36 protein-coding genes and 6 pseudogenes (1 of these 42 running past the window's edge) are annotated in these 57,671 nt (G+C 59.4%); 20 read left to right on the top strand and 22 right to left on the bottom strand.

Annotation, left to right across the window (positions count from 1 at the left end; genetic code table 11):
• Positions 1-697, top strand: the 3' portion of a protein-coding gene (locus tag M727_RS41725; RefSeq protein ID WP_156941614.1) for a hypothetical protein. Its footprint begins 1,055 nt before the window's first position; only the last 697 of its 1,752 coding nucleotides appear in the window; its start codon lies beyond the left edge, outside the window; it ends in the stop codon at positions 695-697.
• Here the strand turns inward: M727_RS41725 and M727_RS39245 are convergent.
• Complete coding sequence (locus M727_RS39245; RefSeq protein WP_051505712.1) at positions 654-5,414, bottom strand: caspase family protein; 4,761 nt, start codon at positions 5,412-5,414, stop codon at positions 654-656. The two genes, M727_RS41725 and M727_RS39245, sit on opposite strands and share 44 nt — an antisense overlap.
• A 181-nt stretch (positions 5,415-5,595) precedes the next feature.
• Here M727_RS39245 and M727_RS37290 point away from each other — a divergent pair, with 181 nt between their 5' ends.
• Positions 5,596-9,081, top strand: a complete 3,486-nt coding sequence (locus tag M727_RS37290; RefSeq protein ID WP_036263217.1) for a caspase family protein — start codon at positions 5,596-5,598, stop codon at positions 9,079-9,081.
• On the top strand, positions 9,078-13,799 hold the full coding sequence (locus tag M727_RS39240; protein ID WP_051505711.1) for a caspase family protein: 4,722 nt from the start codon (positions 9,078-9,080) through the stop codon (positions 13,797-13,799). The genes M727_RS37290 and M727_RS39240 overlap by 4 nt, the downstream gene beginning before the upstream one ends.
• A gap of 891 nt (positions 13,800-14,690) precedes the next feature.
• On the opposite strand, the gene M727_RS37280 is transcribed toward M727_RS39240, so the two are convergent.
• From M727_RS37280 to M727_RS0124710, 3 genes are all read right to left on the bottom strand, one after another.
• Complete coding sequence (locus M727_RS37280; protein ID WP_051505710.1) at positions 14,691-16,541, bottom strand: adenylate/guanylate cyclase domain-containing protein; 1,851 nt, start codon at positions 16,539-16,541, stop codon at positions 14,691-14,693.
• Positions 16,542-16,981: 440 nt separating this feature from the next.
• Positions 16,982-17,542, bottom strand: a complete 561-nt coding sequence (locus tag M727_RS0124715) for a pyridoxamine 5'-phosphate oxidase family protein (RefSeq protein ID WP_027154901.1) — start codon at positions 17,540-17,542, stop codon at positions 16,982-16,984.
• A gap of 46 nt (positions 17,543-17,588) precedes the next feature.
• Positions 17,589-18,878 (bottom strand): FAD-binding oxidoreductase, encoded by a 1,290-nt coding sequence (locus M727_RS0124710; protein WP_245268993.1) that lies wholly within the window; start codon positions 18,876-18,878, stop codon positions 17,589-17,591.
• 161 nt (positions 18,879-19,039) lie between these two features.
• On the opposite strand from M727_RS0124710, the gene M727_RS0124705 reads away from it, so the two are divergent.
• The 3 genes and pseudogenes from M727_RS0124705 to M727_RS0124695 all read left to right on the top strand — a co-directional run.
• Positions 19,040-19,831, top strand: a complete 792-nt coding sequence (locus tag M727_RS0124705; protein ID WP_348627182.1) for a helix-turn-helix domain-containing protein — start codon at positions 19,040-19,042, stop codon at positions 19,829-19,831.
• Between the two features lie 411 nt (positions 19,832-20,242).
• Complete coding sequence (locus M727_RS37275) at positions 20,243-21,055, top strand: class I SAM-dependent methyltransferase (RefSeq protein ID WP_051505709.1); 813 nt, start codon at positions 20,243-20,245, stop codon at positions 21,053-21,055.
• Between the two features lie 298 nt (positions 21,056-21,353).
• Positions 21,354-22,436, top strand: a pseudogene (locus M727_RS0124695) (transposase); the annotation flags it as partial.
• Between the two features lie 190 nt (positions 22,437-22,626).
• Here the strand turns inward: M727_RS0124695 and M727_RS39235 are convergent.
• The 4 genes and pseudogenes from M727_RS39235 to M727_RS37250 all read right to left on the bottom strand — a co-directional run bounded on the left by M727_RS39235 (position 22,627) and on the right by M727_RS37250 (position 26,192).
• Positions 22,627-23,397, bottom strand: coding sequence for a murein L,D-transpeptidase catalytic domain family protein (locus M727_RS39235; RefSeq protein WP_156941613.1), 771 nt, complete (start codon positions 23,395-23,397; stop codon positions 22,627-22,629).
• Between the two features lie 48 nt (positions 23,398-23,445).
• Positions 23,446-24,894: a chitosanase gene (locus tag M727_RS42490; RefSeq protein WP_198032689.1), complete on the bottom strand. Its 1,449-nt coding sequence runs from the start codon at positions 24,892-24,894 to the stop codon at positions 23,446-23,448.
• 51 nt (positions 24,895-24,945) lie between these two features.
• The gene (locus M727_RS0124675; protein ID WP_027154897.1) at positions 24,946-25,146 is read right to left on the bottom strand and encodes a hypothetical protein; all 201 of its coding nucleotides are present in this window, start codon (positions 25,144-25,146) and stop codon (positions 24,946-24,948) included.
• 348 nt (positions 25,147-25,494) lie between these two features.
• Positions 25,495-26,192, bottom strand: a pseudogene (locus M727_RS37250) (IS6 family transposase).
• A gap of 78 nt (positions 26,193-26,270) precedes the next feature.
• Between M727_RS37250 and M727_RS37245 the strand changes: the two are divergent.
• Positions 26,271-26,837, top strand: coding sequence for a hypothetical protein (locus M727_RS37245; protein WP_051505707.1), 567 nt, complete (start codon positions 26,271-26,273; stop codon positions 26,835-26,837).
• Between the two features lie 152 nt (positions 26,838-26,989).
• Here M727_RS37245 and M727_RS0124660 read toward each other — a convergent pair whose 3' ends face one another.
• The 5 genes from M727_RS0124660 to M727_RS0124640 form a co-directional block, all read right to left on the bottom strand.
• Positions 26,990-28,153 (bottom strand): S8 family serine peptidase, encoded by a 1,164-nt coding sequence (locus M727_RS0124660; RefSeq protein WP_027154896.1) that lies wholly within the window; start codon positions 28,151-28,153, stop codon positions 26,990-26,992.
• Positions 28,154-28,167: 14 nt separating this feature from the next.
• Entirely contained in the window at positions 28,168-30,513 is a 2,346-nt protein-coding gene (locus M727_RS0124655; RefSeq protein WP_027154895.1) for a CHAT domain-containing protein, read from the bottom strand.
• 11 nt (positions 30,514-30,524) lie between these two features.
• Positions 30,525-31,742, bottom strand: a complete 1,218-nt coding sequence (locus M727_RS42485) for a hypothetical protein (protein WP_198032688.1) — start codon at positions 31,740-31,742, stop codon at positions 30,525-30,527.
• Positions 31,743-31,964: 222 nt separating this feature from the next.
• Positions 31,965-33,995 (bottom strand): N-acetylmuramoyl-L-alanine amidase, encoded by a 2,031-nt coding sequence (locus tag M727_RS39230; RefSeq protein ID WP_245268995.1) that lies wholly within the window; start codon positions 33,993-33,995, stop codon positions 31,965-31,967.
• 249 nt (positions 33,996-34,244) lie between these two features.
• Complete coding sequence (locus M727_RS0124640; protein WP_027154893.1) at positions 34,245-35,030, bottom strand: hypothetical protein; 786 nt, start codon at positions 35,028-35,030, stop codon at positions 34,245-34,247.
• A 216-nt stretch (positions 35,031-35,246) separates the two neighbouring features.
• Here M727_RS0124640 and M727_RS37235 point away from each other — a divergent pair.
• The 6 genes and pseudogenes from M727_RS37235 to M727_RS0124605 all read left to right on the top strand — a co-directional run.
• Positions 35,247-37,332, top strand: a pseudogene (locus M727_RS37235) (Tn3 family transposase); the annotation flags it as partial.
• A 56-nt stretch (positions 37,333-37,388) separates the two neighbouring features.
• Positions 37,389-37,641 (top strand): annotated as a pseudogene (locus M727_RS0124625) (SLOG family protein); the annotation flags it as partial.
• 171 nt (positions 37,642-37,812) lie between these two features.
• Positions 37,813-38,298 (top strand): hypothetical protein, encoded by a 486-nt coding sequence (locus M727_RS0124620; protein WP_027154889.1) that lies wholly within the window; start codon positions 37,813-37,815, stop codon positions 38,296-38,298.
• Positions 38,299-38,304: 6 nt separating this feature from the next.
• Complete coding sequence (locus tag M727_RS0124615; RefSeq protein WP_027154888.1) at positions 38,305-39,537, top strand: hypothetical protein; 1,233 nt, start codon at positions 38,305-38,307, stop codon at positions 39,535-39,537.
• Positions 39,534-40,013, top strand: a complete 480-nt coding sequence (locus M727_RS0124610) for a hypothetical protein (protein WP_027154887.1) — start codon at positions 39,534-39,536, stop codon at positions 40,011-40,013. Before M727_RS0124615 ends, M727_RS0124610 begins: the two co-directional genes overlap by 4 nt.
• A gap of 3 nt (positions 40,014-40,016) precedes the next feature.
• Positions 40,017-40,469 (top strand): hypothetical protein, encoded by a 453-nt coding sequence (locus M727_RS0124605; protein WP_027154886.1) that lies wholly within the window; start codon positions 40,017-40,019, stop codon positions 40,467-40,469.
• A 24-nt stretch (positions 40,470-40,493) separates the two neighbouring features.
• Here the strand turns inward: M727_RS0124605 and M727_RS0124600 are convergent, their stop codons facing one another.
• The gene (locus M727_RS0124600; RefSeq protein ID WP_027154885.1) at positions 40,494-41,528 is read right to left on the bottom strand and encodes a hypothetical protein; all 1,035 of its coding nucleotides are present in this window, start codon (positions 41,526-41,528) and stop codon (positions 40,494-40,496) included.
• Positions 41,529-41,860: 332 nt separating this feature from the next.
• On the opposite strand from M727_RS0124600, the gene M727_RS41720 reads away from it, so the two are divergent.
• Positions 41,861-42,031: a hypothetical protein gene (locus M727_RS41720; protein ID WP_156941611.1), complete on the top strand. Its 171-nt coding sequence runs from the start codon at positions 41,861-41,863 to the stop codon at positions 42,029-42,031.
• A 37-nt stretch (positions 42,032-42,068) separates the two neighbouring features.
• Complete coding sequence (locus M727_RS0124585; protein ID WP_027154884.1) at positions 42,069-42,419, top strand: hypothetical protein; 351 nt, start codon at positions 42,069-42,071, stop codon at positions 42,417-42,419.
• Positions 42,420-42,603: 184 nt separating this feature from the next.
• Here M727_RS0124585 and M727_RS37230 read toward each other — a convergent pair whose 3' ends face one another.
• The 3 genes from M727_RS37230 to M727_RS0124570 all read right to left on the bottom strand — a co-directional run bounded on the left by M727_RS37230 (position 42,604) and on the right by M727_RS0124570 (position 45,782).
• The gene (locus tag M727_RS37230; RefSeq protein WP_084646869.1) at positions 42,604-44,022 is read right to left on the bottom strand and encodes a S8 family serine peptidase; all 1,419 of its coding nucleotides are present in this window, start codon (positions 44,020-44,022) and stop codon (positions 42,604-42,606) included.
• Positions 44,023-44,046: 24 nt separating this feature from the next.
• Complete coding sequence (locus tag M727_RS37225; RefSeq protein ID WP_027154883.1) at positions 44,047-44,307, bottom strand: hypothetical protein; 261 nt, start codon at positions 44,305-44,307, stop codon at positions 44,047-44,049.
• 272 nt (positions 44,308-44,579) lie between these two features.
• Positions 44,580-45,782, bottom strand: a complete 1,203-nt coding sequence (locus M727_RS0124570; protein WP_027154882.1) for an RHE_PE00001 family protein — start codon at positions 45,780-45,782, stop codon at positions 44,580-44,582.
• A 220-nt stretch (positions 45,783-46,002) separates the two neighbouring features.
• Here M727_RS0124570 and M727_RS0124565 point away from each other — a divergent pair, with 220 nt between their 5' ends.
• Positions 46,003-47,091 (top strand): hypothetical protein, encoded by a 1,089-nt coding sequence (locus M727_RS0124565; protein WP_027154881.1) that lies wholly within the window; start codon positions 46,003-46,005, stop codon positions 47,089-47,091.
• 8 nt (positions 47,092-47,099) lie between these two features.
• A complete protein-coding gene (locus tag M727_RS0124560; protein ID WP_051505705.1) occupies positions 47,100-48,269 on the top strand; it encodes a site-specific integrase in 1,170 nt (389 codons plus the stop codon).
• Between the two features lie 549 nt (positions 48,270-48,818).
• On the opposite strand, the gene repC is transcribed toward M727_RS0124560, so the two are convergent.
• The 4 genes and pseudogenes from repC to M727_RS37210 form a co-directional block, all read right to left on the bottom strand.
• Positions 48,819-50,018 (bottom strand): plasmid replication protein RepC, encoded by a 1,200-nt coding sequence (repC, locus tag M727_RS0124550; protein ID WP_027154879.1) that lies wholly within the window; start codon positions 50,016-50,018, stop codon positions 48,819-48,821.
• A gap of 154 nt (positions 50,019-50,172) precedes the next feature.
• On the bottom strand, positions 50,173-51,159 hold the full coding sequence (repB, locus tag M727_RS0124545; RefSeq protein ID WP_027154878.1) for a plasmid partitioning protein RepB: 987 nt from the start codon (positions 51,157-51,159) through the stop codon (positions 50,173-50,175).
• Positions 51,160-51,193: 34 nt separating this feature from the next.
• Positions 51,194-52,438 (bottom strand): plasmid partitioning protein RepA, encoded by a 1,245-nt coding sequence (gene repA / locus M727_RS37220; RefSeq protein WP_051505704.1) that lies wholly within the window; start codon positions 52,436-52,438, stop codon positions 51,194-51,196.
• A 1,388-nt stretch (positions 52,439-53,826) separates the two neighbouring features.
• Positions 53,827-54,911 (bottom strand): annotated as a pseudogene (locus tag M727_RS37210) (site-specific integrase).
• 130 nt (positions 54,912-55,041) lie between these two features.
• Between M727_RS37210 and M727_RS0124515 the strand changes: the two are divergent.
• Together M727_RS0124515 and M727_RS0124510 are read left to right on the top strand one after the other, a co-directional pair.
• Positions 55,042-55,404, top strand: a complete 363-nt coding sequence (locus M727_RS0124515; protein WP_027154876.1) for a type II toxin-antitoxin system RelE/ParE family toxin — start codon at positions 55,042-55,044, stop codon at positions 55,402-55,404.
• Positions 55,391-55,714 carry a DNA-binding transcriptional regulator gene (locus M727_RS0124510; RefSeq protein WP_027154875.1) on the top strand — a complete coding sequence of 108 codons (324 nt, stop codon included), beginning with the start codon at positions 55,391-55,393 and terminating at the stop codon, positions 55,712-55,714. Before M727_RS0124515 ends, M727_RS0124510 begins: the two co-directional genes overlap by 14 nt.
• Positions 55,715-56,224: 510 nt before the next feature.
• Here M727_RS0124510 and M727_RS37205 read toward each other — a convergent pair.
• Positions 56,225-56,916, bottom strand: a pseudogene (locus M727_RS37205) (IS110 family transposase); the annotation flags it as partial.
• A gap of 224 nt (positions 56,917-57,140) precedes the next feature.
• Between M727_RS37205 and M727_RS0124485 the strand changes: the two are divergent.
• Positions 57,141-57,458, top strand: coding sequence for a hypothetical protein (locus tag M727_RS0124485; RefSeq protein WP_027154871.1), 318 nt, complete (start codon positions 57,141-57,143; stop codon positions 57,456-57,458).
• Positions 57,459-57,671 lie beyond the last annotated feature (213 nt).

Raw genomic sequence — 57,671 nt, 5'->3', positions numbered from 1 at the left:
CGGTATCAATTATCTGCGGTATAATTCGAATAGAGTTAGACACATACATTCTTCCTCGCATAACCTCGCGGGGGTCGAGCCGTTCAGTATTGGAGGCGGAAGGTACATCCTAAGCGCAGACGATCAAGGTTTTTTCATATTTGATTCTCATACATTAGATCTCAACTTTGTGCCTGGACGACACCTTTCTTCAATCAATGATATTTATTATTCTTCAGACGGCACCATACTTGTTGCGGCGCACTGGGGAGTATTCAAGGTCCTTCCGGATTTTACGGGGGCCCTCACGACTGTATCAAACTATTCTAGACCGCCAGAGAACGGCGACGGTCGTTTGACAACCTGGACCTTGTCCCATCCTTGCGCACAAATTTCGGACTTATTGCATCTTTCAGTTGAAACAGGTGAAAGCAGCACCCGTGCAGGCCTGACCATAGCACCGACGTTCGCGCACCAGGCGTACTTAGACGGTGCGATGTTCAGTGCACGATTCCCTCACCTCAATAGTGGAACACATCGTTTTCAGCTGAGATCCGATGCCGGTGGCAGTAGAACGCTCGTCGGCCTTCCTGTTACATTGACGCAAGAGCCTCGACCGCCGCGCTACGGCCTCGCAACAATTCCATTCCTAGTTCTCGGCACAGCTCTCGTTGCTACCTTGCTGGCACTTGGCGCGCTGCTTCGACGAGTTCAGTAAGGTTAGTTACAATCGGAACGAGAAATGCGCATGGATCGCCTGAATGACCGACGTTCCCTCGGACGAGCAACATTGTTCGCAAAGAGTCAAATTCACCCGATACCAAGCCAAGAGAGATTGGCTGTATTATTTTAGGCGTGGCGTTTGGATCCAGCCAAAACGCGAGAGTTCCGAAACCAAACAAGCCCACGACATTGCCGTCGCTGTTAAAGCCCGCCATCTCTAGATCGTCGTAATCTCGAAGTTTGGGCAACCGCAGATCAATTGGTGAACTTGGACCTCCTATATCAATTAGCGCCGGGGCCTTTCCCTTTTGCCAAGCCAAGATTCTTCGTCCCCCGGGCGCGACATCGATTTGGGCTTCCGATCTGTCAAGCCGGTCCGGCAAACGAGCGCGCGTTGATATTTCGCGCCCGGTTTGGATTGACCAGGCTCTTACTGTCCCATCCATCATCACTGAAACCACGGTCACACCAGCGGGATCCAAGGCCACGATGTCGGTGTCCAACTCGATCGACCCTTCCAAGCGAAAAAGCGCCAGTCTTTGATCGTCTCGTTTCAGCAGAAAGAGATCTCTTTGGCCAACCTTTCGGATAATCGCCACCTCTCCAGTGGCGACAGGAATGAGCCTATCGATAGGGTCGCTATTCTCAAGCATAAATCGAGAACCGTTCGCGGTGTCAATGGCGCTCAGATTGCCCAATTCGTCCAAAAGAAGTAATATGCGGTCCTGATCCATAAAACGTACATCTACGACCTTCCTATCTGGAAATGGAGCTGAAATGCTCCTTAACAGCCGAGCATCAATTACGCTCCAAAGCATCACCTGTCGGTCTTCCACCGTCGCCACGACTTTGGAACTCATCGAGAAGGAAATAGGATGAGTCCCACCGAAGGTGCTGGTACTGGGCACACCGTTGCCGGCGCGCAGAGTTCCGATCCTGCGTCCTTCCGATGAGAAGAGTTCATAAGCGCTGTTCTCGGCGCAGTCGCTAACGGCAACCGCTTCTCCGCGTGGAGATACAGAGCTGCAAAGACCCCACTGCTGGTAATTTGCCAATGGGATTAGAGAACCAGGCATGGAAATCCGATAGAAATTAACTGCTAACTGCCCTTGATTGAAAACGGTCGAAGGGTCGAGCACTCCACTCAATGCGAGATACTCCGCGTTTTCTGAGACGACAAGTTCGGGAATGGCTCGGACGGGCACTTCCATTCGCAAGAACCGTATCCCACTGTTTAGGCCAAAGATTTGCAGCCGTCCCACATTGTCGAGTACTGCTAAACAACCCTTTTGTGGACAAACATCCATGGCCACTATCGTTGACTCAGAGCTCGTCGTCTCCAAATCGCTTTGCAGCGTCAAACCGAAGCTGGACAGAGGGCGCCCCGAGGAAGCATCGAAAACATAAGCACGGGACTCTGCTTCTGAGACAACCGCGACTTCACTACCATCGGGCGTGAATTGAACGCCGAAGTTTCCGGTGACGTCCAATCGCGCCAGCTCTTTCTGCTCGTTTACATCGATCAGAACTAATTTACCGTCCCTGATACCTGCTGCCCGATCTCCTCGTGGCGACAGGGCGGCCTTCGGCATCGCTCTCGACGCCCCCTCGCCGTCAAACAGAAACGGGTCTGCTAGCCCAGTCAGCGCAAGCAGTACATATTCGTTGCCAGCCCTCAGCAGCGCGGCAGTCCGTTGCCTGTCAACGTAAATATCAGGATCTAGATAGGGTCCGTCATACTTGTATCGCCTAGAAATCGTGCCACTATCCAAATTAGCGGCATAGACATCACCAAACTCCGTTACCCAATTTGGCTGTCTATTCTGATCGAAGAACAATGCATTCACTTGCTCAGTGGATTCAACGGGCAGCGTCAAGGACGGAGCCGATTGATCTTTGCTATAGATCTGCAAAGAATTATTCGACAGAACTCCCAACTGCGATCCATCTTTTGAAATGGCAAAAAAACCAGATACATCTGGTGGCAGTCTAAAGGTGCTGCCAGTACGACCGGATGTTACAAGAACGTGTTCTACGGACCGACAGGCAATTTCGCCGCCGACATTGTTCATTGAACACGACTGCTCATCTGCGCTTTGATCGAATCTTGTACCATCGAAATTTATCAATTCCGAGAAGCTTCCACCTGCGCGAAAAGAAAGGAGATGCCGCGCTGGATCAGGGGTTAGGATCCGTCGATCTTGGTACGTTGAGTCATCTGAGGATATTAGAACGGAGTGCGAGCCATGAGTAAGTTCAAGTAGTAATCCTTGCGCCTCTTGGACGATGGCCGCATCAAACTCTGTTGCTAAGGACAATGCTGCCTCGATAGTGACGATAGCATCTCCTGAACTTGCCTCTCGTATCTGAGAGGCGGCGAGCAATAACATTGCCTCAGCTTTACGGATTTCCGAGGAGTACGCCAGCCAGGTTGCACCAATACTAAGGGATAGAAGTGCCCCGGCGATGGTACCGCGAATAGCAGTGTTCCTGCGAGCTCGGCGGACACTTGCTGTTGCGAACCTGCTCTCAGCGCGATTAAGCCCTGGTGAGGGTTCACGCATAAGGCTCTTAGTCAACTGCAAGCGAGCAGGATCGGACCATAGTAGACCTCGTTTGCCCCTGTCCGACGATTCCCAATCTTCCGCATCCGAGGTTAGCCGGCGAAGTGCCGTGATAAGCGGCGCGTCTTGGCGGACCCATGCAAGCAAACGATCCCAACCAAGAATGAGAGCGTCATGCGCAAGTTCGAGATACGACGCTCCGTTCGCGTCATCTGTCACAATAAGGCGTTCTTGGTCTAGACGGCCAAGAATGTGATCAATTCGCGACTGGTCCTTGGCATCGACCTCAAATTCTCTCCGAGGGACGCGACGCCTAGCAAACTCACCCGCTTCAAGGGAAACAAATCGTTCAAGAACACGACGAGCGGCCGACCTATATACTGCGTCTCCCTCATCAACTATCTGATTTGCGCGAACACGAAGAGACGCGGTGACGCCGCCGCCTAGCCTGTCGTAGTCGTCGTGCGTAAGCACTCGATCAGTCGTGTGTCGATCAAGGTAGTTGCGGTACATTTGGCTAAGCGCAAACGAGAGCAGCGGTAGGGCGCCAGGCATGTTCACCACCTCGTTGACGAGCGTGTCGACGAGTTCAGCTGACTCGAAACGCATGACCTTGACAGCCGCCGGGCCTTCGATGACGCGGCGCAGTTCGTCCTGGGTCATCTGCGGAACCAGAAAGCGGGCTGCGGCCCAGCGAGGGGCGAGGGGCGATTGCACGAACTGGGACTCGAACTCCGAGCGTACGTTGAACACAACGCGCAGGTTGCGCTTGGTGCGATTCAATGCCTGCGCGATCAGTTCAGTGAACTGCGTCTGCGCGCTCGGATCAGTGCCAATTGTAATCAACTCTTCGGCCTGATCCACGATCAGCAAAAACTCCTTGGATTCGTCCTGCTCATCGAGCCAATTGGCTAGGGCATCAGATTGAGAAGCCAAGCTCGGTTCGTCCGGTGTCTCGACGTCAATTGGCATCGCGCGCCGCAGAGCTGCCGCCAGACTCGCAAATGGTGTCGGACCTGGTTTGGCGGGGCGAACGATCACGGAACAGAGCCGCTCGCCTAGTGCATCCTTATCCTTCAACCGGGGAAGGAGCCCGGCTAGGACCAGACTTGATTTGCCGATTCCCGAAGGTCCAGTAAGGACAATGAAACGCTCCGCCGAGATAGCTGGCGTGTCCCCACCAGCGTTCCTGCCAAGAATTCGCTCTGCTAGCCGATCTGCGGCCCCGCCACGCCCGTAAAAGACCTCTTTATGTTGTTCTTCGTATACTTCGAGGCCTCGCCAAGGATTGGCTTCGGCATCCAAGAGTGGAGCGGCCGGCAGGGCAAGCTCCCTTCCCGGCACTAGGAACACGAACTGGCCCTTGTCGTGCTTCTTCAGCGGCCAAAAGATCGGCGTCTGCCGAAACTCGCCCTCAGCACGCGGAAGCAGTGCTTCAACCAAAAATTGATAGAGTTCGGTCGCGGTTATGACACCGTCACCCGCTTGCCCAGCGGTCGCTAGATCGGCAGATCCCCTTAAACCATTAAGCAGTGCTGCCGCGAACGGCGAGTGTTCTTGACTATCGTTTCTTTTTCCCAGCGGCTTCTCGGCCGCAACATCCAGCGCCTTCTGATCATATGCAGCAGACGCGATGGCCTGCCATGCTGGATCACTGATAAACCACATATACCGCTCTTGGTGCAAATGTTCTGGAGCAAGAGCTAGGTGTCGAGTGCTCGCCCATTGGAAGGCACCGGCAAAACAGCAGTCGAGAATGACTAGCATGTGCCGGCAGGGCAGAGCCGAAAGGGCCGCATGTAGTTCAAGCATCGCCAGAAACTTGCTATCGGAGCCGCGGTCCGCATCCTGCGGCAGAACATAGCCCGTCGGTCCCGTGTCACCCTCGATCGCCACACCGTGACCAGCAAAATAAAATAGGACCCGGTCATTACTGCCAACCCGCTTCGACAAATCCGACAAAAACATTCGGATGCCGGCGAGTGTAGCGTCAGCGTCGAGGATCAGCTCAGTGTCGAAACCGTGATCGTCGCTCAGGCATCGAGCCAGCGCCTTTGCATCTGCCACCGGTGTACGAAGCGGTGGAACACCGTTGCTATAGCCGTCGATCGCAACGAGGAAAGCACGACTACGCTCGAAACCTTCCATCCCCCCGCCTCACGTCTGTGCTTTGAACGTGGCTTTCAATATTTTGTCAAATTCTGTAACCCGATCGCGGAAAACACAAGGGTGCATTGGGAAATAGTTTTGCGAGGTCGATTTTATTCTTGACGATCGATATCCCCAGGTGGTGCAATAACAAATAAACAGAAGGGCGATTGGGGGGATTATGGCTGGGAAGCTTTATGGCCTGCTCGTCGGCATAGATGCATACCATTCACCGGTTCCCTCGCTCAATGGATGCGTCAATGACATTGACGAAATCGCCGGCGTTCTAAACGAAATCAGAAAGGGCTCGGACTGCGACGTACACCTTAAACTGCTGAAGAACGCGGAAGCGACAAGGTCAAACATCGTTGAGGGTTTCAGATCGCATCTTAGCAAGGCCGGCGTCGGCGATACAGTTTTGTTCTATTATAGCGGGCACGGCTCCCAGGAGGATTCTCCGCCCGAGTTTTGGCATATCGAGCCCGATCACCTCGACGAGACACTCGTCTGCTATGACAGCCGCGAAGAGGGCCACTGGGATCTCGCAGACAAGGAGCTGGCGGGGCTAATTGCGGAGATTTCCCGACGCGATCCGCATGTGCTCTGCGTCCTTGATTGTTGCCATTCCGGGAGCGGCACAAGGGCCGCATTGGAGTCGGGTGCTGCAGTCAGACGAGCCCCCACAGACCCACGACACCGGCCCATCGAGACTTTTCTAGAGGAAACGCTTGACGCGAAGCGCGGCCCAGACGACCAGACCTCTGGGTCAGGGTGGGCGATTGTTCCGTCGGGCAAGCATGTGCTTCTGGCCGCGTGCCGGGCAGACGAAACTGCAAAAGAGGTTGTAGAGGCGGGGAAACACCAGGGCGCATTCACTGCCGCGTTGCTCGCAGCACTCCGCCAGACGAATGGACAGATTACGTACCGCGATCTGCTCAAGCGGGCAGAAGCTCAAGTTCGGCTGCGGGTCGATCAGCAGGTGCCGCAGGTTGAGTGCAGCGATCCGGACGAGCTTCAAAGCCTATTTCTGGGCAGGTCCGCTCGCGAGCAGCAGGGATACTTCACTCTGCGGTATGATCGTGAGATGCGTTGGGTCATCGATGGGGGTGCAATCCATGGAATAACTCCGCCGGCGAACGACGAACCAACTCTCCTCGCGGTATTCGACTTGGATTGCGGACGGAAGGAAAAGCCGCGCACGGATTCGGCCTTGGCATTTGCCGAAGTTCGGGAGGTACGCCCAGAGCTGAGCCAGGTCGAATTGAAGCTTCGTGGCGCAGTCCTTAGTCAGCAAGCGACTTATCGCGCCATCGTCGTCGCGACGCCGCTCCCGGCAATGGGCGTACATTTGAAGGGGAGCGCCATTGCACTCCAGCTAGTGCGCCAGGCTCTGGCTAAAGCTAACGAGGGCGGTACGCCCTCGTTGTTGGCACGTGAAGTGACAGCAGACGATCGCGCCTCAATTCGCGTGGACGCCGACGAGAATAGTATTCGGATCAGCCCTGCATTGGGCGAGAGCCCGCTCGTAGCAGAGATCGAGGGCATCAATGAGGATGGTGCGCGAATTGCCGTCGAGCGCCTTGAGCATATTGCTCGTTGGGACGCGATCGCGAGGCTTAACAATGTCGGCAGTCGCCTGAGCGACGGACCTGTAGAAATTGTCGTTCTTGTACCGGACCAAGTCGATACTGGCAAACCTGTTTGGAAAGAGGCTGATCCTCAAGGCGGAATTCACCTCGAGTACCGGCGGATCAAAGACAAATGGCAGCAGCCACAAATACGGATTGAGCTAAGAAACCGAAGCGACGTCGATCTCTTTTGTGCGCTCCTGTGGTTAGGAGAGGATTACTCTGTTAGTTCGGCCCTCTTTCCCGGGGGTGTTGAGCACATCCCGGCCGGCAAGTCCGCTGCAGCAAACGCTGGGAAATCCATCTATGCCTCAGTACCGCTAGCCCAGTGGAGTAGTGGGAGGACGGAAGCGCGAGACATCGTCAAGCTTATCGTGAGCTCTGAGCAGTTTGATCCGAGGCTTTTCGATCAACCACCGCTTGATCGATATGTGAGGGTCGGCGCTACAAAGGGCTTCGAACAGCACCCCCGCAACGTCCTTGAACGGCTTGCCAAGCGCGTATACTCGCGCGCGTTGTCCACCAGACCGGAAGGCGCCGAACTTATTGTCGATTGGGCGACAAGCGAACTCGCGTTGACGGTGGTGCGCCCACTCGATGCGACGACCGTGCCCCAGACCGGGCAACGGCAAACTCTGGGGGCCGGTGTCACGCTAGTCGGACATTCGGCACTTAGGGCGAAGATGCGCCTGGTCTCGAGAGGTGAGGCCGGGCGCCAGCTCGGTGGCCTGAGCCTTCCCGCCATCTTTCGTGATGACCCCGACAACTCGCAACCGTTCTATTTCCAAACCCCTCGCGGTGCGGAGGGCGGACTTGGAGCGCTCGAGCTTTTTGATGTCGAGAATCCGGAGGCTGTCACAGCTAGCTCTCCGCTTCTGCTTCAAGTCGACACGACACTCGGCCACAACGAACACGTGCTTCCGTTCGCTTGCGACGGCGAGTTCTTCTTGCCGCTCGGCTCAGCTCGGCGTGCTGGCGACGGGGTACAGATAGAATTACGGCAGCTCCCATCTGCTGTGCAAACTGCAAGAGACGTGCAACGCGGAATTGTCAGCTCAATTCGCATTCTCTTTCAAAAGATTCTTAGTGAGAAGCTAGGTACGGGCTTCGACTATCCACACTTGGCGGCAGTCAGTTTTAGCGATGAGGAAACGCCGCGATATCGGACAGACGTCGAAGGTGTTCGCTCGAGAGTCGCTGCGGCGAAACGGATCCTTCTCTACGTCCACGGCATCTTAGGCGACACACTGGGTATGGCAACTGCGTCTCAGGTTCCGATTTCGCTTCCGAACGAGCACCCGCATCGGATTGTCGACAAGTATGACCTGATCCTGGCCTTCGACTACGAAAATATCAACACAGGCATCAAGGAGACGGCGGCGGCTCTGAAGGATCGGCTCGCTGCTGTCGGACTTGGACCAGATCACGGCAAAACGTTGCATATCGTAGCTCACTCAATGGGCGGTCTGATTTCGAGATGGTTCATCGAATGCTTGGACGGCAGAAGGGTGGTGCAGCACCTCTTCACACTCGGAACGCCGCATGCCGGCTCGCCTTGGCCAAACCTCCAAGACTGGGCGACAGCAGCCCTCGCTTTCGGTATTAACCGCCTGACCGATATCGCCTGGCCGCTCAACCTGATCGGCAATCTTGTTGAGGCCGCCGAGACGGCTGACGTCATGCTCGATGAGATGGCGCCGGGATCGTCAATTGTAGCCGAACTCGCGCAAACTCCAGATCCTCTGGTGCCATACACGCTACTCGTCGGCAACACTTCAATGATCAAAAAGGCCGTTGCAGACGGACGCCTTGAGCGACTGCTTTCGAAATTGTCCCCTCAGCGCGTTTTGCACGGCGCGACCTCTCTCGCATTTTTGCGAGCGCCCAACGACATTGCGGTCAGTGTGGTCAGCGCGAAAGCTGTTCCCGGCAATCGAGCCACAGCGCATGACATTAGCGAAATTGCCTGCGATCACATCACCTTCTTTAGCTCGAATGCTGGTCGGGAGGCGCTGATCGAGGCACTGACGCGGGCATGAATGGCTCGGTTCCGATCGAGGGCTTCACTCACAACTTGGCTTTTCTCGTAGCCATTGACGGCTATCGCAATGGGGTTCCACCGCTTCGCACTCCTGTGGCTGATGCAGAGGCGCTGGCAAAATGCCTAACAGAAGATCATGGCTTCGATACACAGCTGATCCTCAACTCAGCCGCTACTCTCGTTGGGCTTCGAAAGTTTTTGGAAGAGTTGCCGAAGCGCGTCGGTCGCGACGATCGTGTGCTATTTTACTTTGCTGGCCATGGCACCGCGATAGACAACGATAAAGGGGCTACAGGCTACATTCTTCCTCAAGATGCTGATCGTGACTCTGAGTCCAAGTACCTTCCGATGCTTGAAATCAGCAACGCGCTTTCCGCCTTGGAATGCCGACACATGTTGGTGATCCTCGATTGCTGCTTCGCGGGCGCCTTCCGATGGGCGAGCACGCGACACCTCGCTCTCGCTCCCGAGCATTTGCATCAGGAACGATACAGGTGGTTCATAAGCGATCCTGCTTGGCAAGCTATCGCGTCGGCCGCGCATGACCAGAAAGCGCTCGACGTTGCCGCCGAACGACCGCTGGGCAAGAGAGACGACCGCCTGAAGCATTCTCCATTCGCGGCCGCCCTCATAGACGGGCTGCAGGGAGCCGCCGATCGCGCCCCCGTGGGAAGGGAAGGCGATGGCGTTATCACCGCCACAGAACTCTATCAGCATCTCGTGGATGCCCTTCTGCCGCGCGACGATGCCGAGTTCCGGCAGACACCAATTTTCTGGCCGCTGAAGAAGGACGACAAAGGCCAGTTCGTGTTCTTGGTGCCAGGAAGGGAGCTCGACCTCCCGCTTGCGCCGCCTCTCGACCCCGACGCGAATCCCTGGCGCGGGTTGGACGCTTACGAGGAAAAGGACAAAGACCTGTTTTATGGGCGGCGCACTTCTGTCGACCGCTTGGCAGAGCGGCTGCTGGGCAGGGAGGAGTCACACGATCGGGCGGCGATTCCTGCAGAGCGATTCATTGTCGTGACGGGCCCATCAGGCATAGGGAAGTCGAGTCTCATAAAGGCCGGTCTTTTGCCTCGCCTCAAAGATGCGCTGGGGGGGCAGCTTGTCCAGATGGTCGTACGCCCAGGCAAGCCGGGACCGACGCCATTTGCGAGCCTGTCAGCAGCGTTGCGTCAAGCGATGCCCGCTGAAGTGGTGATCCCGGACGCGGCGACCTTTGCCTCCAAATCTGATGCCCTAGCCAATTGGTTTGAGGTGCAGGACAGCTCCTATGAGTTTGTGCTGGTGGTCGACCAAGCGGAAGAGTTGATAACTGTCGGCAACGATCCGGAGGTGGCACGGCAGTTCAACGAGCTCATCGCACAAGCTTTGAAACGTGCCCACGACAACTTGCGCGTTGTATTCACAGTCCGCTCTGAGTTCGAGCCGCAGTTCTCGCAATCACCTCTGAGCGAATTCTGGCCGACGGCGCGATACCTGGTCCCGCAGATGACCCAAGATGAGTTGCGCCGCGTCATCGAGGGGCCTGCTGCCGTAAAGGTGATGCGATTTGAATCCGCCGAACTTGTAGACACACTCGTCAATGAAGTTGTCAACATGCCCGGCGCTTTGCCACTGCTCTCGTTCGCGCTCAGCCAGATGTATATGCACTACCTAGATCGTCGTGGGTCAGACAGAGCACTTACAAAAGAGGATTACGCTGCGCTCGGGGGCCTAACGGGGAAAGCGCGCAAGGAAGACGATCTATTGAAGGGCGGAGTTACTGGCGCACTTCACATCTGCGCCAATCGAGTCGTCGATGATGGGGATGAGCAATACAAGGCATCATCCCGCCGCGTTCTCGAGCGCTTTGTCTCGCTCGAAGCAGGTGAGTTTGCGAGGCGTCGCGTACCGCGATGGGAGTTCGAGCCGAAAGATCCGGATGAAAACTACCGTGTCCGCGAAGTGATCAAACGCCTTGATAAAGAGCGACTGGTCATTACGGACGAGGCAGACGCCACAACTTACTTCGAACTTGCTCATGACGCGCTGATCTTGAGCTGGGACAAGCTCCTCACCTGGGTGAGGCAGGACGCACCCTTGATCGCGGACTTGCGACGCCTAACACTCGCTGCACAAGATTGGCACTCCTCGGGTAGGAGGAAGTCCTATCCCGTCTGGGCCAATCCGGCGCAGATAACAACAATCAAGGCTCTTCAAATCACACCATACCCAGGACTTAATCAGCTTGAGCTCGAATTCGCGCAAGTAAGCATCAAGCGCGCCTGGCGCAATCGTGCACTTAGGCTGGCCGCTGTTTTCTCCCTCATCGGGGTCACGTTCCTGGCGGGCCTATCGGCGTATGTAGCTCGAGAGCGCCAGCGTTTAGCCATTTCACGGCAAGCCGCGGCTCAGTCACAGCTTCTGGCGCAACGCACAGATCGCTTGTCCGAGGCAATGCTGGTTGCCGCGCCTGCCTTGGCCCTTTCGGAAGAGCTTAGCAGTAGATCACTGGAAGCTGGGCAAGTGCTGCGGGCCGGTTTAGCCTTACTTCCGACCGCTCTATACGACCTCGAACCTGATGGAGGCGTCCACGAGGTCCGTTTCACACCAGATAGTAAGCACATTATTACGTGGAGAGAATATATCTCGATCTACGATACTGAGAATTTCCGCCTCATTTCTTCGTTCAACCCTAGCGCCTCTATTAACTCGTTCGGGTTTGTGTCTCCAGTATTTAGCCAAGACGCGACGCATTTTGGCGCTGCGATCGGTAACGACGTAGCAGTATGGGATATTTTCACTGCAGAAATCCGTCATTTTTCTACACCTGCCTACGTATCTCGTGTGGCATTGAGTCCCGACGCACACTATGTCGCCGCCCTAACCAACCGCAGCGGTGTAAGAGTTAATGATCAAGGCGCTTCCGAATACAAGAATGCTTTGCGAGTGTGGAATGTACAAACAGGTGAGCTGCTAATTGAAAATACGTATGAAGGAAGAGAACCATGGGATATCGCGTTCAGTGATTCGGCCAAATACCTAGCGGTCTTGACCGATGATGGTGCCGTTACACTATGGCGTCCAGATGCGCGTGAGTTGGTCGCACGACTTGAGCAGGGTGGGCGACCGATTCGAGTTCTTAGTTTCAGTTCTGATGGACGCTACTTGCTAACGGCAGGAGACGACGCGCTGGCCCGCGTCTGGAACGTAGATATGCGGCGCAAGCTCATTGAGGTTGGCGTACCGGATAGTGATGCCATCTTGTCGGCTTCTATCAGCGCTGATGGACGCTATGTTGCGACAGCACATCGTGAGGGAACGTACCGTGTATGGTCGGTAGAATCAGGTCAGCAAATCGCCCGACTAGATAACCAAGGCAGCTCTGGCAACGTCAGCTTCAGCCCGGACAGCAAGTTTCTGGTAACGACAGGCCCAGGGAGCATTTCTAGAGTTTGGAACTGGGAGTTGGGCATCGAGGTCGCTCGGACCAATGATGGATACTCATGGGGGACGTTTAGTTCCGACGGTCGCTACTTGGCCTCAGCCAACGGCGCGGGTGCTCGCGTTTGGAGATGGCCGAACAATAATCCACTGTTTCAACTAAAGGTCGCGGCGCCCGGGCGCATCGTCGAACCAAATAAACCAAAGAGCCTCGCGATCGACAAGAGCGGAAGGTACCTTGCCCGAAGCGGCCCCGAGGGTGGGGTCTGGGATCTCAGGGAAGGAACGAAGATAGCCACCTTCAAGGCAGCAGGCGTAACCTTCAGCCCTGATGGCCATTTTATGGCTACTGCGAGTTTTGATGCCGCATATGTTTTTAGCGTTGGCGACAATCGGCAATTGTGCGCCGTGCCGCGGTGGAGCACTGGGAATGGGGAAGGAATATACGAAGTCAGACTGAGCGGAGATGGCAGGTATTTAGCGGTTCTAAGCAGCGATTATCATGAAACCGTCCAGATTTGGAATGTGACAGACTGTAGTTTGATTGCTCGCTTGGTACAACCTGGGGATGGCGTACTCACTTTCGATTCTGATTTTAGCGAGGACGGAACGAGGCTCGTTACGGTGGCGAACGGAGACGTATTTGCTCGAGTGTGGTCCGTCACGAGTGGCAAGGCGTTGTTCAGTCTGAAGCACAGCGGCAGGGTGGAGGCGGCCGCGTTTAGCCCTAACGGTCTACAGGTCGCGACTGCCGCCGACGGATGGGTGAGGATCTGGAATGCCACGACGGGCCTATTAACCGCCCAAATGGAAATCTCGGGCGCCAATATGGTTATATTCAATCCGGACAGTTCTGAGATTGTGTCAGCCGGCGATAGTCGCATTCGCGTCTGGACATTGGACGGAACTTTGAAGGCAGAACTCGGTCACGAAGCCGGCTTAGTTGAAAGCGCCTCGTTCAGTCCTGACGGCCGCTATTTGGCTTCATCAGCCTCCGATGGGCAGGTACGCATCTGGGATGTGAGCAATTGGCAGGAAGTGGACCGGATCCCGCAGGCCGGCCGCGAATCTAAGGTGGTTTTCGGCGCGGGGGGACGACTAGTTATTTCGGCTAGCCGCGTCGACCCGGATCGACCAGATATCCCGGCGGCTCGGCTACTTCAGGCTTCCCTCTGGAAGTCTGCAGACATGATACGGGCATTGTGTTCCCAATTTCCGGACCGGCTGACACCAGAAAAATGGAAATTCTATTTTCCTACGGAGACTTATCGAGACGTTTGCCTCCCGTAGTGCCTCAAACCCTGCATCGTGGTGGCGTTCGACTTGCACGATTGCTGGAAGCAACGATTGGCAACGAAATAGGCAAACAACCTACAGCAACCATTCCCGTTATTAGTACGATGGCGCGATAAAGAGACACTCGCCTGGCCGTACTCGAGGCGATTAGGTAGGGAAATCGGAGAAGGTTGAATCCCGGTTCCTCTCCCTCTACCACTCAATTCTCCCAGAACGTTCTCTGCGTAGACTTGGCGGCTCAGAAACCCCGCAGAACTGCTGGGTTTCGGCCGAAGCTGGGGGACTGTTGCTGGTAGTGAAGGTGCCTTTTTTGTTCTCTGTCAGCCCATCATTCTCCAAAGCTGGGGAGTGCGCCTTTTTACTCCCTAGCTTTCCCCCATTGAAATCACAGGGTTTTCCGGCTCGAAAGCTGGGGGTCGTTTGGTGCAAGGCCGCTTATGCGGAGAACACAGAAAGCAAACCGATCGGTGACCAATTAGTCAGCCGCTTCGGCCTAGGAGCGGGGCTCCGGTGCCGAACTTCATCCGGTGCCGAACTTCAAATGTCTGGAATGGGGCCGACAGCGGACTGGCAGCTTTGGCCCTCGGATCTTCAATAGCTGACCTTCAAGTCGGTGCGAGTAACGTCGTGACGTGACCCTTTCGAGACCTTCCGGAGCCGAATTTTCTTCTGGGAAGCCGACATTGGCCGGAACCAGCATTCGTGACCCGTTCCAGAAGTTCGGGTGCGAGCGCACAATGACGCAAGGCGGCCCCTCTGCCGACCTTGCGCACCCAATATTCCTTGCGAAGGATGATCCCTTTGAGGGCAACCAGCGCTCATAACACAATTGCTTCAACGTAGCGACCCAGTCGGTCTTCTGCGGGGTCGCGCTCGGACAGCCGTTCACTCCGGCAAGCCCGCGAACCGCATGTGTCCGACCCAGCGCTCAAGGGCTCCGGGGGCGGTGTAATTCTTCTCCCACTGCTTGCGTTGTTTGCTGATGGAGTCGCCGGGCGAGTCTTTGAGGAAAACCGCAAGCGCTTCCTTTGCCTCCCGCTTGTTTCCCAGACAAGCGTGGATCCCCGCAAGCATTCGGTGTGCGCCGCTCGGGATTCTGGACATTTTCCGCATCGCCGTCAGCGCAGCCCGGCAATCGTTCTTTTCGTAGAGCGCCCAGCCCATGTCCCAGTGGAACCAGTCAGGGTGGAAAGGATCGATGCCCATAGCCTGCTTGATCCGATCGATAGCTTCGTCGGTGCGGCCAACATTCAGCAGCACGCCCGCACTGTTGACGAGGGTATCCGAATTGCTTGGGTTCAGGGCTATCGCCTGATCGTACCGGACAAGGGCCTGCTCCACCTCGCCGGCTTCCGCATGAATTCTGGCGCGGACATGATGCGCTTCAGCGTCATCAGGAGCGAGCAGGATGGCCTTGTCGGCGTATTCGGCGGCGCGCTTCAACGCCTCGTCAGGGTTATTTTCCTGCTTGTGCCAGAAAACCGCGTCATGGCGATAGGACCAGGCCAGCCCGATATAGCCGAACTGGGAGTCCGGATCCGCTTCGATCGCCTTGAGGCTGAACTGCCGTAGGAGCTCGTTCCCCGCGGCAGAGAAATCCTTGTCGGTCTCGGCAAACCCAATCAGGACATAGCGGAGCGCGCTGACCTGCGCGGCGTCGCTCCTTGGCAAGGGTCGCTCGATCCTGCGCCCGACCCTATCCGCAAGCGTGCGGATGATCTCCTCCTGGACGACGAAAAGATCGGCAATTTCGCGGTTGTAAGTGTTGGCCCAGACATGCGATCCGTCATGCGCATTCAGCAACTGGGCGGTCACTTTCAGCTGGTCTCCGATCTTCTGCTGGCTGCCTTCGAGGAGGTAGTCGACGCCGAGTTCATCTCCGATCTGCCTAGCGTCAACCGGGTGGCCGCGGTACCTGAAGCTCGAGTTCCGGGCGATGACGGCATAAGTCTTGCTCCGAGCAAGCTCGGTGATGATCCCCTCGGCGACGGCATCGCTGAGATATCCCTTGTCCGCGCCGGTACTGAAATCGTCGAAGGGAAGGACCGCAATCCTCGGCATGTCGCTCGAACGAACCGGAGCGGCCCGCCATATTTCCGCGCCGTAGTATACGCCGATCGCTGCCGCAACGAGAACGAGTGCAGCAAGAATGAAGCCGCGTCGCGAGAATCTTGTCTTGGCTCGTTCCGTGCCGGCTGCGGCGTGCAGCCACGGCGCGTCGGCGAAGAGGTTGACGTTGTAAACGCGGACCGGTCGATCAATGTTCTTCAGCGTCTGCTCGCCAGTGTCCTCGAAGGTCAGATCGAGCCGGTTGCCGATATGGTCTCGCACAGAGCCGGACACGGCGACGCCGCCGGGCCTGGCGATGCTCTCGATGCGCGCCGCGATGTTGACGCCATCGCCATAGATGTCGTTGTCCTCGAAGATGATGTCGCCGAGATGGATGCCGATGCGAAATTCGATGCGGTGGTCCTCCGGCACGTCGACGTTGCGCTGGCGCATCCTGCGCTGGATATCTGCGGCGCAGGCAACTGCATTCACCACGCTCGGGAATTCGACCAGCATACCGTCGCCGGTGACCTTGACAATGTGGCCCTGATGCTCGGCGATCTTGGCGTCCGCCATCTCGCGCCGGTGCGTCTTTAGCGCCGACAGCGTACCGGCCTCATCCAGCCCCATGAGGCGGCTGTAGCCAACCACGTCGGCGGCGAGGATCGCAGTGAGCCGGCGCTCCATGAGGGAAATCCGGGTTATTCAGAGGAGCCTAAAGTATCATATTCAGCGCTGCGTGCCATACGAAATCCCGCTGGCGCGCCGCCCCGAGCATCAGGAGTGGCTCGGAAACGGTTCGATAAACCGAACCTGCGCCTTTGCGGTACCCGTTTGGCGCTTTTTGGCAGGCGAGCCGCGCCTGCGCACCCCATGTCCGGAATTGGCGCGGCAAGCCGACGTTGGCGCAGCGATCTGTACAGGTCCGTAAATGGCGCAACCAAGGCGATCGGAGCACTCGGTTGGCCTCCATAGCCGTGACGCCTCCTACATCCCATGCGGGTGGAACTTTGCCGTATGGCGCGGCTGCTGGAACGGCCGCTTCGCGCCACGAAGCGGACATCAATCGGGGGAGACCGCGACGAGTCAACTCCGGCGCCCCTTCGTTCTTGCCGCAGGATTCGCAGTCACTGCGGTCGGTCGAAGACCTCAAGAGCGACCAGGCCATCGATGCTCCGCACATTGTGCTCGCGCTTGAACTTGACGATCTCCCGCTCGCCTTTCTTCTCGGCCCACCTCAGAAGCGTGTCCCGCGGTTTGACGAATTTGTAGAGGGGCACACCGAAGCCACAGGAATCCTGGATGCGCGTAAGACCGACGCGAATGATGGAGCGCACGCCGAGCTTGCGGCCGAAGCGCTTGTTGATCGCCGCGAAGTCTGGATTGTCGGGTTCCAACACCTCGCCCCGGCCGTAGAGGCGCAAAATGAACGGCGGCCCTTCGAAGGCGCAGAACATAATGGTGATCCGCCGGTTTTGCTTGACGTGAGCGATGGTCTCGGCGCCGCTTCCCGAGAAGTCCAAATAAGCGACGGTATGGGGATCAAGGATGGCGAAGGTATCCTGGCCCTTGGGCGACACGTTGACGTGGCCACCTTCCTCCAAGGGAGCAGTGGCAACGAAAAAGACATGCTGCCGTTCGATGAAGGCCTCGAGCCGATCGGTTATGTGTCCATAAAGCTTGCCCATCGCTGCCTCCGTCATTTGGCGCAACCATTCGCCAGAGTTCGGCCGATCATGGCCGCTCGGGCACAGGCGGAATGTTTTGGTTGAGACGGAACAGGTTGGTCGGGTCATATTTCCTCTTCAGCGCCATGAGCCGGAGATACTTGTCGGGACCGTAGGCGGCCCGCACCCGCTCCTGCCCCTCTGCGCCGAGGAAATTTACGTAGACGCCACCCGTCGATAGTGGATGCATTGCTTCCCAGAAGGTTCGGGCCCATGCGACATGACCTTCGGTGGTTTGCGGATCGGACCACACCGCATTGATATTCAAGGCGTGTTCGGCGTTGCGATCCTCGAAAGCTGTCGCTGAGCCATCAATTCGACGGATAGCGCCACCCAGGTGGAACAGGATGGTGTAGGACATCGGCGACGGCGCCTGCCAGGCGTGCCCAATCAGCGCGTCGATCTTCGCGTCGTCGAGCGGCCCGAGATAATCGGCTTTCCAGTAGTAGTGCAGACCATGGGGCACGCTCGCATCGAACATGCCCTGGTGGCTGGTGTACGGGGTCGCCCTGATCAAGTCGATGAGGGGCTCGCCGAAACGCCGCAGCGGCGCGAGAACGCGCTCTCCGTCATCGAGCGAACCCGCGTAACAGACGGCGATGATGACGACAGGGCGACCGTGGAGATGCGAGGGAAGGTACGGCGCCGGCGGCGCCTTTCGGAGATTGACGATCGTCGTCAAATCGTCCGGCGCAGTGGCGATGTAGTCGCGATAGATACGGAGCACTTCGGGCGCCCGTTCAGCGGCATGCAGCACCACGCCTGCGAGCACTTGTGGCCCGACCGGATGGAGACGATACTCGAAGCCGGTGACGATGCCGAAGTTGCCGCCTCCGCCTCTCAGCCCCCAAAGAAGATCGGTATTCTCGCGCTCGCTCGCGCGGCAGGATCCGCCGTCGGCGGTCACAACGTCGGCTGCAGCGAGGTTGTCACAGGTCAGTCCGTGCCTGCGCATCAGCCAGCCGATGCCGCCACCCAGTGTGAGTCCAGCGATCCCCGTATGCGTGACGATGCCGCCGGTGGTGGCAAGGCCGGACGCCTGCGTTGCGCTGTCGAAGTCGCCCCAGAGTAGTCCCGGCTCGGCACGCGCGCTTCGGCGCTCGGGATCGACTTCAATGCGCTTCATGCCGGAAAAGTCTATGACGAGCCCGTCATCACAGACCGCACTGCCCGCAACATTGTGCCCACCGCCGCGAACTGCGAGCGGCAGCCCCTCCGCGCGGGCGAAGTTCACGCAGGCGATGACATCGGCCGTTCCGGTGCAGCGAGCGATGAGGGCTGGACGGCGGTCGATCATGCCGTTCCAGATCCTGCGGGTCTCGTCATAGGCTTCATCGCCTGGCCGCAGCACTTCACCACGAATCCCTGCAGCGAAGGACGCAACGCCGCTACGATCCCGCAGCACTCCCGGCGCTAGACTTATATGAGTGTGGGTCATGGCTGGACTCCCGTCCCAATGTGGAAGGCGAGTGTCCGGTCTTCTCATGCCTCTTTCAAGTTCAATATCTGCACTGGCGTGCAGCCGAGCCGGTTGATATCCTCAAGACCATGAAGGGGTATGGACAGTTCTGCCCGATCGCTAAGGCGGCGGAGATCTTCGCCGAACGCTGGACCCCGCTAGTGCTGCGAGAGCTCCTCGCGGGCAGCACACACTTCAACGATTTGAGACGCGGCGTGCCGCTCATGTCTTCGTCGCTGCTGTCGCAACGCCTAAAGCGCCTCGAAACGGAGGGCGTGATCGAGCGATGCCCGTCGGAAACCGGCCATGGCTGCGAGTACCATCTGACGGCTGCTGGACGCGAACTCGAGCCGCTGGTCAGCACAATGGGGAACTGGGGCGCACGTTGGGTCCGCAGCCGGCTCGTGGCGGATGAACTCGATGTCGGTCTCCTCATGTGGGACATGCACCGCAGAGTCAGGCCCAACCAATTTCCAACACGGCGGGTGGTGGTTGAGTTCGAGTTCCGTGGTGTGGTCAAGGGCAGACGGCGTTGGTGGCTGATCAGCGAGGGCAACAAGGTCGACCTTTGCATGACCGATCCTGGCTATGAGGTGGATCTCCTTATTCTGACGGACCTACGCACGATGACCGCCGTCTGGACCGGCGATGCGAAGCTAGAGCAAGCGGTCGGATCGGGTCAGCTCGAAGTGCACGGATCGCGCCAACTCCGCGCCAAGCTTGGCTCGTGGTTCGGCCTGAGCCCATTTGCAGCGATCGACGATCAGCGAGTTCGGGTCGATACTGCCTGAGGCAGGCCTGACGTGATGCGCTTTACCCATCGAGCGCGGAACCACTTCCACATCACGAAGCTGGGATGCAGGAGATAAATGCTGGTAGGGGCGGCTTATCGAGGTCCGTCGATGTCCGCATTGGGCCAGAGTTGCCATAGAACTTTCTCGAACCAAGGTCCGAGAAGGGTCGACGCCAGTCGTACATCGAAGGTCCGCTGTCGAGGAACGTCTCGAATGCCGCGAATTGGCGCGTTCCGCTGGTTCAGACACCTGAGCCGCAGAACGGTCGAACTGAGCGTCGAAGGACTGGGTGGGGTGGGGAGCGGTCATCGAACATAGCGGCACCAACGACCCGGAATGTGTCATTAGCAGACAGTCGACGCAGCGTGATAAGCTCAAAGCAGGCACCGGAGCGTGGAGGCTATCTGGATGACAACGTCGTTTCGGGAGGCAGAACTCGCCGGCTGGTCCACCCGCTCAGCAAGCTACGATCAGCACCTATCTCCGATTACCAACCAGGTCATCGCGCCCATCATTGCAGCCTTGGGACCGCTGGACGGAAGGAGGGTGTTGGACGTGTGTTGCGGACCGGGCCACCTCGCTGGATCGCTTGCAGCCGAGGGAGCTGCCGTTGAGGGCGTTGATTTTGCAGCCTCCATGATAGCGAAAGCGGGAGCGAACTATCCGAGACTCACGTTCCAGGTGGGCGACGCCGAAGCGTTGCCCCACGCGAGCGACATATTCGATCATGTCGTATGCGCATTCGGGGTGATGCATCTCAGCCGCCCCGAGTCGGCCATTGCCGAAGCTTTTCGCGTGCTCCGCCCCAAGGGCCGATTTGTGTTTACGCAGTGGGGCAAGGACGACGAGGTGCTGAATATCGTACTATCGGCGATCGCCGATCACGGAACGCCAAGCCCAGATCTGCCGGATGCACCTCCGCCATTACGATTCAGTGATCCGCGCGAATGTCGTCGGGTGCTTGAAGCCAACGGCTTTACCGAAGTGCGTGACGATCTCATCGAAACGACATGGACGAGCGAGCGACCGAAAGCGCTGCTCGATCTCATTTATGGCGGCGCTGTGCGAGTTGCCATGGTGCTGGAAGCACAAGAGCCAGCTCGGCGCGCCCGGATTCATGACGCGATTCTCGGTGCCGCGAAAGCGCGTGTCTTCGACGGTACTGTTGTAATCCGAAGGCCCGTGGTGGTGGCTTCCGGTACCAAACCCTCGAGTACCTGACGTCTGAATTGGGTGAGAACGCGCCCTTTCTCACACCGGAGAGCCGTCCGCAAGGGTCGCGAGTTGTCGTTCCGGCTGAAAGCTCGCCCGTTCAATGGAGGTCAACACGCCGCTGACCACATGGATTAATGTAGCACAACGTCAGCGAGTAGAGCCCGCCAGATATTAGACCATGCTAAATGACGGCTGTGGGTCGACTCAAGCCGATGCGCGAAGGGCAGCTTTGAAGGAGCGCCCTGAAGGTCGTGTTATGGCGCATTGCTGCCATTCGCGACGCGAACAATGAAGCTCGCCGAAAGCGGCAGGGCTGTGCCGCGACCAGCTCGTCTGGACGCAGGATGCCTATATCCGCGAAGACACCTATAGGGCAGCGCTTGCCACCATCATCAATGCCCAGCATCGCCTACCGATTGCCGCAGTGTGGGGCGACGGCACGACGTCGAGCTCGGATGGGCAGTTTTTCCGAGGCGGAAAACGCGTTGCCGCAGGCGGCGACATCAACGCCCGCTATGGTGTCGACCCCAGATTCAGCTTCTACACCCATGTCTCCGATCAGCATGGACCCTATCACGTCAAGGTCATCTCGGCAGCGACGCACGAGGCGCCTTATGTTCTCGATGGCCTTCTCCATCACGGCAGCAATCTCTCAATTGTGGAACATTTTTCCGACACCGGCGGCGCGACCGATCATGTGTTCGCGCTCTGCGCCATGCTCGGCTTCCGCTTCTGCCCCAGATTGCGCGACTTTCCCGATCGCCGGCTGATCCCAATCGAACATCCCGCTGTCTATCCAACGATCGCGCCGCTTCTAGGCAAACGCATTCGTGCCGACGTCATCCGCCAACATTGGGACGAGGTGATGCGCCTGGTCGCGTCGCTGAAAGCCGGCCACGTCGCGCCGTCGGTGATGCTGAGGAAGCTCGCCGCCTATGAGCGCCAGAACCAGGTGGACATCGCCCTCCAGGAGATCGGCAAAATCGAGCGGACGCTGTTCATGCTCGATTGGCTGGAGAATCCGTCGCTCCGCCGCCGCTGCCAGGCCGGGCTGAACAAGAGCGAACAACGCCATGCGCTCACGCAGGCCATCTACACCTTCCGCCAGGGGCGGATCATCGATCGCAGCCATGAGGCCCAGCAATACCGGGCTTCCGGCTTGAACCTGGTCATCGCGGCGATCGTCTACTGGAATTCGACCTACATGGCCGATGCCGTTGCGCATCTCAGATCAGCCGGCGAAGCTGTTCCGGACGATCTTCTGGCCCATACCTCGCCCGTCGGGTGGGAGCACATCGCCTTCTCCGGCGACTTCCTTTGGGATCGAGCCGCAAAGGTGACTGGCAGAAAGTCGCTCAATCTGTCGACGAAACAACGCGCCGCATAATGGCGTCCAGGCTTCGTTTCCTCTTAACGTTGTTTAGCGTACTTTCAACGCGCGGCCCTCTATCTAGCACCGGCGGAGCGGGGGCCTTCCATCCCATCGATTTTGAGCAGCTCTTGTTCTGACCCCCAGGTACATGCCGGTGCAATTCGCAAGTGGCGTGGACGCTGTGAAGGAGCAGCGACTTACGGCGTTAGGCCTTCCACACGTTCAGCAACGAGCCCTGCTTCAGCGCGTCAATTACGTCGCGGGTGTAGCGGTGTTCCAAAGCAGGACAGCCAAGGCTACGTCCAATCTTCCCGTGCTGCTCGACAAATTCGGGCGAGACATAATTCGCGCCGTGGACGACGATGGCACGGTGGCGTGCGCGGTTGTTGGTGTCTTCCTGTCCGTCGAGCCGCATCGAATAGCCATTATCGCCCATGTAGGTTTCCGCGCACACATAGATGCCACGTGACGAGCAGCCCGAACCGTCTACATTTGAGAACCTGTCGAGCATGCCATTGTGGTCCTCATCCGAGCCGCTACCATGCGCGCACAGGTATCTGCCAATTTCGTCCTCGACTACGTCGAACAGGAACAGCCTGGGATTGCGAGAATGCAGCGCGAAATTGGCAATGGCCCAATAACGAGGTCGGCTGTTTGGCCTTTCTGTGTTCCGGAAGGCTATCAGTTGCTCCATTGGTACACCGAGCCCATGCTGCTCAGCCAGGGTGCGCAAGATCTCCTCATCGCCGGTTGATGCTGCTGTGGCGCGCGGTGCAAGTGTCGCTTCTTCAGCGATTTCAAGGTTTGGCCCCGCTACAGTTGCTGTTACGTCACCGGGGTCTGGTTGCTCCCTTGCCTTCGGCGAGTCCGTTCCAAGCTGCCCAAGGGCCTGCAGCAATTCGTTCGTCTGTTGGAGTGCCCGCGTTATGTCTTCCAAAGCCGAAGCGATCTCGGCCATCTCTGTCTTCTTACCCATATCCGTCACTCCACCGTCGTTTCTGCGGTCTTGCTCTTTCCTCCAAACCTAAGGCCATGAAGCGTGGATATGCGTATCGTGACCATTGTTCCCAGGTCCCAGCACCTGTGTAGCGCCGAGTGCAGCGCAACGAGAGCGGAATGCTTGCTGCTTGGGATGGCTCGCCCGAACGTGTTGTCCGTTGATGACGTTTACGTCGAACGCGACGCCCTTGTAGTGTTTAGAGTTGGGGCTGTGATTGGCACCGCAGATTTCAGAGACAGAGAAGGAGTATTCCTCCGCCAGGGTGAGCAGTGCTTGAAGCATTTTTGTGTCGAGTTGCACCGTGCCACCCGGAGCACTTCCGTAGTTGCTTCGCTTGGCTTTCCGGCCGGCCGCCGTGTCCATGATGTTGTCGCGCGCCATGGCATCATCCACTACGCCTGACACATGCACCGTCGCAAGCCTGATGCGCGGGTTGGCAAGGATGGCGCCTGCGGCCGCTGCGGCAGGACTGGCAAGTTCGACGTCAGCGCTGAGTTCGCGGAATACAGCGTCTGCCGTAGTCAGCGGCTCGGCCTCACACCACTCTTGGACAACATCCGACGCGTTTGCCGCGAACCCGGCTTGTCCTCCAATTGCCGCTGCGATCGCCAATCTCTCGGCACTCAGATCGCTGGCGTCAACCGCTACGCCGTTGGCCACGAATGGGACGCTGGCAAGGTCCCAGTTGCCGCGGGCGATTTCGCGTGCGAGATCCTTGGTCCGATAGTTGCTCGGGCGAACGTCCGGATTGCTATGATTGCTCAACCATTGATGCCGCACTTGGATGTATTCACCAATCCATACCTTCTCGTCGCCTCCCGCCGCAGGTGGGCGCTCGGCGAACCGCTGGCGGAGAAAGGACAGAATACCGCCGCTGTGGATAAACGAGTCGTATATGACGAGCGCCGAGAGAGCTTTCTGAAAGCCATTTTGGCTGGCCCATTTCATTGCCGGTTGAAAGTAGCGCCGGTCGAAGAACCGATCCTGAGTAGCGCGCATCATCGCGTCCTCATTGGCAGCCCGCTTCAGGAGGCGCTTGAAATCGGCGTTGTCTGTCAGCGGCGTACGGCCGATCAGATCGACATATGCGTCGAGGGATTCAGAGAATGTGCCCCCGGCGTCCACATACATCTGAACAAGTTCTCGCAAGTTGGAGTATTCGGTCGTCTGCGACCGGCCATAGGTAATTTGTCGGATACGGTTCGGCCCATCGTGAAAGATACTAACTGCGTCATACTTACCCCCGACGGTCCCGGTCTCGAAGACATTGATGACGCGCTCGCAAATCCTGCGCTGAGAGGCCGTCAAACCTAGAGCGCCGTCCGAAGCCGCGAAGTTTTCGGCACGAACCAACTCGTTGTCGGATCCCCCTAATCGCACAAGTTCGTTTACTGTGGACTGCAGGGCTCGTGTTGCAGCAACGAGAGCTTCAAGATTGACCGAAATTTCTGATGTCGGGCTCTGTGTCGGCATGCGATGATCCCCACCTTCCCATGAAGCACAAGTACGCTCAGGTTAAAGTTGCTAATCATTTGCACGATGCACCAGAATTATCTTCCATGCAATCGCGCTTGAAGAGATGAGAAGCAGCTCAATTGATGCGAATATATCACAAAGACAGGCGATCACATCGCAGACCTTGGGTTTGTCGACGACGTTGCCCAGAAGAAACTCCGCCGGACGCGACGCGTAGCCATGCAGGTCGCTTTGCGGACGTAACGGCATCTTTATTTCCGATGATGAGCGCACGAAGACCACAGATTGGCGCCGCGGCCGGGAAGTGCCGCACGGATGTGCGCCTGACGACCTCGCTGTCCGGGTTGGCGCCTACGACGCGCAGATGCAGGAAATCCTGCAGCGATGTCGTCGCGCCCGCCGGCCTGGCGGCGGCACCGAGGATCGCGTGGCCGCCGCCGACATGATCGACCGAGGACCCGCTCGCGGGACACAGCGTGAATGCGGCGCGTTGTTTTCGCCGCGCCATTCGTGCCAAGCGGCACGTGCCGCTTGGCAGATGGAGGGCGATGTCACGTTGTCTGCATATAAACGCGTTGAGACCTGCGGCCGCTGATGTCAGCTGACCACGGTCACGGCTTTCCATTCCGCCATGGCCTGCAGGCGGTGAATATGTGTGGCAAGAGCGGAGCGTTTTGAGCAGGGCGGGACGAAGAGATTGCGCAGAGCCGAGAAGATGGAAACGAAGCGTTGCAGTGCTCCTGGTGATCGGAAGCCTTGCATGGTCCGCTCCCGTTTTCGCAGCGGCACATGTGCATTCTCCGCCCGGTTGTTCAATCCCTTGTGCGACCGATGCTCGACGTCCGGCATCACCTGTCGCCTGCTCTATAGGAGCGCAGCTTGTCGGTGATCATGCGCTTCGGCGCGACGCCTCGCTTCTTCAACAGCCGCGTCAGCAAGCGCTTGGCCGCATTGGTGTTGCGGCGGTTCTGGACGATATCGTCGAGCACATAGCCATCCTGGTCGACGGCGCGCCACAACCAGTGTTTCCTGCCGGCGATGGTGATGACGACCTCGTCCAGGTGCCAGACATCGTTTCGGCTGGGCTGCTTGCGGCGCAAGCGGCGAGCGTAATCCGGCCCGAACTTGATGCCCCAACGGCGGATGGTCTCATACGAAACCACGATCCCGCGCTCCAGCAGCATTTCCTCGACCAGACGCAGGCTCAAGGGGAACCTGTAGTAGAGCCAGACTGCATGGGCGATGATCTGCGGCGGGAAACGATGGCGCTTGTAGCTGACGGTCGCGGTGTTCATGCCATCGGGTCTATGCCGCAAATCCCTGAACGGGAGTTAAGTTGATAACGCCCCATCAATCTCTCCGACACCACAAGCATGACCCTTGCCCAGAGCAGCATCGACTTCGTGCTGACGTCGCCGCCCTATTGTACCCGCATCGACTACACGGCCGCGACTCGTGTCGAACTGGCAGTGCTCGGTCCGCTCCTGAAAGTGAGGCCCCGGGAGCTTGGTCGGCAGATGATCGGCTCGGTGCAGGTGCCCAACGACGTTATAGAGATTAACGAAAGCTGGGGGCCGAGCTGTGCTTCATTTCTTGCCGCCCTCAAGCGACACCGGTCAAAGGCGTCGGCGGGCTACTACTATAAGACTCATCTCGATTATTTCGACAAGATGGCACGATCGCTGGACCGGGTCTCGAAGGCGCTCAAACCAGGTGGGCAAGCGGTGTTCGTAATCCACGATTCCTATTACAAGGACATCCACAACGATCTACCAACGATCCTTGAAGAAATGCGGACGCGGCAAGGCCTTTATCTCTCTGGAAGGCAGGATTTTCATCTGCGCTCGATGTCCGACATAAATCCCGGTCGCAAGACGTACATGCGGCCGCCCGGTGCAACAAAGTCTGTGCTCTGCTTCCTAAAACCGAGATTGTCTTGACTGGAATGGGCCACAGCATTTGCCTTAGCCGTTCCTACCGGCGCCCATCCTCCTTAAATCGTATCACGAACGCCTCTTCGACCGGGAGGTCGATGAACACCGGAGCCAAGCTCACCGAAAGACGGGTGCTACAATTCGGACACTCGCCGGAGTCAGGGCGCAACGACAAGGCCAAGTTCAACATCCTCCGGGTCATGTTGGGCCAAGGACGTCGTGACGGCAGACGCGAGCATACGGGTTGAGACAACTTCAGCGCTCACGCGCGTCGATGTGGTGCCGACCTGTTGCCACCACAGCGCCGCGACGCCGGCAACGTGGGGGCATGCCATGCTGGTGCCGCTCATCGATGCAAGCCCACCGCCCGGCGCCGCCGACAAAATGTCTTGGCCTGGTCCACAGACCTTTGCGCGAGCGTTTGAAAAATCAGAGATTTCGAGCTTCGTACCATCCTGTCTTACCGCGGCAACCGAGATGACGCCGGATGCCGAAGAAGGTAACGACGCGGATATCCGAAATCTTGGGTCTCGTTCGCGCTGGCTCTCATTGCCCGAGGCCGCGATGACCAGCGGGCCACGTCCGAAAGCCCGGCCAACTTCGAGGACCTTCATAATGGAGTCGAACATGCGCAGATTGTCCTTGAAGTGCTCCAGTCCGATCGATGTTGCGAGTTCAATCGGATAACCATCAGCTTCAAGGTCGCGAACCATGCCGGGAAAATCGAAGCCAAGCGACATCGAGATGATGTTGGCATCGTTGTTCACCGCCCATTCCATAGCCTGAAAAATCGCCACCGATTCCCCTGGCCCCTTGTCTGGAAAGACCTTCGCGATCAGGGCTTTCTTGATATTTTTGGCGATGCCAATTCTCGCGGTACCAACGTCCTTTCCGAAGATCGTTCCAGCGCAATGGGTGCCGTGTCCGTCGCGGTCGCCATCGCCGGACCCGCCGAAATCTTTCTCCTCGATATCGACCCCGGCAAAAGCAGCGTGGTCTCGATCGATGCCACTGTCGAGAACAGCGACAGTAACGCCGGAGCCGTCCATTTTGCTTTGGTCGGCCCCTACCGCTGAAATTCCCCAGCACGCCTTTGCGTCAGCTGCAGCGCGGAAAACGGGCTCGATAAGCTTGGTCGGCATGATCAGCCCGAAATCTTTTACTTTCGGATCACGCCGCAAGTCTCGGAGCTCGCCCTGTGACAGTTCAGCGGCATGGACCTTGACATCGCCGGCGGCCAGGGTGCTGCGCTTGGCGCCCGGCACGGATTCTTGGTAGCCCCTTGATTTGTCAACTTCGATGACTGCGTACCGACGGTTCATGAGGTTCCTCCTCCCTATTCCAGAACAAGCCGCTGTGTTGGATCGCCGTAGAATACATACGATGACCATGTCTGAACGGACGCAGGACCACTTTCTCTTGCGGCGGCTTGTGCCAGTCTGAGCGCTTCCGCGAAGGGTAGACCTTGCAACGGTGTGCGGCGGACAAGTCGCCACCAGAGACTGTACGAAGCCGGAAACAATTGGGCGTAGAAGTCCTTCGCGATTGAGGCCGCATAGGTGTCGTGGATCGGCCACTGTGCCCCTATGAAATAGGAAGCATTATTGAGAAATGCCGAGGCGAATCCGTAGACCTCTGCGCCTCGCTCCCAACGGGCTTCACGCGACGTTCCGCAGCCGTTGATGAAAGCGAAGAGGAGTTTCGGGTTTTCTGTCGAGCGAAGCGCTGTAGCGATATCCTCGGCGAGTATGCGATCTCCCAGGATCGGAAGATAGCTTTGCCCGGCTGCTCCGGGAAGAAACTGGGCATGCCCGGCGTAGTGGAAAATATGCGCCGAACACAGAGCATCGAGCACTTCCGTCTTGGCCGCGTCCGGTCTCACAATGGTCACTTCAGCGCCCCAGCTGCGTGCCGCTGAAGCGATTGATGAGATTTCAATTGCTGCCTGATCGAGAGCGGATGGGTGACCATCGCCGGACGGAGCGAACAGAACCACCTTCAACCGCGACGACTGAAGCGGTGGCGCCGCGGCAAATGAATCGCCGGATACCTGGCGACCGATCGCGTAGCGCAACAGGAGCTGTTCACCGCGACCATCGTCGGTCAGTTCGACCGGCAACCAGAGGAGAGACTTGGACAATACGAGACTGATGGAGCCGCCGCTGGTTTCGTTGGTGATAAACCTGATGCCGTCAGGAAGCGCTTCGCTGCCGAGCATATGCGACGCTTCCTTCATTAGCAGCTCAAACTCCTCAGACTCCGCAGCTAGCTCCTCTTCCGCCAACGCGGTCAGTTCTGGCAACACCATTTGTGGCGCGGCTTCCAGGCGCAAGGCGGGCACTTCGATCGCGAGCGTGATGGTGTTTTGAGCCGATGGGCTCGTCAGCTCATAGCGCACAACGGTTGCACTGACCTGCTGTACCTCCAGGACAAAACCGTTATCAGTCCGCAAGGTTGACCACTTGAGCCCCCCGAGCGATCGCAGCAAGAAGCCCGTCGGCCCGCGACGGGTGACGAGAAGGCCGACGATAGCAACTGTCGCCGCGAATACGGCCAAGAGAGAGTAGGGGTTCTGGTAGAACGGCAATTGAACCGCAAAGGTCGACGTAGACGGCGACCCGGCATTGAGAAAGCCGTCGGTAACAACACCGCTGATGCGATAGTCGGTCCAATCGGCCAGCCCGGTTAGGTCAACCCGATTCTTCGGGCCGCGCACGACGCGTTCTGCATTGGGTATGACCGGATCGTATATGATCGCTGTGGTCTTCAAGCTGGGAATACCGACGAGACCTGGGACGGAAAGGTGATAAGTCACAGTGTTTTGCGCAATCGTTTCGCCTTCCGGAAACCGCGCAAAACGTATTTGGGGCGCGGCTGTCGGAAGTTCGAGAAGGCTCAGCCTGCTTCCTGATGCCACCCAAAAGCTTCGTCCGGACGATGGAGCCACGGCTTCGATGCTGCCGGCAAGTCTCGGGTCCATATCTCGGAGGCTCGCCCATTGTCCTTCGACGGTTGCTCCTCGCCAAATGAAGAGCCCCTCGTCGGCGCCAGCAAGTAGGCCCAGCTGTGGATGTGAAACCAGTTGGCGGATGAGGTATGGCTGATCGCCCCGAGAGCGTGGACGATAACCCGTGTCAGCATAGGCGGTGCCAGTGCGTTTCAAAAACACAGTGCCGCCCCACCCACCGGATGCCGCGATGTCGGCACCGGGTATGAGCGGTGTTTCCGTGACCGCGCTGAAGTTATGTTTGCTGCCGAACGGGACTGGAGGAAACGGTCCGAATTCTTCCGTATTCGCCCCAATCACTTTGACGCTCAAGACGCCGGCGGCGATGAGCGTGTCGTCCTTGGTGAAGGCGATCGCGCCGACTGCACTGCCTCCGATGTCCTCCAAGAGCGTTGCCGATGTCTGCCATCCTCCATCGACGAGGCAGACAACCTCGTTCGACCAGACCAGGCCAACGCAGGCCTTGCCCGTTGCAGAAACAGCCAGCGCGGCCGGAGTGCGCGGAGTGACGTCAAGGGGGATTGGGAACGGCGCGACCTTAAGCGACCGGCCGCTGGCTTCGATCTTGAAAAGACCGTTCGCGTTTAGAACCCAAAGTTGTCCAGAAACATCTCGGGCGAGAAGTGCGCCGCGGTAATACGGTGAAACTGGGACTGTGATGTCCCGGGGCAGCAAGCTCGAGCGCGTCAGATTGCGTCGAACGAGCCAAACTTCGCCGCTCTGAAGGCCGACAACGGCATCTCCACTATCCGTAGCCACAACCGACGAGATACTCGATCGCTCCCCGGAGAACTCAAGGTCCTTCGCAATATCGACATAACGCCAAAGTCCCGTTGAGGCGCCGACCCAAACATTGGAATTGCCATCCTCGACAATGACACTGGCTCTCGTGGCACCCTTTGCTCGGGCTCCCATTTGCGCCAACCCTGAATATCATGGCGAAAGAGGCGGCTTGTGGAGAGCCACGATGTTCCGTCGCGCTGCATCATCCCCGACGAGCAATAGCCCGTGGCCAGCACGATTGGCGCAAGGCCTCGCTCCAGATCAAGGCCCAAACAGGCTGAGGTCGTTGCGATGACCACTTGACCAGGAGCGAACGACACAGCGTGGGCAAAGGACCGCGGTTCTAAGTCCAGGTCGAGTTCGCGCTCGGGTTTGCCCGTCGCCGTGTCTATTAGCGACACTGTTCCGCTATTGCTGACGCTTACGAGTTTGCCACCTGCAAAGCCAAGATATGAGGCCGACACTTCGACAGGAGTGATCTTTTCGCTGATACGAGCAGCTAAGGCGTTGAGTTCTTCGGTGCGTCGCGGAGCAAATGAACTGGAAGCAACGAAAAGGCGATTGTCGTCCGATTTCGCGAACGCCCATTCCGCTCGCGAGCAGGTTCCGACCGAGCGCGGGCACGCGCCAAAGACCGCTTCGATGACACCATTCTTCCAAAGCCAGAGGCTGTCGTTGATGGTGCCAACGAGAACCGTTTCATCTGCGAGCTCGACCAGCGAGTTCACATAGATGGGTTGCTCCAGCTCGGAGGACAGGAAGTTGGGCGCAGTTGCTTCGACCCCATCATATAAAGCGACTCCACCAGGTGTTCCGATCCACAGCCGGTCCTTTTTGTCGGAGACCAGTATGTGCGTAACATTCCTCTCCGGCAGCGGAATGGGGATGAACTGCCAGTTTCCGGTTATGTTTGCGGGCTCGACGACGGCAGGAAGAGGCTCGGGAAAGGACGGGTCTTGTGCGTTTCCAGAACCAAGGCAAAGCATGAGTACTGCCGAGACGGCGAACAGGCGTTGCAGAAACGCAGGCCTCGGCAACCAGCCCCTAGACAGTTGCCGATAAACTAGAACGCGGCCGCACACCGCTGCTCCCCATAATGCGTGATGTCGCATCTCCTTCACCGCTCTCGCTTTCCTGTGAAGTATCATCCGCGTCGGAAGTCTGTTTGGCCTCGGACTGCGGAAGCGCCACCCGCTGTACAACGTCAACCGTCGGCCTTCGTGGCGCATCGCATCGCCCCATGGCAACCATACATGGATCCCTGGGGTGAAAGGCGCGCGAGGATCGCGCGCCTTTCCTTTTCAGCGCTGGTGCCCGATATAGGGCGAACCGCCTCGATCGCATCAGATCACCCCGGCTTCGATGAGATAGGCGCATGCATCGCCATACCATTTGGCGGCCCTGTCGAGATGGTCGCCATAGGCCTTAATGCCCCACGGGCTGTGTGACGAAGGATATACGCCTCCCGTATTGTGCGCCGCTGCGACGAAGATCGGGTCGAGTCCGGTTCCCCCCGCTCCGCCCATTCGCACGCGGATGACGGCCGAACCGATATCGGTATTCAACGCGTAGTCGTAAAGTGGGTGCTTCGCCGGTGGCGACGATGGTTTTGCCTTTAATACCGGCGCGACATCGAACGGCTTGTAGTCGAGCCCGAATGCGTTGCCTTTGGATGTGATGATCCATCGCGTGGTGGTGCCGAGCGGCTGCATCGGGCCTGCCGAACAGTCCCCCTTCGTCGGCGGATTCAAGTCCGTGTTTTCCACGCCCGCCTCCCAGCGAAAAGTCTTGGGTCCTGTGAACTTGTGCTTTTTGTAGGCGTGCGTTTCGGTCGCTACTGTCATCATCAGCAAGGCCGGTGGTATCTTGTGCTTCTCGCTCGCCGCAAGGAGTTCCTTGCCCATCAGCGTCATCATCTGGCGCATGGTGTCGAGGTCGTCGTCCCACCGCTGCTCCGTCACCACCCCATTTTCGCGCGTCCAGACGCCGCGTTCGTCGTAGCTCCATTCGCGTGTTCCGTCGCCGAACGTATGCCAATCGGCCTTGTCCATCGGCGGGATGGCCGGCACGGCGAATGCCGCCGGCGGTGTCGAGACGGTATATGCCTCGGAAACCGCCGTGAGCGCGGCCACGTTCGCTGTCGCCGCGCCGTCCGGATCGAGGCGGATGCCCGTTTCGGCCAGGCCGAGCAAAAGCTGCGATGGGTTGCGCAGCTTGGCGGGCGGGGGATTTTTCTGCAGCCAAGAATAGTTCTTCGTGGTGCCCGGCACATAGGTCTCGAAATGCAGCATGTTCAGTTTGCCGACCCTGCCGATCTGCTGTCCCGCCTTCACGCTTGAACCTATCGACAGGCCCAACGCGCCAAGCGAATTGGGCAACACCTCGCCATAATTCACGACGTAGCCGTCATGTTTGACCAGCAGAGCGTTCGTGCCCTTATAAAATGCGTAGAAGTTTACAATCTTGCCGTCTTCCACCGCCACCACCGCGTCGCCTTGCGAGCAATAGAGGTCGATGGCGGCGTGATAGCGGGGTCCGGCGCTCCCCTGCCGATCGGCCATGAACTGGCGGGATGAATTGTTGCCCACCGCGCCGCCGCCGACGATCAGCGTATTGACTTCGAGCGCGCGCGGATGGCGGGTAACGACCGGCCAGTAGCGGACGGCGGCGGCGGAAGCGGCGAACGGAACCGGATTGTTCTGCGGAATGGGAAGCGCCTGAACCGCCGCTGCCTGGGCATCCGCGTGCTCGGCGAAATGCGCATCGATGGATCGCAGGACCTCCTCGCCGTCGTCTGCAGCTACTGCCATGGCGGCGACAGCCGCTGCCGGCCCAGGCGCGGGACGTGGTCCTCGGTGAAGATACTGGCCGACGAGATTGACGAACCCGGGCCACCGATTGCGGTCGGCGCGCAGCACGCTCGGACAGTTCTTGCCCGTCCAGTTGTAATGCTGAACCAGACCTCCCGGATAAGCCAGCCGCAGGTGCACAATCAGATAGGCGCAAAGTTCAGCGGCGCGGTCGTATGCCGCCGGCACGTTCATGTCCGAATTCATGCAGATCTCGATGCCGAGGCTGGTCGCGTTGCCTCGGCCTGCATGCCACCCGACCTCGTTCAGCGGCAGGTGCTGGTAGATGCTTCGATCGTCGACGGTGAAATGCCACGAGACCTCACGGGCCACCGCGTGGGGGCTGCGGATATAGCGATTGTGCGCTTCTGCACCGGCTCCACGATTGGGATTGTCGGTGTTGTGGATGGTCAGAGACGTTGGTACCAGACGAGTGCCCGGACGAGTGTGGAAGCGCGGCGGCAGAAGGTCGACAATGATGCCGAGTGGTGCAACGGTTAAGGCGGCCGCTGCAGACCGCGCCATCTCCAAGTCGGTCGCGGCGACAGGCCGGCCGGCGCCGGGCCAGTTCGTTCGGGCCGTTTTGGCATTTCCAGCCGTTCGGCCGGGGATTTCGTCTTTCTTCCTGGATCTCGGTGCGCGCGCCATGGTTGCCTTCCGTTGTGGTTAAAAAGCAGGGTGTCGGCGGCTGCGGCCGACCGTAAAACGGACAGAAAAAAATCGGCAGCATCTTGCGAAGGATGGGCTGGACTTCCGCCGCGAGGTGCGGTCCGGTCACTTGCATTTGCCCTTGAAGGTCGACTGATTGCTCTGGCACAGCCAAGCTTCGAGCAGGCGGTTGTCCGGCGATTTGAGCGCCGCGACGAATTCCGTTTGGACCAGCTTTGCCCAGGCCTGAGCGCCGGCGGCGGTGCCGACCGCCGGCGGAACAGGGGCGGACGTAAAGCGCGCCTTGAACTCCGATGGCAAAGTCGACCAGAACCGCGCCCTGCCTGATTTCATGCCGGTGATCTTGTCGTCGACGGCGTGCATGATCTGGGTTTGATCGGAGATGGAATTGTCCTTGGTCGAGCCGTTAAAGCCGGTGGAGATGCGCACCGTGATGCCATGCCGGAACCCATAGTTCTCGTGGACGCCGTCCTGCGGTGAGAGGTCTTCCAGCACATTGCCCGAAATGGCGAACTGGTAATGCGTTTGACCGACCGCTCGTTTGTGCACGTGATCGACGCACCCGGCCGGATTTTTCACCTTCGTGCAAGCGCTTTCGATCCAGCGCGCAATCACAGCCGGCTCGACTAGCAGCAGTTGCACGATCGCCTTGCGCTTCTTGTCGACGAGATTGCCGCCCTTGCCTTTGACCTTGTCGGTCATGGCGTAGGTGCATTCGCGGATTTGGGCAGCCGGCCAGCCGAACTTGTCTGCGCTCGGCGTTGTGCAAATGCCGGCCAAGATTGGCGAGCCAGCCATGACGGCTTCGATCTTGTCTTCGAGGCTCTGGGCGCTGGCAGGCAAGACGGCGCTGGCGGCTAGCGAAAGAACAGCAGCGCCGACAACGTTCATGCAAAGGCCCACGCCTACGCGACACCGGTCAGCGGTGTGAAGGATTTTCATTGCTGCCCCCCAGCCGAAGAAAAACTTACAGTAACACTACCATAGTTTGCTGGCTATGCGACTTTTATTTACATTCTTTTGTAATCGCAATTGCGAATCTTACCTGCTGGCGCATTCGGCAAGAACGCGGGACCGAGCCCGCAGAGGATCCGGGTCGGCCAGATCATCGAGCGGATGGGGCTTGCGGCTCGCGCCGAGACTGCGCTTATCGAAGGTCTGGCACCCGAGAAGCTGCAGGCGCTCGACAAGCTGCTCGAGGTTGATGCGGCGATCGGTCAGACCCGCTTCCATTGGTTGCGGTCGGCACCGGAAGGGCCCGCGGCTTCAAACCTGATAGGACTGACCGAGCGGATCGCATTCCTGCGCACGCTCGGAACTGATCCCGGTTTACGGGCGCGCGTGGCTTCCGGGCGGTGGGACCAGATGGTCCGTGAGGGCAATTCCACGCCGGCGTGGCTGGCCAATGACTTCAATGCAAGCCGCCGGCACGCCCTGATCGTCGCACAGGTCATCAAGCTTGGCGAGAAGCTGACCGACGATGCCGTGACGATGTTCATCAAGCTGATCTGTCGCCTTTTCTCCCAGGCACATAACCGCAAGAAACGGCGACACATGGACCACAGGACGGACACCTCCTGCGTCTGTTTCTCGATACGATAGCGGCGCTGCAGTCCGCCAACGATCGGGGCCCAGGACGCACTCGAGGTGCTCGACCGGGAGGTTGGCTGGCACCGACTGCTCAGGATGAAGCCGGAGCTTGAGTCGATGGTCGAGGACAACGAGGCATCACCGCTGGTCGTGGCAGCCGAGCAGTACGGTATCGTCTCCAAATATGCGAATGCATTCCTGCGGACCTTTACATTCCACTCCGCGCACCGCCACGATCCCTTGCTCGCCGCGATTGCGATGCTGAAACGGCTGTACTCCGAGAAACGACGGACGCTGCCGGAGCGCGTCCCGATCTCGCATCCCAGCCAAGCCGATCGAAAGCTGATCTTAGCGCAGGACAACCCTGATCGCCGTCTCTATGAGATTTCAACGCTTGCCGTACTGCGAGATCGGCTTCGTTCGGCTGACATCTGGGTGGATGGGAGCCGATCCTTCCGGCCGATCGATGAGCATCTCATGCCGCGACCAACGTTCACAACGATGAAGGAGGAGGATCGGCTTGGTCTTGGTGTGAGCTGTGACGGCGCTGTCTGGCTGAACGAAGTAAGGCAGGTTCTGGACTTCAACCTCAAGCGTCTGGCCTATCGGGCACGAGCCAGAAAGCTCGAGGGTGTGAGGCTGGCGGGTGGAAAGCTGATCGTGACGCCGACCGCCGGTGACGTTCCCGCCGCAGCCGAAGAATTGAACGCCGAGATCAGCGAGATGTATCCCCTGGTCGAGGTACCTGACCTGCTGAAGGAAGGGCATGAGTGGACGGGCTTTGTCGATCACTTCACACATGTCCGCACAGGCGACGCCCCACGGAATGTCTCTGCCATGCTGGCCGGCATCCTGGCCGATGCAACCAATCCCGGTCCGAAGCGGATGGCCGGCGCGTCCAAGGGCATCAGCGCCCATCAGATTGGCTGGATACGCACCTTCCATGCCCGATCAGAAACCTATCGCGCCGCTCAGGCCTGCATCACCGACGCACATACCGGTCATCCGCATTCCCGCCTGTGGGGCAACGGAACGGCCGCGTCGTCCGACCGACAGTTCTTCGTGCGAGCGACCGAGCGGCAAAACGCGGTGACGTCAATCTGCACTATGGCAGCGAACCGGGATCGAAATTTTACAGCCACCTGTCGGACCAGTACGGCTATTTTAGTATCTTGCCCATCAGCCCCACTGAAAGCGAAGCGGCCTACGTGCTCGATGGCCTGTTTGACCAGGATACGGTCCTGGATATCCAGGAGCATTTTACTGACACTGGCGGCGCGAGCGATCACGTCTTCGGGCTGTTCGCCCTTATCGGCAAACGCTTCGCGCCTCGGCTACCCAACCTCAAGCCAGGCATTCCGCGCTTCCGGTCTCAATCTCGTCGTCAGCGCCATCGTCCATTGGAACACCGTCTATCTGACCGCGCAGCCACGCACCTGCGCATGGCGGATCGGACTATCCCGAATGACCTGCTCAAACACGTCTCGCCGCTCAGTTGGGACACATCAACCTCACAGGCATCTACACCTAGGATTCTGAGCACCAGATGCCCGAAGGCTTCAGATCGCTTCGCTTGCCAGCGCCAATCCGACGGGCGGCATGATGTTCATGCTCCGTCCGACCTTCGCGTACGATTTTGAGCAGCTCTTGTTCTGACCCCTGCACGGCGGATCATGAAGGGCGCCGAGAGGATCGCCTCGGCCTGGGCCGACAACCGCAAGGTTCCCCGAGTCGCCTTCAAGCCCGACTGGACCAGGCACGCCAAGGCGGCGCCCTTCAAACGCAACGATGCCATGCTGGAAGTCCTGCCCGTAGGGGTCATCGTCTTACCCGGCACCGGCATTCAGGAGAACCTTGGCGACAAGGCCCGAAAGCTTGGCATCCGGTTATGAAGTTCGGAGGCGGCGCATAAGCGCCGCCATCGATAGCACCATGGACTCATGTCGATAATGGTCAAAGAGATACGACACGCGGCCTGGGCAAGAAATGCACGCCTTCTCCCGCAAGTTTCGGAGAACTCCTGCACGTTGCATTTAGATATCAAAAATGGAAGAATAGGCGCAGAAAATACTGGGAGGGTGAAATGGAGATACTTGATCTGCCCTTCGTTGGCACGCAAGCACGCTTGAATGATGTTGTTGATTTGATGAAAGAAAGAGGCCGCTCGGGAGTTCTCCTCGAACTTCCGTCTGGGCCGCAAGTGCTCGACATCGACATTATTCTTTATACGCTGCGCACGAAGGGCAATGTCGAGATCAGCCAGGTTGGCCCTCGCTTCACCACGATCGAGCTTCCGGGTAGTCGCTCGGCACGGAAATGGCTTTCCACAGCCAAGGCCGTGACCGAAGCCGAGGAGTTCATGGACGCCCACCGCGCCATCTATGCGGTCAGCAGGGTCGTTCGCAAGTATGCCGAAGTTCTGGCTCGCCATGAAACATATGTGGGTCTCGGCAGCCGTCCGACGATCTGGCGTTGCCGGCAGAATCCAGACCACGTCTGGCTGACAGGCCAACTCAGGCAGCCGGGGCAGAAGTGCAGGGACGACAACAGCGACGTCGACCCGATCTGAGCCGCGATGTTCAACCAGATCCTGACAGCGTTCCAGGGCTTCTTTTCACGATCCTTCTGGTTCGGAAGCTTCCTCCCGGTTGCAGTGGCGGCCGCGTTTCATCTAGTCATCGCTGCCAATCCGTTCCCGGCGCTGGTTCCCCTCAGAACCTGGCTGGACGCGGGCTTGAGCGACACTGCGACCATGTTCACGATCGTGATCGCGGCTCTGGTCGTCCTGGCTTACGCGCTGACGCCGTTCATCCCTCTGATCAGAGGTATTCTCGATGGCCACCTCCTTCCGGACTGGCTGCACGATCATTTGCGGAAGAGGCGGATTCCGCAATGGCGGACCGCGAACGAAAAGCTGGAGGCTGCCACGAGCGATTATGGACTGTTCACGTTGATCTCCACGGTGGAGATTCCGAAGTTTTGGGCAGCTGAACTGACAGGTGATGCGCTCGGCAACGCACGCGACCAACCAACGATCGCAACGGCCCTCGAAACGATCGAAAACATGCAGAATGAAATGCGCCTGACCCGCCTGCCGAAACAGGAAACAGCCAGAATCGCCGCCGCTGCCCTCATCGATGCACTCACCAAGAACGCTTCCAACCTGCCGCCGGTCCATCCGGACAGAGCGAACGCATCGGCGCTGGCGCGAGCTAAAAGTACGCTGATCAGCCTCATCGACGAGGCAATGGCCGAATCTGCCTATCGTATCGCACGGGTAGCATCCAGATATCACCGGATCGATCTTCTCCCGACCCGGGTCGGCGACGCGCGGCGTTTTGCCGAGCGCTACAGCGACGACACTTACCAGGTCGAGTTCAATTATCTCTGGCCCCGCATCCAGATGCTATTGAAGGATGACGATGCCTTCTCGGTGCGCCTGAGCGACGCGCAGTCGCAAGTCAATTTCTCGGTGCTGGCATTGGCGCTGGCGTTGACGGTCCCGCTGGTTTGGCTGCCCATCCTGCTGTACACTTCGAACACGCCCTGGCTTTTCCTTGCCATTGGGTTCCTGTCGCCCCCGACCGCATTCTTCCTGTACGAATTGATCGTGCAGAGTCAGTCCGTCTTCGGTGAGATTGTAAGGGTGGCAGTCGACAAATACAGATTGCCCGTCTTGACTGAGATCATGCGCCAACCGCTGCCGGCGACACTCGCGGCCGAGCGCATCCTGTGGGAGCGACTGAAGCGTGCCGGCGAACCGGGCAACCAAGTCGATTACACATTGACGCATGAGATGAAGCAATGAGGCTGCTTCTTCTGCTTGTCTATGTTCTGTTGGTCGTGGGCGGCGGCGTATACATCGTCTTTCGCGGAACGACACCGTTGCAACTCGTGGCATCGCGCGACCTGCCGGCGAACCATCTGCTGCAGCCGAACGACCTGTCACTGCACGTCGACGGCCGTCAGTTTTTGCCTCGCCGGGTTGATGCCGGCGGTCTCATCGACACGAAAGAGCTTCTTTCGGCTCCGGCGTTCATCGCCAGGCAAGGGATGGTGCCTTTTGCGCTGCCCGCCGACCGCAAGAAAGTGGAGTCGCACGTGATCGAGGCGGGCAACCAACTTCTTGTCTGCCCGCCGAAGTTGACGGCCGAGGTGCGTGCCGTCTTCTGCGGTGATGGAGACGGAGCCTGCGTTGCGATTGTGGACATCCCCATCGCCGACGCGAAACGGCTGGATCTTCCGGCCGTGCCCAAACTGTCGTTGGAAGAGATTTGTGGGTGAGCCATGATAGTCAATTGGTCCGAAGTGGCGACGTATCGCAAGGCGGGGGAAGAGGTGACTGCCCCTTGGCTGATGGCGCTCGAATCGCTTGGCGATGCCACCCACCTGAAGATCGAGGCGGAGGGTGAATGGAAGCCGGCAGGCAGCGTTCTGCCTGCCTGCGGTCCGGACGGCCTTGCAAGCCTGACCTTGCCGGACACCCAGCTGATCCTGCCGGGATGCTGGTTCGGTGCGTTGATCGGAAAGCTTGGCGGCAGCTCAGCGATTCACCACATACCGGAGCCAGCCGCCGCTGCGTTGGTCGCCGATGAGCCTTTTGCAATCGGCGCCTTCTGCATGCTGAAGCTTCCGCAAGACACGTTTGGGCCGCTGTTCATAAGTTTCAACGTCCGCTCGCGGCCCGTGTCCGTAACGGCGCTGAAGGTGAAGATTTCGGGTGCCCGACCGACCGCATAGCGCTTCGCGCATCCGCTGTGAGGCTTACGCGCTCGGTGTATTCGCCGCGATCTTCTCAGAGATGACGGCCGCCGCCTTCGCCGCGCCGGCGTCGCTCGGGTGGATCTCGTCGTCATTCCAGTCCGTCGCCGCCGTCAGGGCCGGACGCAGATTGACATAGACGATCTTGTAGTCGGTGTGCGCCGCGTTCTGCACAGCCGTGAACGACTTAAGCCTGACGTTGAACCGGTCGACCATCGCCGCCACGATCTTGCGGGCGAGGCTGCTCGTCGCATCGAAGCCGAGCACCTCGAGTTTCGATCCGATGTATTCTCCGCCCGGGCGGGGGCGCGCATGGCCGTAGCCGTGCACATAGAGCGTCGCCTTCGGATTGACGACTGAGCGGACGTGGCCGCCCAGCGTCTCGTAATGGCCGATGACTTGCCCGATCGCGCCGTCGAAAGACGCCTTGATGAAAGTGTTGGCATCGACGGGATTCGTGCCCGGCGCGTCGCGTCGTTTGACGTGTTCACCGACGGAAGCAAGCACGTCGTTGCCTCCGCCCGAGAATATGAAGTGACGATAGAGGCCCGATCCGAGGGGTACGAGATAGTTCTTCTTCTGCGTCGTCACCATAGGGCCGATTTCCGCGCCCCACATCGCAACGCCGGGTATCTCGTACGCTTTGCGCAGGACATCAACTAGATCGTCCGGATAGGAGGTCGGCCAACTCAGGTTCGGAAGCCGAAACCACGAATCGCCTTCAGCCAGCACTCTCATCTTCGCCGCCGCAGCGGTGGTCGAGCGGGCGCCGCCGCGCGACCGGGTAACGCCGCCAGGAGCAGGCGCCACGCCGCTCTCCGCCGCGAAGTAAAGCCGCGTTACGGTCCTGGCGGTCGGCCGCTTGCCTTCCTTGTCAACCAGATCCGTGAGTTTGAAAGCCGGCGCGAACGGCTTTGTTTTGGCGTCATCCGGCGCAAAGTAGTCGCGCAGTTCGCGACCGGTCAGGTCGCCCGATATTGCGCGCCGTCGAAGGTCCGAGAACGAAATCGGAGGAATCTTTGCACTTAACGATGGCATTGCAACCTCCCCCTCGCAGTCGTCAACATTCGAGTTGGCGCTTGGGAAGGTATTTAGCGGCAACCGACTACTTGCGAAAGCGTTTCTTCATACGGCGCCGAACGCTATCCTGCTCGTTTTGAGCAGGGGTTTTAGGAATGTTGGACATGGCGGGCTTAGCGTTATCCGGCGATGGCTTTTCCGGGAGCAGCTTGCCTCGGCTCGATCCAGTTCAACACGCATCCTGGCGCGATCTTCCAACTCCTGTACGATCTTGACGTCGACTCTGATCTGTTTGGCGCGTGCTCCAAGCAGCTTGGTTAGTCTGCCAACCAGATCAACGCGGGCGCAAGGTGTTCCAGGCGCTGGGCGGCGGCAGCGAAATCGGCGCACAGGTGCGATCGATCGGCAGGGGGTCGGATAATCCCCGCAACAGCGGCTACGTTAAATGCGGCAGCCTTGACCGCGATCGTTTTGATCAGATAAACGCCACGCTTTGCTGCGGCGTTTTCATTTCGGCGTAGTCGGCGCATAATAGGGCCGTCCGTATGGAGGCCAGGGATGGGAAAGCAGAAGGCGAGCGAGGAATTTGCACCCGACGCAATTGCGCGCGAGTTGCGGAAACAGGGTGCCTCGGGCGAACCCGTCGGCGCGCAGATCTTTTTTGAGGATAATGTCGACGTGTCGGCGTTGGCAGAAACCGCCGAGCATGTGATCCGGGATGCCGAGGCCAGCCTCGGCAAACCCGGCTCGGTAACCGTGCGCAAGATCCGCGGCTTCGCGAAATCGGCCTCGGTGAGCGGCGACCCCGAGGTCATCGCCGCCGTCCAGTCCAGCGATAAGGTGAAGTCGGTCCAGCCGAACGTCGTGCGCGACATCCTCCCCGAACCTCGGCACAAAAAGCCGATCTAGAGCACATGCTCCGATCAGCCCTTATGTAGTTTCAACATTCTTCTGGGGCAATGCGCTCGACGGCGGCGGCGGAGGTCCGTGGTAGTTGAGGTGCGGCAGAGCGGAGGAAGACAACCAAGAGGCGAAGGCCCCTCTCGATCGGGTTAGAATCGGGAGTGGATGGCCTCCCTAACATGACTCCTCACTATTTCTTCCCGCGAGTGCCGGCGGACTTCTGCGCGGTGCTGACCGGCATCCTGGGTAGCCGTGATTTCGCCGTCCGCGACACAGAGCGCGCCACTTTCAACCGTGGGGCCTTTGCCACCCCGGCCGGTGCAGGCACGTTTGTCCCCGTCAGGAGCTTGAACGCACGGGCGGCGTCTGGCACTCCGCGGTTGGCCCGTCCGGTTGGCATAGAACTAGGCCGGCCGCACGAACCGATGATCGCCTGTTCGAGTTGCGCGACTGTTGCGCCGGGCATTGCCTGCAGCAGAATTGCGGCCAGCCCCGCAACGTGTGGCGTCGCCATGGAGCTTCCGTCCATCTCTGCAAAGCCTCCGCCCGGTATGCACGAAACGACGCCGACGCCGGGCGCGACAAGGTCGGGCACTAGCGGGTCCGCCGGCCGATTGAATTTCTGGCTGCTGGAAAAATCGGCGACGTGGTCAGTCGGGTCCATTGCGCCGACAGAGAGCACGGTATCGTAGTTTCCCGGCGACCGGCTGGTCATCGGCCCTTCATTGCCCACCGCGATGATCGGCAATACGCCCGCGTTGCGCAGGGCATCGATGATCTGCTCGAAGGCCGGCGTGAAGCCGCGCAAGCCCAGCGACATGCTGAGGATGCGGCAGCCGCTCTCGATGATCCAGTCCATGCCCGACAGGATGCGGTCGATCACCTGGCCGCCTTCGATCACGAGGGCGCTCGCAATCTTGGCGCCGGGCGCGACGCCGAACGACCCCTTCGGGCCCGGTCTTCCGACGATCGTGCCAGCGGTGTGGGTGCCGTGGTCCCCACTGTCATGGGCCTGAGCTCCGGGAACCTTGTCGCCAGCCATGTCGAATTCGGCAAAATCAGCGATCGCGCCCTTCAGCGCCGGATGTCCTCCGTCGACGCCGGTATCGAGGTGCCCGACGAGTACGCCGGCGCCGTCAAAGCCCGCCGCCCACAGCCGCTCGATCTTCATGCGGGCGATACCCCAGCTCACGATCCTTTTCGGTTTGATCGGCCGGATAGAGACAGGCTTAATCAGGCTCAGTTCCGGTGCCTTCTCGACGCGAGCCACCGCGGAACTCGTCTCGAGTGCGACGGCGCCTGCCGCATCGACATAGCCAATGGCGAGGCCGAGGTGTGGAAAGATTCGAACACGGCGCGACTGCAGCGTCTGCGGCCGCCGGAAGCTGCGGCTCGCGGCGTTCTTGGCCGTTGCCGCGAGGCTCTCCATCTGGACCTCGCTCGGCACGATGAAGTTGTTTTCAAGCGACGAGCCTGCTGGCCCACCCGCGGACGCGGCGCCGCGGGTCCGCGGCGCTCTTTCGGTCGCAGCAGCATCGGATGTCAGCGTCACGATGACCTTTGCATAACCCACCGCCGCAATTGTCTGGTCTATTTCCGAACTGGGCATTCTTTCCTCCTTCACTTTAATCCCTCAGCCCGATTTGGGCACGCCGCCGCCGTCGAGTTCGCCTCCGCGATTAGCGATCTTCTGGGCTGCGAGGAACAGCGCGCCCTCGTGGACGATAGTTTCGACCCGGAGTTCGGTAAGTGGTGCCGTATCCGCGAGTTTAGACGCGATGCTCTCGCAGTTTGCGGCGCGTTCCGCCAGCCGTCGTGACAGCGCCCGATGAAGTTCAGGGTCGTTCTTATTGAGCCGATGCAGCCAAAGCTTCAGTCTTCCTGGATGATCCATGCTCCCCCCGAGCTTTGGACTGGAGTCGGTTGATGCTGCCTTGTTAACGAGCCGATAGGCCTGCAGAAATAGTAGCGGGAACATTTTTCCGAGTCGACAGAGATTAATTTATGAGAAAGGCACTTATTTTGGCCGGTCACGTACGACTTGAGTCTGCCGCGGACTGGTTGGACCGACAGCGACCTACCCGCCGTAGACATGCAATCCCGCACCGATGATTTTCTGTCACCTGCTCTTCGCTTAAAAGGCTGTCAGTCGGCGACTTTCGTTCGTCACACAACTCCCCAGGCCCGGTAGCGCCCCCGCCCGGTCACCTCGCGGATATTGAGTTCTGCCACCAGGCCGAGCGCGGCGCGCTGGCTGATTTTGAGCTCGGCCGCCACCAGGCCGGCCGACACCAGCGGCCGCGCCAGCACCAGCTCGACCAGCGCCGGCAGGCTCGAGCTTTTGCGCCGGTTCCTGAGCCGGCGCTCCATCTGGCCTTTGGCCATCACCAGCCGGTCGAGCTCCTTGAGCCCGGCCGCGGCGGCCTCGGCAAAAGCGTCGAGCACGGCCCGCAGCCGGGTGGCGCGTACCGGGGCTTTGCGCCGTGCCCTGGCAATCAGGCGCAGCCCCGAATTAAGAGCAAAAAGATGTGAGCCGACCTTGCCGCGCTCCCTGAGCAGCGCGGCGATCAGCAGCGTGCCGAGCCAGTGCTGGTGCTGTAGCGGTTCGATGTCCTGCCAGGCCTCCCAGGCGATCGCCGCCGATAACACGCCCGGCAGGTTTTCGCCGCGCATCCGGTCGACGACGGCGAGCCAGTCGGTAATTCGCTGGTCCTCGTCCCAGTCGAGATCGCGGATCAGCGGCCCGAGGCTGTCCGACAAAGCCTCCCGCGCTTTTGCCCCCGGCCCTGCCGTGTCGACCTCCGGGCTGTCCGCCGCGGGCGGCGCGAACTTTTCGCCCGCCAGCAGCCGGCTGGAGCGGGACAGCACGGCATCGATCTCGGCCAGTTCCTCGGCAAGAGCATCCTCCTGGTCGGCGTCTTCAGCAAGACTTTCGCCGGCGTCGTCCTCTGGCCAGGCGTCGGCCGTCGCGGCATCGGATACGGAGGCGGCCCGTGCCGCGCTCGCCCCGTCGCCGCCCTGCCCTTCACGGCCGCGCAACGCCAAAATGCCAACGCGAGAAAGCGCCCAGTCGGATGGGTGCAAAAGAATGCGGCGGCGGGCGCGCAGCACGGCATGCGCCCGGGTGAGTTCGTGGGTCGGGGTTCGGATGTCCATATGGGCGTCGTGCAGGACAAGGTCTTCTGCATGCACGAGTTCGCCTTCCAGCCACAGCGCGGACGCCGCATCGGCAAAGTGCTGGCGCTGGATAAAGCCGTCTCCGACCGGGCTTTTGTGCACGCGCTCGTCGAGGCGGGCCAAAAGGTCTTCGGCGCGGGCGAGCGGCCCGAGCAGGGTCTTTAGAGGCAGATCGGCGAATTCATAAGCCATTGATTCCTTTGTATCAGATTCGCGAAACGGAATCTATCTGGGCGTTAACTTCCGTCACAGGCGATGATCCCGCGCAGAAAGATCACTATCGATAATGACCTCTTATCGATAGTGATTGATTTCGCAGCCCAAATCAGCCAGACTCGGTCGTATGATGGCCGCCGGCGAGCTGCGGCGACGCCCGGACAGGCCGGTCCGGGCCGCAACAGAGGCCTCCGCCATGTCCGACCGAAAACCCGTCCGCCTCCCCGATACCGCCGCGGTCGAAGCCGTGCTGGCCGGCCTCGATGCGATGACCGCCGACGCCGAGCTTGCCGCTGCCCTCAGCGAAAACTTCCCTGGATTTGCGTTCTCAACCGCGGCGATCGACGATTTTTACTGGCGCAGCGACAGCCGCACCGTGCTGTCGCCCGTCGGCAGCCGCCTCGGCGACCACCGCGGCTGGGTCGAGCGCGAACTGGCGGATCTTGGCGGCGACATCGCCGCTTTCTGGCAGCGGCATCGCGACAGCGGGACAAAATTTTCCGAATGGCGCGGAACCTCCGTCTTTGCGCATGCGCCAACCGGTCCCGGCGTGGCCGACTTCCTGCAGCTCTCGCTCGGCCGCGAGATCGAGGTTTTGGCCGGACCGCTGGTCGATCCCGATTACCGCCCTTATAGCGCCGACGATCTGTTCGAGCCGTCCTGGGTGTCTCGCGAGCCCGGCACGGACGCGCCTTTGCTTGCCGGACCGGACTATCGGCTAAGCCGCGGTGGCCTCGTCCACATGAAGCGTTTTTTGGCGCGCCGGGCGCGCCTCGAAGGCGAGCAGCGGCAGGCGCGACGGCCTCAGCTTGAAACCGGCGTCATCCGCGAGCTCGGGCCGGGCCACGACAGAGAAACACCGTTCCTGAAACGCAATCCGGACTGGTTCGATTTTGTCCCACGCGAAAACCGCTTCTTTGCCGACTGGGAGCGCTCGAGCGCGTCTGCCCACCGCATCTTCGATCATTGGGCCTTCGACATCCACGACCTCGAGGGGCGCGGCCAACGCGAGATCGGCTTTATTCCGCGGCCGCTGAAAATGCCGGCCGAACGGCTGCTGGCCGAGGATGGCATGTCCGTGCATCGGCTGATGGAGCGGATCGAGACGATCGACCAAAAAATCGGGCTGCCCTTCGCCTGGTTTTTTCTCATGACGCACGGCCATTGGGTCGATCCTGACGTCGGCGACGCGATCGCCGAAGCTCTTCGTGCCGGGCGCGTGCGCCTGCCCAACCAAGATGCGGCGGTGCTGCTTGCCTGGGCCGACACGAAATATCTGTTTTGAGCACAGCCATGGACGCGCGTCTGCCCAAGCCCGCTTCCGACGCAACGCTGCGTCGTGCCGCGGCCCTCGATGCCCTGGATTCGGTGCTGCCGTATGATCGCCGCGAGGTTCTGGCCAAAATCCTCACCGACGACGACGTCGAGACGCTTCGCCACCTTGCCACGGAAGGGATGGGCGACAATTCCCTGCGGGCGCTGGCCTCCGACCTTGGCTATCTTGAGGCCTGGTGCCTTGCCGCGACCAAATCGCCGCTGCCCTGGCCGGCGCCGGAGGCGCTGTTGCTGAAATTCGTGGCGCACCACCTATGGGATTTTTCGAAACGCGACACCGATGCCGCGCACGGCATGCCCGGCGACGTCACCGCCACGCTCAAGGCCGCTGACGTGCTGCGCGCCGACGGGCCGCACGCGCCGAGCACGGTGCGCCGCCGGCTGTCGAGCTGGTCGACCTTGACCAGATGGCGCGGGCTGCGGGGAAATTTTGCCGCCCCGGGCCTGCGGAGCGCCCTAAAACTGGCGGTGCGCGCCAGCGCGCGGCCACGCGGCCGCAAGAGCAAGCGGGCGGTTACCGCCGATATTTTGTCCGCGCTCCTGATAGCCTGCGCCGGCGAAAAACTGGTCGACGTCCGCGACCGCGCCCTGCTGCTGACCGCCTTTGCCTCCGGCGGCCGCCGCCGCAGCGAAATTTCGTCGCTGCGTGTCGAGCAGCTGGTCGAGGAACAGCCGGTGCCGGCGGACCCCAAAAATCCGGACGGCGAAAAGCTGCCCTGCCTGAAAATCCGGCTCGGCCGCAGCAAGACCACCGAGGCCGATTCGGACGACTTCGTGCTGCTCGTCGGCCGGCCGGTGGTGGCGCTGAGCGCATGGCTCGAGCGGGCCGCCATTGCCGATGGCGCCGTGTTTCGTGGCATCGACCGGTGGGGCAATCTCGAACGACGGGCCGTGACGCCGCAATCGGTCAATCTGATCCTGAAGCGGCGCATAGCCGAGGCCGGTCTCGACCCGACGCTGTTCAGCGCCCACGGCCTGCGCTCAGGCTTTCTGACCGAAACCGCCCGCCGCGGCATTCCGCTGACCGAGGCCATGCAGCAATCCCAGCATCGCTCGATCCAACAGGCTTCGCGCTACTACAACGACGCGGAACGGCAGTTGGGACGCGCGGCGCGGCTGATCACATAGGCGCCTCTGATATTTGTGGGACCAGATGCCTATTCCAGAGACGGGCTGGTGCAGAGGCCTGGCGGTGATCGACGGATCGCCGCTGCGGGACCTGAGGCGCCGGAAAAAAGCGCCTTAAGTGCAGTACGACAGCCGCAAAAAAGCCCCTCCCCTGCTCTCAGTTCGCCGCTGCCATGCCGGCCCGGGTAAGATGGAGCTTTTTGCGGACGGCTTTCGTGTCGACCGTACCGAGCTGCACTCCATGCACCTGAATGATGGAATCTCCTTGCCCTGGGAATGAGCAAGAGCCTCCGACATGGCTTGGATCAATTCCGCGCCGAATTCTGTCATCTCACTCATGTCCTGCTCCTGGAAGCTGCCTTGATCACCTTAGCGAACGCTGCGACTGCCTTGGCTTCGTCGGGTTTCAGCTCGCCCTTCTCGTTCTTGCCATAGGCGCCCTTGCAAACTCTTGTCTGACGGGAGCTGCCTCCAGGCGCGAGGTGGCCTCTTCGATCTTTTCGCCCACCAAGCCAAACTCCCAGCGCTTTGGTGCGATCCGTCCACATCCTAACCCGTCATCTTCGCCGTCACGCCGTTCGTTCGCAACGCTGCCATCAACATCGGGCCGACCGAGAACTGCCCTGCCCTCGCCTTCTCGGTCAGAACGCGCAGATATCCGCCCGCCGAATTGATGTGCTGCGCGCGCTGCAGGATACAGGCGATCACCACGGCAGCGGTTTCCTGACCCATCGTATGGCAGGCTTCTTCATAGGCCGACGGGGAAACTCCCAGATATCCGCGGACCTGAGCCGCCGTGATCATGAAATCGCGCCAGTTAGCGATACCCGCGGCAGCATAATCAACAATGTCGGGGCAAGCCTTCAGCACAAGGCCAAGCGGATAACCCTTCGGCTTCCCGTCGGGTTCAGGGGTTGGCTCTGCCGGTGCCGTGCTTGTCTCTAAAGCAGGTTCAAATTCAAAAATAGAGTCGGTGTTTGAATCAGATTGCTGCCGCTCACTGTGAGACTCATTGCCGCTCGGATTCATGGAATTCATGAAGCTTCCCAGCATCATATCCACTTCTTCGCGCAGCGCTGCCAAGTCAGCAACGATGGGCTCTAGCTCGCGCAGGTCGGCGCGCCGAGGAATTGCCTCCACGATCCCCCGAAACGCCCGCCAGATCGCGCCCCAGTCGCCAGGCGCGCCCTCCTCGATCGCCACGTCGACCAGTTTGTGGATATCCCGACGCTGGAGCGTGATCCGCTCGCGCATCAGCTTCAGCGCCCTGTTTTCGGCGCGAACACGTTCGGCCGCCGCACGGATTTCTTCCTCCCGAACCAGCAGCGGCGCCAGCGAGAAGCCAAAGGCCTCGTCGATCGTGCCATCCTTCCCCTTGCGGGCGTATCGCTTGCCGTTGGGACTGTCCCTGCGGACGATGAGGCCGCAATCGACCAGAGCTGCCAGGTTCCGTCTCAGCGTCGCGCCGGCCATCCCATGAGCACGCAACGACAGCTGAGCGTTCGAGGGAAAGACCATCAGTCCATTTTCTTCGCTCAGGTCGCTGTCAGGATAGAAAGACAGCAGCCCGTTGAGCACCGCCAGCGCGCGATCGCCAACGCCAATGATGGCCTTGCCCTCGCAGAGCCAGCGATACAGCTGCCACTTGTCCGCGCTTACCCCTTCAGGGATGTCGCTCGTGCCATTCCTTGCCTGCAACAAGGCAAGCGTCATCGGCCGCCCACCAAAGGGCGTCGTTCCCACTTCCATTTTTCTTCGCCTTCAATCAGGCAAAAGACATCCGCTCGCCGAAACGACGTTCAAAACTCTTGACAGTGATTCGCGGAAATGAGATTCTCGGCTTGCTAGAACACGAGAAGGGCTTCCGCGAGAGATCGTTCGGGGGCCTTTTTCTTTTGCGGTTTCAGTTCTCCTGTTTCGACTGCCTGTAGGCCTCAAAGAGGCTGTCCAGATTGTCAGAAATCCACTCGCCAAAGGGTTTCGCTTCGGCCTTTGAAATCTTCAGCGTGTAGTCCTTCGGACCGATCTTCGTCGTCACGCTAACTAGTTTGTCGCTAGGAGCCCAGGATCTAGCTGCGGGCTTCGAAATCCTCTTCCGGACGGCCTTCCCGTCCTTATGGAGGGCGTCGAACAGCTTGTTGAAGCGACCGTCTGTGTCTTCGGACAGGAAGCTGTCGGTGGTAATGAACTCCTTCGCTGTGGCGGCGTTACGGGGATTGTCGATCAGTTTCCGCAGCTCGAGCCAGCGATCGCGTCCAATACCTTTGGCGGCACCGATGCAGTCAATGATCTCCCAAGGGACGGATTTTGGGATCGTCATCATTTTCGAGAGCGTCTGATAATCTACGGAGAGCGCAGACTGGATTGTCTCCCGGCCAAATCCGCGCTCACCAAGCTGCTGCGCAAAAACTACCTTCTCGATGAACGACAGGTTCGCCCGAGCGGAATTCTCCTGCCCCTGGGCGATGACGTGATCGAGATCCTCGAGCATCTTTACGACAGCGCGGACTTTCCGCCCCAGTTCACTTGCTGCACGCAGACGACGATGCCCAAACACCACCATGTAGCGGCCTTCAGCCGTAGGATGCGGGCGGACGAGGATCGGGGTGTCCTGCCCGCGTATCCGGATCGCCTCGACCAGCTCCGCATACTGCTCGTCCTCAACCGTCATCCGATCCGAGACGAAGGAAACGTCAACGACGGCAGGATCGATCTCTATGATAGCCTCGCCGTCTGCCAGCAAGGCCGCTTGTTTTGTTAGCTCGTCAATAGACGAGGAAATGGATTTCGCCGCACCGAACTTGGGCATCGCAGCGAAACGCTCATCAGCGACGACGTCCGTCTCGTCGTCTTCGGCGAGGATTCGGTTGAAGATGTTCTTTCTGGCCATCTATGTTCCTACGGATACGTCCGTCTCTTTGAAATCACTGCGGAAAAACCGAATTTAGACTGCCGTCTATTTTCGGCCGCCTGCCCCACGCTGTGTGGATCAAGTTCCGGATTTCCGAATTTACGGCTTCCATGGATTCCATGGCGCGGTCATATGTCGACCTGGTCATGCTGGAGCGCTCGACCTCATAGAGGGTCTGCTTCGTCAAGCCGGCGTCAGAGATCGCAGTAGATTTCAGCATCTGGTTTTGGAGCATCTGCGACGCCAGGATCGATTGCATGAAACCGACCATCTGAGCCTGGGGGACGTCCGTCGGCTCGTAGCGGGTAACTAGGTAACGGAACCAATCCAGGTCGACGTCGCCACCTGCCCGGTTTACCGTTTTGAGCAGGTCACCCAGCATCAGCAGGAATTGTGACATTGACATCAGGTCGAGCATCTGCGGGTGAACCGTGATGAGGACCGAGGTAGCGGCCGCCAGCGCCGTGAGCGTCAGGTAGCCGAGCTGAGGAGGGCAGTCGATAACGACTATATCGTAGCCGTTGTCGACTTCCTGGAGGGAGCTTTCAATGCGGTTCCAGAAGGTTTTGCCGTCCAGCGAAGCCTTGTTCTGCATTGCCAGTGGCGTGTCGTACTCGTACTCCTGCAGCTCTAGGGAAGCGGGAATGAGATCAAGGCCCGGGAAATTCGTTTTCCGTATCACGCTCGCAACAGGCTTGCGCTCATCGTCATAGCGGATTGCCTCATAGATTGAAGGATACCGGTCAAGCTCGGGCTGCACGCCGTGAAGAGCGGAAAGCGAAGCCTGGGGATCGAGATCGATCGCAAGAACGCGGTGTCCGGTGAGCGCAAGGTGTTGGCCAAGGTGGGCCGCGGTTGTTGTCTTTCCGGAACCACCCTTGAAATTGACCACAGCGATTACCTGTAGCTTGTCACCAAGTCTCCGACACGGGACATATTTTTTGCTTTCGGAGCGGCCGTGGCGATCCAGCCAGTGACGGAGCTCCAATAGTTGCTCGGCCGAATACGTTCTCCGCCCGCCTGCATGGACCGTTGGCTGGACAGCCTTGCCTTCTAGGTGCAGCTTCTTCAGGTTGCTGGTGGATACCCCAAGGAAATATGCAGCTTCAGCAAGCGAGAAGTCGCGCAGCGTCTTCGTGGCGTCCGGAGGAAATGTCTCCAGCCGAAGGAGGTTCAGCTTGCGGCTGATTTCGCGACCTTGGGCAGAAATGGTGTCGTCAAATCGCGGTTTGTCAGCGGCAGAGACGGGGGCATTCATCTGGTCGGAACCTCAAATGACGGCATTTTGGGCGAAACCGCCGAATTGCCGTCATTATGCCTGATTCTGGTTCTCTCACAAGAAGTTTAAAGTTAACAAAACATTAACGCGAATGGCGACCGCGATTTCGACTCTGGAAACGCGTCGAGAGCACGCCACATCCAGTGCACCTTTCCATCGAGATGCCATTGTCGGCAAAGCCATCGGTGATCGACGACGGATGGAACGAGCAAACTTTGGACCGAACTTGGCGACCACTCCGATACGGTTTGTAAAGAAAGATCAATGCGATGCTCCGCAAGCAGCTCCGGACACGGCGAAGGCTTAGAAATCGAGCCAAACGGGCGTGCGCGATGATCCAGCCCATAGGATAGCGCCTGTGTAGCAAGATCGGTGACGCGCCCGCGAAGGTAAGGTCGAGATCCACGTCGGTCGGCGGATCGAGGATCTTGAGCACCGCGTCGACTGCCGCATCGCCGGCAGCGGCCTAAAAAAATAGACCGCAGTCTAAATTCCGTTTTTCCTCAGTGATTTCAAGGGGGATGGGCGGGATGGTTGCTCCATAGAAAAATTGATGGCTACAAAGAACATCTTCAACCGGATCCTCGCGGAAGATGAGACGGACGTCGTCGCTGGGGAGCGTTTCACTGCGATGCCCAAGTTCGGTGCGGCGAAGCCTTTTGCTCTTCGATCGACGAGCGGACAAAATCGGCGGCCCGGCTGGCCGCGAAACTGCTATCCGGCCCCGATTGACGTTTCCTTCGTCTCCGACTGGACGACAGCGAAGAAGCGGTAACTTGTGTCGCCGGCCCGAAACTACTACGTTGCGGCCATTCTGGGCACGCATTTGCATCCGTCCTGACACCATAAACGCGGCCTACAGGGTGCCCGACGCGGCGCTGGCGCATTGCCTCACGAGCCTCGATTTGGCCAAACAGCACCCTGGCCACGTCAGCGCCTTTCTCGGCGAGGTTTCTCCCGCACTGCAATCGAGTTCGCTGTGGTGCACGACATACCGGTCTCCGGATTGAAGGCGCTTGGCGCAGCGTTCTCTGCCTGGTCCGGCGAGAGCTACCCACTCGCTGCGTGATGGCTGAGTACGATAGCCGGCGCCCTTCCGAATGGCGGCGGCTTTTTTGCATCGCCGTCGATCTCATTGACCAGCTTCGGGAGAATGCCGGCCGCTACCATTTCGAATGGTCGTTCGGCGGTGGCACGGCGAAGGCCATGACATTGATATCTTCCTCGATGACCCTCAACTGCTCGGCTTGTCGACCCATCCAGAAACCGCGTGCGGATTGATATCAGGGCGATGGGTCGAGATTCCACAAATTCGCGTTCGAGAACGTCGGCGTTATCGACTTCATCGTTGCCGGCAGGAGGACGTTTCAGAGGCCTGACGCCTTGGTGAGATTGACACGAAACCGATCGCGCCGGCGCTGGTATTTGCGGGTCATCTCCGCAGAGGCGTGACCAAGCTGCTTTTGCACATGGCGCTCATCGATCTCGGCCGAGGAGGCGAGACCGGCGCGCAACGAGTGCCCGGCGAATTTCTGGCCGCGCTCGCCTTCCGACAGATCACGCCGCACGCCGGCGGCGAGTGCGGTACGCTTGACCAGCTTTGCCACCTCTTGGTCGTTCAACCGATCAGCGCCAACGGTCTTGCCTTGCCCGGCAACGCGGCGGAACAGCGGCCCATGGGCGATGCGGGCCAGCTTCAGCCAGATCTGCAGCGCCACGACCGGGCAAGTGGCGTCTGACGAGCCACGCCCGATCTCGACCTCGCGCCAGCCGGTCTTGCCACGCAAGGTGATCAGAATGCCCTTGTCGGGGAAGAATTCGACCCAGCCGCGGCCGTCCTCGGTCTGGTCGCGGGAACATCGAGCCCTACGATTTCCGAGCGGCGCAGCCCGCCGGCAAAACCGATGAGCAGCATGGCGCGGTCGCGCAAGCCGCGTAGCGTGCCGCGATCGAGTGTTTCCAGCATGGCGATCAGATCCTCGGGCAGGATTGCTTCCTTCTGGACCGGCGGTTTCGCGTGGGTGTTGCGAATGCCGGCGAGAACCGTGGCGATGTGGCGGTCCTTTCTGTCCAGCGGATGGCCGCGCTGGGTAAAATTCCAGGTTAGCGAGGACAGACGACGTTCGATCGTGCTGACCGAACTTGACTTCCTGTCGCCGGTGGCGCTGCTGGAGGCACAGGCCGTGATGTAGAGGCCAACACTCTGCGGATCGGGCAGTACCTCGAGATTTTGCCGGCGGCACCAGGCGGAAAAATGTTTCCAGTCGGCAGCATAGGCGCGGCGGGTGTTCGCCGAACTGGCTGCTTCGACATAGCCGCGCGCGCGGCCAGCAAGCTCGTCAAGATGTCCCGGCAAGCGTGCTGTGCCAATGGGGCCGACCGTGGGCAGGGGAGGGGAGGGGGCCTCACCGGCGTTTCTGGTTGGCGCCTCGTCAGTGGTGGTTATGCCCATGGCGCGAACCATCTCGACCTGCGCTCGCGCGATTCATCCCTAAGAATCATATTGGTCCGGCACGCGATTGTCTACGAACTGCGGACTTGGTGCCTATTGAATAGCATAGCACCACGTGCTATCTTTCGGCATGCCTGATCGAGTATTCAAAACGGCTTGGTTCGGCAGGGCGTCGCGCAAGGCGCGCATCAGCGACGCCGCCTTGTGCAAGGCGGTCGCGCAGGTGGCGATGGGACAAGCCGAGGATCTTGGCGGCGGTGTGTTCAAGAAGCGGCTGAACGACAACAGGCACCGCTCGATCATTCTGGCCAGCTCTGGCCAGCTCTGGGTCTATGAATATCTGTTCGCCAAGCAGGACAGGGCCAACATCGATGACCATGAACTCGTCGAGTTCCGTAAACTGGCCAAAGCCTATGCGGGTCTGACCGAACGGCAGATCGCCGCGTTGCTCGCAGACAGCGATATTTTGGAGATATGCCATGAACAAGGCTAGAAAATACAAGTCCGACGCTTTCGAGGCGATCCACAGCTCGGCCAGCGCGCTCTACAAGGTCGGGGCGATCGACAAGACGACGATGCGCAGCTTCGACGAAGGCTGTCTGGCGGTGCCTGCGGCGTTCGATCCGGATGCGATCAAGGCGCTACGCGAGAAGAACCAAGTCAGCCAGCCGGTGTTCGCGCGCTATCTCAACACGTCGGAATCGACCGTGCAGAAGTGGGAGACCGGCGCCAAACGGCCGAGCGGGCTGGCGCTGAAGCTTCTGTCGGTGGTCGAAAAGCACGGTTTGCAGGTGCTGCAGTAAGCCTTTTCCAAAACGTCCGATAAGGCAACATTATCATTCGTTTTGTGTCGACGACAGGCTGTGCGTTTTGCGCCGAAATCGATGGCGCAAAGCGCACGGCCGCTACACCCTCAAAAGCATGATTCGCCTCGATCCCGCGACCGCCAGCCCCGCCGCGCACTCCGCCGTCGCGGCTTGGGCGCTCCCTCCCGCCGGCACGCTCAACGATGCGGACGCCGCTTTCCAGGCCGGCGCCGCCCTAGGTGTTTGATCCCAGGCTTTGATGGGGCATCCTTGTCCTCCGAATCGAAGGAGGCACTATGGGCCATGAATGGACGGCCTCCGCGTGGCAAGGGCTTTTTCGGCGTTTCTGACGAGTTGGTCGGGTGCAGGCATGTATATGGCCTCTGATTGCGGCGCGTTGATGCCGCGGGCCCTGATGAAGTCCGCGGATCGGGTTCCTTTCAGGTTCGCGAGCTGTTGGCGCATGGCCCATAACGGATTGTCCAGATCCCGGCTCGACCGTCGTCATCACACCATCAGCACCTCACCAATCTGTAATCGCCGGCGGTTCTTCACTTGGCAGCAGGCTCGAATCTCTTTCCGGTTGTTCATCACCGCCCAGGCGATCCTGGCCATCTTGTTTGCGAGCGCGACTGCAACGACATTGTAGGGCTTCTTCGCGAGCATGCCGTCCGCCCATTGCGTCGACGTCGCTTTTGCCTTCCGACTGTAGCGAAGAACGGCGTGCGCTCCGATGATGAGAAGCCGACGGATGTAAGGATCGCCTTGCTTGCTGATCCGCCCAAGACGCTCCTTGCCGCCTGATGAGTTCTGCCGCGAGACAAGGCCGAGCCAGGCTGCAAGCTGTCTGCCGGATTTGAACAGCGACACGTCAGTGATGGTCGTAGCGATCGCGCTCGCGGTGATCGGGCCGATTCCAGGAATGGTCTCCAGCCGCCGGCTCAGTTCGTTCGAGCGGTGCCAGCGGTGGATCTGGCGATCCAGCCCAGCTACCTTCTCGTCAACCTCTCGCAACTGTTCGATGAGAGGGAGAAGAGCTGCTCGAGCAAGTGCGGGCAGGAGATCGTGATCTTCCTCAACCAGCGCAATCAGCGTGCCGACACCGGCGATACCCTGGGGCGTGACGATCCCAAACTCAGCCAGGTGGCCTCGCAAGCGTTTACCAGCATGGTCCGCTGACGGATCAAAAGTTCGCGCACCCCGTGCAAGCTAATCGACATTGCCTTGAATTCGCTCTTCAGCACGACGGGTGGTGGCGGCATCATGGGGATCATCGGTTCGCTGTTCGGCTTCAGCGGCGGCGGACTTGTGAAGGGCGATGCCTGGGCCGGTATGCGCCTCGCAGGGGGGAGGGCATGTGCGTGGTCCCGGCACGTCTACGTCTGACAGCATTCCGGCTAGACTTAGCGACGGCGAGTTTGTCGTGAACGCCCGCGCGACGGCACGAAACCGGGCACTGCTTGAAGCCATCAACGACAATCGCCTTCCGGGCTTCGCCGACGGCGGCCTTGTCGGTGGCGGCGCGCCTTCGTTTGCCGGCAACGGCAACAGCGCTGGCCAGCACGTCGCTATCAACACTCAGGTCACCGTGAACACCAACGGCGGCGACACGCCCGCCGACAATGCCGACTTGTCGAAGAGGATTGGCCGGCAGGTTGAATCCAGCCTGCGAGGCTTGGTGAGTTCGGAACTGCAACGCGCTATGCGCCCGGGCAACCTCGCCAACAATAGGGGACGATAACGGCACCTAGGAATATTTTCCACTTTTCCCACCAACTCGGCTGAGATTCTGCTATACTGTAAATGCACTCGAATGATTGCGGTTCTTGGCGGAATCGGGCGGCGCTTAATGGTGCCGGATCGTGGTCGAGTAGCTCAGCCATTCGGCTTTCGCCCTCACAGATCCGGGCGGGCGGATTTCCCGCACCCGGCTCTTCCCGAGAGTAACCCGCGT

This window comes from Mesorhizobium sp. WSM2561, from assembly GCF_000513915.1.
GTDB lineage: Bacteria > Pseudomonadota > Alphaproteobacteria > Rhizobiales > Rhizobiaceae > Mesorhizobium > Mesorhizobium muleiense.
Note: the sequence above shows the minus strand (reverse complement) of the source record. Positions and strands in the feature narration are given on the sequence as shown.

What these genes read in the sequence shown, in the direction of transcription:
- M727_RS37280 (WP_051505710.1), bottom strand. Translation starts at nt 16,541, where the DNA reads ATGGAGCGCCGGCTCACTGCGATCCTCGCCGCCGACGTGGTTGGCTAC.
- M727_RS39240 (WP_051505711.1), top strand. Translation starts at nt 9,078, where the DNA reads ATGAATGGCTCGGTTCCGATCGAGGGCTTCACTCACAACTTGGCTTTT.
- M727_RS0124640 (WP_027154893.1), bottom strand. Translation starts at nt 35,030, where the DNA reads ATGAACGTTGTCGGCGCTGCTGTTCTTTCGCTAGCCGCCAGCGCCGTC.
- M727_RS0124620 (WP_027154889.1), top strand. Translation starts at nt 37,813, where the DNA reads ATGGAGATACTTGATCTGCCCTTCGTTGGCACGCAAGCACGCTTGAAT.
- M727_RS0124570 (WP_027154882.1), bottom strand. Translation starts at nt 45,782, where the DNA reads ATGGCTTATGAATTCGCCGATCTGCCTCTAAAGACCCTGCTCGGGCCG.
- M727_RS0124560 (WP_051505705.1), top strand. Translation starts at nt 47,100, where the DNA reads ATGGACGCGCGTCTGCCCAAGCCCGCTTCCGACGCAACGCTGCGTCGT.
- repC (WP_027154879.1), bottom strand. Translation starts at nt 50,018, where the DNA reads ATGGAAGTGGGAACGACGCCCTTTGGTGGGCGGCCGATGACGCTTGCC.
- M727_RS39245 (WP_051505712.1), bottom strand. Translation starts at nt 5,414, where the DNA reads ATGGAAGGTTTCGAGCGTAGTCGTGCTTTCCTCGTTGCGATCGACGGC.
- M727_RS39230 (WP_245268995.1), bottom strand. Translation starts at nt 33,995, where the DNA reads ATGGCGCGGTCTGCAGCGGCCGCCTTAACCGTTGCACCACTCGGCATC.
- M727_RS0124615 (WP_027154888.1), top strand. Translation starts at nt 38,305, where the DNA reads ATGTTCAACCAGATCCTGACAGCGTTCCAGGGCTTCTTTTCACGATCC.
- M727_RS0124715 (WP_027154901.1), bottom strand. Translation starts at nt 17,542, where the DNA reads ATGGGCAAGCTTTATGGACACATAACCGATCGGCTCGAGGCCTTCATC.
- M727_RS39235 (WP_156941613.1), bottom strand. Translation starts at nt 23,397, where the DNA reads ATGGGTAAGAAGACAGAGATGGCCGAGATCGCTTCGGCTTTGGAAGAC.
- M727_RS37230 (WP_084646869.1), bottom strand. Translation starts at nt 44,022, where the DNA reads ATGCCCAGTTCGGAAATAGACCAGACAATTGCGGCGGTGGGTTATGCA.
- M727_RS0124710 (WP_245268993.1), bottom strand. Translation starts at nt 18,878, where the DNA reads ATGATCGACCGCCGTCCAGCCCTCATCGCTCGCTGCACCGGAACGGCC.
- M727_RS37275 (WP_051505709.1), top strand. Translation starts at nt 20,243, where the DNA reads ATGACAACGTCGTTTCGGGAGGCAGAACTCGCCGGCTGGTCCACCCGC.
- M727_RS0124515 (WP_027154876.1), top strand. Translation starts at nt 55,042, where the DNA reads ATGCCTGATCGAGTATTCAAAACGGCTTGGTTCGGCAGGGCGTCGCGC.
- repA (WP_051505704.1), bottom strand. Translation starts at nt 52,438, where the DNA reads ATGAATGCCCCCGTCTCTGCCGCTGACAAACCGCGATTTGACGACACC.
- M727_RS0124610 (WP_027154887.1), top strand. Translation starts at nt 39,534, where the DNA reads ATGAGGCTGCTTCTTCTGCTTGTCTATGTTCTGTTGGTCGTGGGCGGC.
- M727_RS42490 (WP_198032689.1), bottom strand. Translation starts at nt 24,894, where the DNA reads ATGCCGACACAGAGCCCGACATCAGAAATTTCGGTCAATCTTGAAGCT.
- M727_RS0124660 (WP_027154896.1), bottom strand. Translation starts at nt 28,153, where the DNA reads ATGAACCGTCGGTACGCAGTCATCGAAGTTGACAAATCAAGGGGCTAC.
- M727_RS0124565 (WP_027154881.1), top strand. Translation starts at nt 46,003, where the DNA reads ATGTCCGACCGAAAACCCGTCCGCCTCCCCGATACCGCCGCGGTCGAA.
- M727_RS0124585 (WP_027154884.1), top strand. Translation starts at nt 42,069, where the DNA reads ATGGGAAAGCAGAAGGCGAGCGAGGAATTTGCACCCGACGCAATTGCG.
- M727_RS0124605 (WP_027154886.1), top strand. Translation starts at nt 40,017, where the DNA reads ATGATAGTCAATTGGTCCGAAGTGGCGACGTATCGCAAGGCGGGGGAA.
- M727_RS0124675 (WP_027154897.1), bottom strand. Translation starts at nt 25,146, where the DNA reads ATGCCGTTACGTCCGCAAAGCGACCTGCATGGCTACGCGTCGCGTCCG.
- M727_RS0124510 (WP_027154875.1), top strand. Translation starts at nt 55,391, where the DNA reads ATGAACAAGGCTAGAAAATACAAGTCCGACGCTTTCGAGGCGATCCAC.
- M727_RS37290 (WP_036263217.1), top strand. Translation starts at nt 5,596, where the DNA reads ATGGCTGGGAAGCTTTATGGCCTGCTCGTCGGCATAGATGCATACCAT.
- M727_RS0124600 (WP_027154885.1), bottom strand. Translation starts at nt 41,528, where the DNA reads ATGCCATCGTTAAGTGCAAAGATTCCTCCGATTTCGTTCTCGGACCTT.
- M727_RS37225 (WP_027154883.1), bottom strand. Translation starts at nt 44,307, where the DNA reads ATGGATCATCCAGGAAGACTGAAGCTTTGGCTGCATCGGCTCAATAAG.
- repB (WP_027154878.1), bottom strand. Translation starts at nt 51,159, where the DNA reads ATGGCCAGAAAGAACATCTTCAACCGAATCCTCGCCGAAGACGACGAG.
- M727_RS37245 (WP_051505707.1), top strand. Translation starts at nt 26,271, where the DNA reads ATGACCCTTGCCCAGAGCAGCATCGACTTCGTGCTGACGTCGCCGCCC.